Origin of the sequence: Pseudarthrobacter sp. ATCC 49987, assembly GCF_009928425.1 — a bacterium.
Classification (GTDB): Bacteria; Actinomycetota; Actinomycetes; order Actinomycetales; family Micrococcaceae; genus Arthrobacter.
Window position 1 is genome coordinate 3,192,101 of record NZ_JAABNS010000001.1, and the last position, 55,480, is coordinate 3,247,580.

Sequence of the window (55,480 nt, forward strand, 5' to 3'; positions counted from 1 at the left end):
CGCAGCCGGGTGGTCGCGTCCAACAGCCGGCTCGTCGCCGCCGGGACCATCACCCCGGCCCAGGCGGACGCAATCCTGGCGGACTTCGACGCGAACGCAGCCCCGCCCGCAGCCCCGGGCCCGGCGGCCGCCCTGAAGTCCGCGGCAGGTCAGATCCAGCAACTGGCAGACGGTTCCGCTGCCGTCAGCGCAGGGGCGGCCAGGCTGGCGGAAGCCACCCCAGCCCTCGGCGGCGCCATCACCCAGGCGTCCACCGGCGCGGACCAGCTGGCCGGCGGCGCCGCCACGCTCGCCACCGGGCAGCAGAGCGCACTCGACGGCGCGGGGAAACTCTCCGAGGGCGCACAGAAACTCGACGACGGCGCGGCCCGGCTGGAAAGCGGGTCGGCTACGGCCTCCGAGGGCGCCGGAACCCTCGCTGCTGAACTCGCCAAGGGCGCCGGCCAGGTCCCGAACCCCGACGACACCCAGAAGGACAGCCTCGCCAAGGTAATGGCGGATCCGGTCGCCGTCAGCAACGTCTCGCAGGCCAAGGCCGGTTCGTACGGCGCAGGCCTGGCACCGTTCTTCCTCACCCTGGCCCTGTGGATCGGCGTCTTTATGCTGATCCAGGCGATGCGGCCCGTGACCCAGCGGGCACTGGCGTCGAACGCCCCGGCGTGGAAAATCGCCGTCGGCGGCTGGCTTCCGTTCCTGGCCGTCTCGGCTGTCCAGGCGAGCCTGCTGACCCTTGTGGTCGACGTGGGGCTGGGCCTCAACCCTGCGCACCCCTGGCTGATGTGGTTCCTCATGCTGGCCGCGGCGATGGCATTCAGCGCGATCATCCAGGGCGTCGTCGCGCTGCTCGGTTCCCCCGGCAAGCTCGTGGTGCTCATCCTGCTGGTGCTGCAGCTCGTCTCCTCCGGGGGGACCTTCCCGTGGCAGACAACGCCCCAGCCGCTCCACGTGGTGCATCAAATCCTGCCGATGGGGTACGTGGTCAACGGCATGCGGCACCTGATCTACGGCGCGGATCTGGCCGTCATCCTGCCCACAATGCTGGGCCTGCTTGGCTACACTTTGCTGGGGACGGCCCTGTCCACTCTGGCCGTCCGGAAGCATAAGTACTGGACCCTGAAGTCCCTGAAACCGGAGATCACCGTATGAGCAGCCGCACGGACAGCAGCACGGCGGAAACCGCGAAGAAGCTCCGGCCGGCCCGCACCAACGCGACGAAGCAGAAGCTTTTCGAGGCCTCGATGGAACTGATCGGCGAACGCGGCGTGGCGGGCGTGACCGTCGACGAGATCGCGGCAGCTGCCGGGGTCTCCAAGGGCACGGTGTACTACAACTTCGGCAGCAAGTCGGACCTGATCGCCCAACTGCTGCACCACGGGGTGGACATCCTGCTGGCACGGCTGCTGAGCGTCCGGGACGATTCGGCGGACCCGCTCGCGGCGATGCACGAAATGATCGGGCAGGCCATGGACTTCATGGACGAGTACCCGTCCTTCGCCCGGCTGTGGGTCAGCGAGAACTGGCGGACCCCCAGCGAGTGGCAGGACACCTTCACCGAGCTCCGCGGGCGGCTGCTCACCGTGGTCGGGGCGGCGATTACCGCGGTGGCTGCCGTTTACCCGGTGGATCCGGCCGTGTCCCGGGGCAGCCTGGAGACCGCCATCTTCGGGGCCTGCTTTGTGGTGGGACTGGACCGGCAGACCTACAACCCGGAGCGGACCCGCGAGCAAAGTGTTACGGCAATTATGGCGTCCATGCGCGGCTACATCGTGAAATAGCCACGCTCGGGGATGATTGGTCACATGGGCCACATGGGTATCAGCGGCAAGTTTGCCATCGGTGCGTTTCTCGCCGCGCTGGCGCTGCTGGCGCTGACCGGCATCACGCTGCACGAAACGGTGTTCCTGTGGTTCCTGGCAGCCTCCGCCGCAGCGTACGTAGCCTGCGTCTCCGAGGTGGTCATCCGCCGGCGGCACCGGACCCTGGCCGCCAGCGGGATCGGGAGCATCCTTTTTATCGCCTTCGGCATCTCGTTCCTTCGCCAGTGGGGTTTGGCCTTCAACGCCGATCCGGACGCGATGTCGGCCCGGGTGGATACCGACCATCCGGACCTGTACTTCTACCTCGCCGCCGCCTGCGGCGCAGCCACCCTGCTGCTGCTCGTTGCCGGAACTGTCCTGCCGGGCAGGGGAAGGCGTCCGCGCGCCGCCGGCCGTGCTCCGCGGCGGCGCCCGGCCTCTGCCGTGAGGGGCCAGGCACCCAAAGCGGCCGCCCGCCGCGCACCGTCCCGGACGGCTGCCCCGCGGCCGGCGCCGAGATCCGCGGCCGGCAGTCCGGCCGCCCCGCGGGCCGCAGCACCCCGGGCCGCAGCACCCCGCACGGCAACATCGCGGACATCAGCCCGCCCCGCAGCCAAAACGGCCGGAGCGAAATCCCAACCGGCCAATACTCAGTCGGCCCGGACGTCGACCCGGCGCTGAGCGTCCGGGCGCACCACCCGCCGTCGAACATCCGGCCGGCGAAAATTCCAGGGGCGCAGCACCGCCGTCGCCACCCCGGCGAGCAGGAGGAGCCCGCCGGTGACCTCGGCGGGCGTCGGCACCTCGCCCAGGACGAGCCACGCCGTCGTCATGCCGACCACCGGAACCAGCAGGGTAAACGGCACAACGGCGGAGGAGGGGTACAGCCCCAGCAGCCTGTTCCAGATTCCGTAACCCACCAGGGACCCGAAGATGGCCGTGTAGAGCGCACTGGCCAGGGTGACGGGCTGGACGTGAAGCAGGGCCTGCGACACCGCAGACGGGCCGTCCACCAGTAGGGACAGGCCCAGCAGGGGCAGCGGCACGACGGCCCCCGACCACACCACGAGCCCCAGCCCGGATGCCGCTTTCGCCTTCCGGGCGACGATGTTGCCGGCGGCCCAGGACAGCGCCGCGGCGAGCACGATCATGAGTGGCAGCACCGGCGCGACCAGGCTGCGGCCAACGGCCACAACAGCGAGGCCGGCCACGCCCAGCACCACGCCGGCGAACTGCCGCCGGCTCGGCCGCTCGCCGAGGAACCCGGCCGCCAGCAGCACCGTCAGGAGTACCTGCGCCTGCAGGACCAGCGATGCCAGGCCAGCGGGCATGCCGAGCGCCATGGCCAGGTACAGGAGGCCGAACTGTCCGGCGCTCATGAGCAGTCCGACGCCGATGATCGCCTTCCAGCCCGCATCCGGCTTCCGGATGAAGAAGATGCAGGGAAAAACCACCAGCGTGAACCGCATGGCCACGAACAGCAGCGGCGGCATCTCGGCGCCGTCCGGGTGCAGGCCGAGGTCGATCGCGACGAAGTTGACGCCCCAGAGCACAGCGACGAGCAGGGCCAGGGCGGAATGGCGAGTGTTCACACTGCCACTATGCCGGTTCCGGCCGGGCGCCGGGACAGGATCGGGCCAGCGCGCCGCAGTTGGCTGGTGCGTGAAGGGTCAGAGGTTCCGGGGATGATCGCTGCGGGGCTCATCGGTGCTGCCCTGCTCCGGGGGGACCTGGCTTGCGGGGGCCTGGCCGTGGTGAACCTGGCCTCCGGCCGGGTTGGAGGCCTGCTCGGCGCTGGAGGGGTTCCGGGCGCTGCGGTCGCGGCGCAGCTCTTCCGTGCCGGCGGCTTCCCGGGGCACCTCGTCCCCCTGGGCATCGTGTTCGGTGGTGACGACGTCGGGGTCCAGTTCGTCCGCCTTCCCCAGCTGTTCCTGCGCGCCGGCGCGGACCTTCTCGGCCTCCTGCTGACGCGCGGCGGCCTCCTCCCGCAGCCGCTCGGCTTCGACTTCCGCCTGCTTGGCGTCGGCTTCGGCCCGGGCAGCCTGCGCCTCGCGCTCCCTGGCGCCGATCTCGTCGGTCTTGGCCTGTTCGCGCATTTCGACGGCCTTGGTGCGGTTTGCTTCCACCTTGCGCTTGCGGCTGAGCATGGTTGCCACGACGATGATCGCGAGCACCACAACGACGCCGATGATGATCCCAATGAGCTGTCCCGAATCCACGATGATTCCGCCTTTTCTCTCGATCGCCATACGTCCACGGGTAAACAGCATCAGTAAACCGCAGAATCGCCCGCATGACTATGCATCCGGAACTCGGGCAGGGAGCACTGACGGGGCGTTATTTGGCCCGGGGGACCTTGAACTGCGTCAGCCGCGCGTCCCGGCCGTCGAGTTCGGCCCAGGACTTCTCCGTCTCCATGATGGTCAGCGCGCTGGTGGGGTACCGCGTGGCGGCGTCCATGTAGGCGTCGTGGTTGGAGTCGCGGGACGCAAGGTGCATGGCGAGGTCCTGGACCCCGGGCATGTGCGAAATCACCATAAGGGTGGTCACGGTGTCCGGGACGTGGTTGATGACCGTCAGCATCCGCTTCGCTGAAGCGGCGTACAGCCCGTCCTCGAGTTTCGGCGTCGGGGCCTTGTCGCCAAGTTCGCTGCAGACCCAGGTGCAGGTCTGCCGGGTGCGCAGGGCGCTGGAGCACAGGATGAAGTCGGGAACCACACCGTGCTTCAGCAGCCATTTTCCGGCCTGGGGGGCATCACGGTGGCCGCGCTCTTCGAGCGGCCGGTCATGATCCGCGACGCCGCCGGGCCAGTCCGCCTTGGCATGCCGCATGATCACCAGCCGTTTGATGTGATGCGCGCTCATGGATCAATCCTAGTGCGGCGGCTTCTCCGCGGGCGCGCATCCCCTCAGAGGCCGCTCAATCGTCCAGGACAAAGGTCACTTCAAGCACGACGTGCCAGGCAACAACGGCGCCGTCGCTGATTTCAACCTTCTGTTCCTTCACCCACGCCCCCGTGACATTGCGCAGGGTCTTGTTGGCCCGGTCGACGCCCTCCTTGATGGCGGCATCAAACGAGGTCCTGGAGTTCGCGCTCAGGGTAGTAATCCGTGCAACAGACATGTCTTCCTCCCAATAGTCGGCTCAACGCTAAAAACCCTACGCCGCACCCCCGAAACGCAACAGAGTCCAACAGCCGCGAAGGCCAGTCCTCGGTCAGCAGGAAGCGAAAGGCCACATTCTCAGCAGGAAGGGAGCTACCCCGGATGCCCATCAAGCGCAGAGGGCGGCGTTTTGCGTAGTGCCGCATCGCCGACTGAGGAACGAAGGAGGTGTCTAAGGCACGGCAAAATGCCGGCCTGTGCGCGTGGAACGCGCAGAGAAAGCAAAAGCGCCCGCCCCAGTAGAGGGACGGACGCTTTTCGTGGACTGGAAGCTAGATCGAGTATTCCGGAGCGGCCCAGACCACAACTTCCGGGTGCTCGTAGAACCGGTACCCCTGGCCGCGGACCGTCCGGACGGTGTTGGCGAGGCGGCCGAGCTTGGAGCGCAGGCGGCGGATGTGCACGTCGATGGTCCGCTCGTTGGGCACCTCTTCGGCGTTGCGCCACAGGCCTTCGAGCAGCTCGTCGCGGCCCACGGTGCGGGTCCCGTTCTCGACAAGGTAGTTCAGCAGTTCGAACTCCTTGAACGTCAGGTTCAGGGATTCGCCGTCGAGCGCCACTTCGCGGCGGGCAAGGTCGATCAGCACGCCGGACGGACGCGGGTCCTGGGGCTGCTGCAGGCGGGCGGTCTCGGCCCGCTGGCGGGCGCCCACCGTGGGGTCACCGAAGGTGGAACGGACGACGTCGAGCGCCGAGCCGGGTGCGCTGGCGGGGGCGACGGCGACGGCGGCGTAGCTTTCAGCGCCGGAGACCAGGGACTGGGCGTAGGCCCGGATTTCCTGGGCCAGCTTCGCAATGGAGGTGCCGGCAGCCGCCGCGGTTTCCTCGTCGATCCCCATGTAGAGCACGAACCCGCGGGCGACGTTGTCGCTCGGGACGGGACGGACGGGGCTGCCGCTCCCCGGGGCAATCACGGGAGTCGGGGCCGTGGCCGGTGCCGGCGGAACAGCGCGGAGCTGTCCGTAGGAGTTGGGGTTGTATCCCTGCGGCGCATAGCCCGGGGCGGGGAAGCTGTTGCCGGCGCCTGCGGGGGCAAAGGATGCCCGGCCGCCGAAGCCCTGGCGGATACCGGAGGCCTGGCCGGCCTTGCTGGCGTTACGGACGGAGATGTGGACGTATCCGGATGCAACTGACATGGATTGCTTACCTCAATGTGAATGGCCGTCATCGCGGCTCGAATGCTACTTTTCCCCGCAATGAAAACTGGGGAGGGGCGCCCGACGCTGGGCTGGGGGCGAATGCCTAGAAACCTTTGGGGTGTAAAAGTTAGGCGTGCATTCGACAACAGCGCTTCTCGGTACCAGCGGGTGCGCTGATCCAAAAAACTGCGGCTGCAGGTGCTGTTGAGTTCTTGTTCACAATTGAAGTGTGCAACGTAACAATGAAAACTTGCAAGTAACACTGGACGCCAAAGTCCACGATGTGAGACAAAACCCGGAATTGTAGTGCAAATCACAATTCTGCCCGGTCAATAAAATAACAACTGTTTTGGTTAATCCATGGCCCTGCGCGCCATCTACCGAACAAAGTTCGGTCGAAACCCCCAAGTTCCCAAAATCATTCACTGTGCGTCGTAATCGTCAAACTGTTCGTCTACTTAGCATTGGATGTCCAGCGTCCCACAGAGTGGTCACCGGAGGATCCGGCAATTATCGGACCGGCTAGCGGCTGCGGGGATGTCCAGCTCGCTAGGCTGGGATTCACAGGCACCGCACAGGATCCCCAAAGCCGTGCTTAACCGGCAGATCGGAGAGTTGTCCCATGGCCACCTCGCACTCCATGACCAACAATCTCCCCCAGCTCTCCCACCCGGATGGCTCCCCCATCCGGGCCCTGGTCGTGGACGATGAACCCAGCCTCTCCGAGCTCATGAGCATGGGACTGCGGATGGCGGGCTGGTCGGTGGCCGTCGCCGCCGACGGGCCCGAAGCAATGAAGCTTGCCAAGGAATTCCGCCCCGACGTGCTAGTGCTCGACGTGATGCTTCCCGGATTCGACGGCGTTGAGCTGCTGGGCCGGATCCGCGCCTTCGCCCCCGAGGTGCCGGCACTGTTCCTGACAGCAAAGGACGCTGTCCAGGACCGCATCACCGGGCTGGCTGCCGGCGGGGACGACTACGTGACGAAGCCGTTCAGCATGGAGGAAGTGTTGCTCCGGCTGCATCGGCTGGTCCAGCGTTCCGGAGTGGCCGCGATGGATACCGCCGAACTCGTCGTCGGGGATCTCGTCCTGAACATCGACACGCGCGAAGTGCGTCGCGCGGGTGAGGAGTTGCACCTCACTGCCACCCAGTTCGAGCTGCTGCGCTACCTCATGGAGAACCCGAAACGCGTTGTCAGCAAAGCCCAGATCCTGGACCGGGTATGGGACTACGACTTTGGCGGGCAGGCCAACATCGTGGAACTCTACATCTCGTACCTGCGCAAGAAGGTCGACGCCAACCACCCGCCCATGATCCACACGGTGCGCGGCGCCGGCTATGTCCTGAAGCCGGCGGACTGATCCGTGCCTGACCGCTCCCCCACGATCCGCCCTTCCGGGCTCAACTGGCGCAACCCCGCCACCTGGCATCTGCGCACCCGGCTTGTCCTGGTCACCATGGCCCTGCTCGTGGCGATCTGCGGTGCGGTCGGCGTCGTCAGCTATGCCTCGATGGACTCCTTCCTGACCAGGCAGCTCGACAAGCAATTGGTGCAGGCTGCCGACCGCGCCCGCGAGTTTGGCCGCACCGGCGGCCGCGCAGACCCCCTGGACGCGCGGGGCCAGGGAATCGGTACCCTGAACGCCAGGATCGTGGACGACTCCGTCCGCAGCGCCGGCTTCCTCGCCGAGGACGCCACCCGGAAGTCGCTCACCGACGAGGACGACGAAGTTCTCCTCAAGCTCGCCGCCCGGAGCGAGCCCGTGAACCGGACCCTGTCCGCCGGAGCCTACCGGCTGGTGGCCGCCGAGACCCCGGACGGCGATGTGATCGTCACCGGCCTGCCGCTCGCCGAGAAACAGAACACGCTGGCTTCATTGGTCTGGACGATGGTGCTCGTGTCCGCTGGCGGCCTCGTCGTGATCGGCCTTGCCGGGACGGCGCTGATCCGCCGCACCATGAAGCCGCTTGATCAGCTCTCCGAGGTGGCCACACAGGTCTCCCGCCTCCCGCTCGACGCCGGAGAAGTGGGACTCGCCATGCGGGTGCCCGCCGCCGCGGCTCATCCCGGCACCGAGGTGGGCAGTGTCGGCCATGCCTTGAACCTGATGCTGGACAACGTCTCCAACGCACTCGAAGCCCGGCAGAAGAGCGAGACGAAGGTCCGCCAGTTCGTCGCGGACGCCTCGCACGAGCTGCGCACACCCCTGACAGCCATCCGCGGCTACACCGAGCTGATGCGGATGACCGAACACTTCACCCCCGACGGCGCAAAGTCCCTCGCCCGGGTGCAGAGCCAGTCCGAACGGATGACCACCCTGGTGGAGGACCTGCTCCTGCTTGCCCGGCTGGACGAGGGCCAGCCCCTCAAGCTCACCGAGGTCGACCTCACCCAGCTGGCCATCGAGACGGTCAGCGACGAGAAGGTCATGGCCCCGGACCGGGTCTGGCATCTGGAACTCCCGGAAGAGCCGGTGGTGGTCCGCGGGGACGCGACCCAGCTGCACCAGGTGCTGGCCAACCTGCTCTCCAACGCGCGCAAGCACACCGGCCCCGGCACCATGGTGGTGACCGGCGTGAAGCGCGCGCCGGACGGGAGCGCCGTGATGACCGTGACGGACAACGGCCCCGGGATCTCCCCCGAGTTCGTGGACCGCGTGTTTGCGCGGTTCACGCGCGCTGACGCGTCCCGGAAGAATCCCGTGACCGGTACGACGCCGGCACCCGGCCGGCGGCCCCTTCCCCGCCATCCGATTCACCCGCCCAGGACGCTCCCCGGCCCCCCGGCGGCCGCTGCCGTCGGGATGGCCCCAACGGCTTCCGCCGCGTCGGCAGAGGGAACCAGCGGGCTGGGATTGTCCATCGTGCAGTCGATTGTGGAGGCCCACGGTGGGACGGTCAGCGTGGCCTCGGCGCCCGGCCGGACCGAGTTCACGGTGCGCCTGCCGGCTACCCCTCCGGCGGGCCGGGGAGAGGCCCCCGCCGGACAGGCCCGGGAGCAAGCGGCCACGCCGTCGTCGTGATCCCTGTTACCAAAATGTGACTCAGCAGTCCGAGTCCTGTACCGTTTTTAGGGTGCGGCCATCACTAGGGCCGCATATCCGGATGCACGCCAAGCTCTGCCGCCTCCCGGATTCCGCTGGACCAGGCAGAGGCGGGGAACCCAGAGTTCCCGGGCATTTCTGCACATTGCGCCCTTGGGGTGAAGCCGACACGTGAGATTCCGTGCGGCCGGATGACCTCATCCGAACCCGACAGCTAACTCCGCAGGCGTTGAGAGGCGATCATGACTGAATTCAAGGCACAAGCGCGCCCTGACGGCGCTGCACCGACCCGCTCGAAGCCATCCCGCCACCGCGCTGAGCCGGCCAAGCCCGCTTCGGCCCTGTCCCGCTTTGCCACCAATGCAGGCTCCACCGGCCGCCGGGCGGCCGTTGTTGCTGCCGCTTGTGCAGTGCTAGTGGGAGTCGGAGCCGCCGGCCAGGCGTCCGAGACAGCCGCCCGCACTGCCAACGCCGGCAACTCCACGGAATCAACCGTCACGGCGGCCCCCCTGACGCACCTCGATTTTGAACGTGTCCGGGTGGCGAACCAGACCCCTGTCCCCACCGGCGGCATCGCGGCCCAGTCCACCGAGGTGAAGCCCGCCGAAGCACCGGCCCCGGCGGCTGCCCCGGCCCCCGCGCCCGCCCCGGCACCCGCTCCTGTTGCCGTCGACGATCCTGCCGGCGCACAGGCGTACGCGGCGAGCCAGCTGGGCTCCCATGGCTGGGCCGCCAACGAGATGCAGTGCCTGATGAAACTCTGGACCAAGGAGTCGGACTGGAAGACGACTGCCACCAACCCGAGCAGCGGCGCCTACGGTGTGGTCCAGTCCCTGCCGGCCGAGAAGATGGCCAGCGCGGGCGCCGATTACCGCACCAACTACCGGACCCAGATCAACTGGGGCCTGACGTACGTCAAGGACCGCTACGGCTCCCCGTGCGGCGCCCTGAACTTCCACTACGCGCACAACTGGTACTAAACAACCGGCACCGCGGGCCTCAGCCCCGGCCGGACGCGAGGCCCCGGATCCACTGGATCCGGGGCCTCGCTTCTGCCTGCCGCAGTCCGCGAAAACGGTGTCGCAGAGCGGCTAACCGCCGGGACGGTTGGGGATGTACTGCACCGCCCATTTGTTGCCGTCCGGGTCGGCAAAGTGGACGAAGTGCCCCCAGTCCTGGACGTCGACGTCGCTGACGTCCACGCCGTTGTCCTTAAGCTGTTTGTGCGCGGCCTGGATATCGCTGACCACAAGCTGCAGGCTGGGGGCCGTTCCCGGCGGAGCGTCGTTGAGCCCCTCGCCGATGGCAATGGAGCAGCCTGAGCCCGGCGGGGTCAGCTGGACGAAGCGGATGCCGTCCATGGGCCGTTCGTCGTAGTCGGCGTTGAAGCCGACCTTGTTGACGTAGAAATCCTTGGCACGGTCCACATCAGACACGGGAACAAAGACAAGTTCAAGTTTCCAGTCCATGCGGCTCAGGCTAGCCCCGGGTGCTATTTTCCGGTAGGGGCTAGCCGGCCACGCCGTAGAGGCGGTCGCCGGCGTCGCCCAGGCCCGGGACGATGTAGGACTTCTCGTTGAGCTTCTCGTCGATCGAGGCGAGCACGATCGTCACGTTGGCGTCGGCAAGCTCCTCTTCCAGCTTCGCCAGGCCTTCCGGGGCGGCCAGAAGGCAGATGCAGGTGACGTCGGAGGCGCCGCGCTTGAAGAGGAACTTGATGGCCTCGCGCAGCGTGCCGCCGGTGGCGAGCATGGGGTCCAGGACGAAGATCTGCCGGTCCGTGAGGTCCTCGGGGAGGCGTTCGGCATACGTGATGATGCCCAGGGTCTCTTCATCGCGGGCCATGCCCAGGAATCCGACCTCGGCCGTGGGGACCAGCTTGGTCATGCCCTCAAGCATGCCGAGTCCGGCGCGCAGGATGGGGACCACCAGCGGGGTGGGCTTGGTGAAAGCCGTGCCAATGGTGGTGCTGACCGGTGTCTCGATGGTCACCGGTTCGGTGCGGACTTCCCGGGTGGCCTCGTACGCCAGGAGCGTGACGAGTTCCTCGGTGAGCTGGCGGAAGACCGGTGACGGGGTGTTCTTGTCCCGCAGGACGGTGAGCTTATGGGCGACCAGCGGGTGGTCCACAACGAGAGTGCGCATGGGTCAAAACTATCACCCGGCGGCAGGGGGCCCGCCCGTGGGACCGCGGGTCCCGACGTCGTTCGTCTCCCCCGGAGCGCCGCTGCCGGCGGCGCCGTCGCGCAGGTGGGCCTCGTTGTCGAAAGTCGGTGCGGGTCCGGCCTGTTCCCGGTGCCGCAGGACATGGAAGAGCCGGTGGGCCAGGATCACTATCCCGACCCAGGCCAGTCCCAGCACCCAGCCGATGATCACATCGGTCATCCAGTGGTGGCCCAGATAGACCCGGCTCATGCCCATCGCGAAGATGAACACCGCCCCCGCCGCTATCAGGCTGACCCGGGCCAGCGTGCGTTTAATTTGCAGGCAGGCGAGGTACACCACCAGTCCGATCACCACCGTCGTGTTGAGCGTGTGGCCGCTCGGGAACGACGGCGAGGTTTCGTAGGGCGGGACGGCGTCGGCGTGGTCCGGGCGGGTGCGCCCGATCAGCTTCTTGCCCACGGACGTCGCGGTCACGGAGACGGCGGCAGCGCCGCCGATCAGGATCAGCGGCCGCCAGGTCCGGCTGGCCCAGATGAGCCACGCCGTGAGGATACTGGCCAGGATGGGCATCCCGATCCCGCCGCCGATGTTGGTGAAGCCCGTGACAAACGCATCCAGGCCGGGGCTGCGGAGCTGCTCCATCATCCCGAGGGTGGGCTTGTCCAGGTTCGCCAGGCCGGCGTCGTCCACGACGTTGTCATAGACCTCGGCACTTAGCAGCGCCAGGACCAGCACCACCACGCCGCCGATGAGCATTGTGGCCCACAGCGCCGCGTAGGGCACCACCCATTTGCCCCAGCGCTGCGTCAGCCAGCTCTCTGTCCCGGTGTTCACGGTTTCTCCCGAATGTTGGTGCCGGTGTGGTTGCCGGGCAGCCGGGCTGCACAGCGTGCTTACTGTCGAAACTATCATTGAGCCATGACTTCCCCCGAGCCCCGCCATGCCGAATGGATGGGCCTTGCCCTCGCCGAGGCGCGCGCCGCCCTGGCCACCGAGGACGTGCCGATCGGCGCCGTCGTCATCGGCCCCGACGGTACGGTGCTCGGCAGCGGGCGCAACGAACGCGAGGCACTCGGCGACCCGACGGCGCACGCGGAGATGGTGGCCATCCGTGCGGCCGCCGCCCGGCTGCAGGAACTCAGCTCCCGGGGCGGGAGCGCCGGTGACGGCTGGCGGCTGGCGGACTGCACGCTGGTGGTGACGTTGGAGCCCTGCGCCATGTGCGCCGGCGCCGTGGTGCTGGCCCGGATTCCCCGGGTGGTTTTCGGGGCATGGGACGAGAAGGCCGGGGCCGCCGGGTCCGTGTTCGATATCCTCCGCGAGCGCCGGCTCAACCACTGGGTGGAAGTGTATGGCGGGGTCCGGGAACCGGAGTGCGCCGCGTTGCTGCGGGACTTCTTCGCCGGGCACCGCGGCGCCTGAGCTTGGGCCATCACTCCCCGCATCTGCGCCCCCCTGAGCCTTACCTGCCGGCGGCGGAGCCTGATGCGGCGGCCGCCAGACCGTCGATCCTCTTCTGCCGGGTGGCCGGTGAATCGAGGCTGAAGGCGCGGAAGTCGCCCAGGTCCTCGCGGATCCAGTCCTCCACTTCGGCGATCCGCCGCGTCACAGCGGCCGTGGGCGCGTGGAACACCCAGGGTACGATGCGTTCCCTGCCGGGATCGTACTGCCACAGCCCGATGATCCGGCCCCGGTCGAAGATGGGATGGTCCGGGAGGTCCGCCTGCAGCGCGAGCGAACCCAGGGCCGTCGTGTGCTGGTCCTCGTCGGCCAGCAGTTCGGCGGCGTTGCGCCGCAACAGCGTGAGCGAGTCCGTGCCCGCAAGCAGTTGGATCTGCTCGTCGGCCGGCTCTTCAAACGCGGCGAGCCGTTCGACGTCGTCGGGCAGCATCCACAGCGTCTCCCCGGCGGCGGTGGGAACCTCCACCGCGCCGGCCGCGGCCAGCGCCGCCTTGCTCTGGGCCACGGTGAAAGCCGTGAACCACTGCGACTGTTTGAAGGTGGCCCCTCCGGTCCAGTCCAGGTAGCGGCGGATCAGCTCAGTGCGGGCGCCGTCGTCGTCGAGCGGGCTCGGGGGCAGGTTCCAGAGTTCGTAGGCGTAGCGCTGCTGGTCCAGGCGCCCGCTGGCCGGTACCCGGCGGATCCGGCCCTGCGCCTGCAGGATGCCGAGGGCCGTGGGCAGCGTGGTGGTGGCGCCCTTCTTCTTGCCTTCCTCGCCGAGGTTCCGCACGGATTCGCCGAGTTCCTCCTTGAGCTGCCGCGGGTCCAGCGGGGCTGCGGCCTCTGCGAGCGTGTGCAGCACCTGTTCCTCCAGCAGGGTGATTTCTCCGCGGTCCACACCGAGCCTGCCGACTACTTTGACGGTGGCCTCGGCGGCGTCCCGTCCGAGTTGCAGCGCCCAGGCGAAGTCGTCCCGGCCCAGGACATAGGTGCAGCCGCGCGCCGTCGGCAGTTCCAGGATCCGGTGCGCCAGGACGTCGGCGTCCACTTGTTCGCGGCGGATGCCAGCGCGGGCGAAGAGTGTGAGGTAGGGGTTGGCGCCGCCAACGGAGCGTGCCCAGCCCGCCCGGGCAAACACCTGTTCTGGGGTGCAGCCGGCCAGTGAGCCGTCCAGGCCCTGCTTGTGCCAGGCCCAGGCGCGGAGCCGCTCCCGGGTGAGGGTCCGGGCCGGCGGCGCGTTCGGCGTCAGGGGCTGCGTGGTGAGGGGCTCGGGCGTCATGTGGTCATTGTCCACCAGCTGGTGCGGCAGGGGAATCTTCCGTTGCAGCCTTTTCTGGCCCCGCGACGGGCGGCAGCCCCGCCGGGCGTTCCGCGTCAAGGGTTTCCAGCACGGTCCGGGCGGTGGCGTCCCAGCCGGGCAGCCGGTCCCGGGCGTCAACCGCGGCGGCCCGCCAGCGGGCGCGGAGGGACGGCCCGGACAGCCACTGCCGCAGGACATCGGTGAGGGGCGCCGGGTCCGCGCCGAGCGCGACGGCGGTTCCCGGCCAGCCGGCAGCATGGTCCGGCGCGGGCGCTGGATCAGGGGTGCCCGCCGCGAGAGCTTCGACGGCGCCGGTGCCGGACCGGACCACCACCGGCACACCCCGCGCAATCGACTCCGTGACCACCAGCCCGTAGGTCTCGGCCTGCGAAATGAGCAGGCTCAGATTGGCCGCGGCCCATTCGGCCTCCAGCCCCGGGCCCCGCAGCTCCCCCGGGATCCTTACGCGGTCCTGCAGCCCCAGCCGTTGCACCGTATCCCGGAGGAGCGCGGCATAGGCCGGATCCGCGGTGTCCGAGCCGATCAGGGAGGCGGTCCACGGCAGGTCCGGCAGGGCGGACAGCGCGGCGAGAAGCAGCGACTGGTCCTTGTTCGGCAGCAGGGCGGCCACGGCAATCAGGTGCGGCGGCTCCGATCCGGAGGCCAGCGCGGCCGTGTCAGTGCCGGGCAGGGCTACCCGGAGACCATATGTTCCGTGCCGTGCCCGGATCCCGGCCGCCGCTGACGTGCTGGTGCAGATCACCCCGGCCGCTTCCCGCAGCGCCCGGCGTTCCAGACAGGCTTCATCGTGTCCGGCGTCGTCCAGCGGCATGTGCAGCAGGATCCAGGCGGGCCGGCCGGCGGCCGCTGCGGCCGCGAGTTCCTCCGGCGCCCCGCAGGCGAGCAGTCCATCAACCAGGGTGACCGTGCGGCCGGCGCCGCGTCCGTCGTCGCCCAGGAGGGCGCCCAGCCGTTGCCGGTCCGCCGCGCTGCCCACCGGCCAGTCGCCGTCGACCGGGCATGTTTCCACGTCCACGCCCAGCACGGCAAGCTCACGGGCGAGGGCGGCGTTGTAGACGTTGCCGCCCGAGTTGTGGCGCACGTTGCCGGGCACCACCAGGCGGAGGCGGAGGGCACCCGGCTGCAAGCTGCTCCTGGCTGGCACCCCGTTCCTGGCTGGCACCGAAGTCCTAGCTGGCCTCAAAGTCGAGCGAGTAGCTGGCCCACGCGTCGGGGGTTTCGCGCAGGGTGACGTCCAGGCCGGCGAGCTCGCGCCCGTCCGCGCCGGTGCGGATCCTGGCCGCCATGGCGTCGGCGACGTACTGGGCCAGGGCCTCGGTGGTGCTCAGCCTGCCGGCGAAGTCCGGGTGCTCGTCGAGGTTCTTGTAGTTCAGGCCTTCGAGGATCGAATCCAGCACCTCGCCGGCCTCGCCGATGTCCAGGACGATCGAGTCGTCGGTCAGGGCGCGACGGCGGAAGGTCACTTCCGTGACGAAGGTGGCGCCATGCATGCCCTGGGCGGGTCCGAAAGCGGGGCGCGGGAGGCTGTGGGCGATCATGAAGTTGCGGCGGACGGTCAGGCTGAACACGGATTTACCTCGTGGCTTCTGTTGTGGCTGATCCGATGGAGGGGGCTCCACTCACCGGGTATTCAATAACGTGGCACAGCGCCTCCAGGGCGCCGTCGGAGAGCCGCTGGACGACGTCGGGCAGCTCCGCGAGCGGGGACGAGCCGGTGAGGAACACATCGAATCCGGGATCGCGCAGCAGTGAGACGGCGAGCTGGAGCCGGTCGGCGTTGGTGCGGCGGTGGCGGCGTGCCCGGGCCACGACGCCCACCTGGCTGGCACGGATGGACAGCCTCCGCGCGTGGAAGTCTTCGCCCAGCGGCACGGTGACTTTGCGGTCGGCGTACCAGGACATTTCGATGACGTCGCCGTCGTCGCCGGCCAACTGCAGGGCGCGTTCGAGGCCTGCCTCGGAGGCGGAGCAGTGGATCACGATGTCGCAGTCCGGCAGGGCGGCGTCGGGGTGGCTGAATTCGACGCCGAGCGTTTCGGCGAACGCCCGTTTGGCCGGGTCGACGTCGATCAGCTGGAGCCGCCCGAGCGGAAAGGAACTCAGGAGCTTGGCCACCATGCCGCCGACAAGGCCAGCGCCGATCACGGCGATGCGGTCGCCGAGCCGGGGGCCGGCCTCCCAGATCCCGTTGATCGCTGTTTCGACGGTGCCGGTCAGCACGGCGCGGCGGGCGGGGACATCCTCCGGAACCACGGTGAGTGACTCCACCGGGACGACGTAACGGTCTTGGTGCGGGTAGAGGCAGAAAACGGTCTTTCCCAGCCAGTCAGCCGGGCCGGCCTCGACGACGCCGACGGAGAGGTAGCCGAACTTCACCGGGGACGGGAAGGAGCCTTCCTGGTTCGGGGCGGCCATTTCCTCCGCCACGCACTCCGGGACGCGGGCGTTGTGGACCACCAGCTCGGTGCCCTTGCTGATGCCGGAGTAGAGGGTGCGCACCAGCGCCTCGCCCGGGCCGGGCGCGGGCAGGTCCTCGCGCCGGAGCTCCCCCTTTTCGGGGCCGACGGTCCAGTATGCGGTGGCTGTCGTGTGCTGTTCTGGTAGCTGGTCTGAATTGCTCATCTTGCTGACGAATCTAGTCCCCTGCCCCTTACCGGGGAAGTCCCGGCGGCCCCGGGCGCGGCGCCGCTCGGGGTCCGGGCGGACGGTGGCCGGGGTCCGTTGGGGCGCCGTTTTGTGGATGAGCGCTTTGCTCCGGTAACCTATTCAGGTTGGTGACGTGTCCGAGCGGCCGAAGGTGCAACACTCGAAATGTTGTTTGGTGAAAGCCAACGTGGGTTCAAATCCCACCGTCACCGCCACATAGAAGGGCCCCGTTTTCCTTGTAATCAAAGGGAAGCGGGGCCTTTTGCTTTGCGCTTGGTGGACACATTGGCAAAGAATTGGCAAATCTTGATTCCGCATGCCCAGCCCGACGCCGACTTCGCAGTTCGGCTCCGACGTCCAGACCGACGCAACGATGGGGCCCACCTGCCCATGCCAGTTGGTGCGAGGATAAATACTGCACTCGGCCGTTCAGTGATCTAGATGAACGAATGGCTCTGAGTCGCCCCTACCGACCGAGGAACCGCACGCCGCCGTTTCCGTCAAAAAACATTGGCGCCGCCCGCCGATCACATATGATTCCCACGGGAATACGACGCGATTTAGGGGGTGCTCGGTGGCAAAAAACACCGGCGAAGGCAAGCGGAATGGTCAGCTTAGAGACCGCTACCAGCAGAAAAACGAGCGGACGGGACTGTTCGATAAATATGACGGTCTCGGGAACTACATAGCGTCGAAAGTGACGCCAGGCCCTTGGAAGAGCGTCGAGACACGGAACCCGAAGAAGCCGCCGCGGGGCTGAGCGGCCACAACGCACGGCGGCGAATCCCTAGAACTGTACGGGACGGATGGCCGTCTCCTCCCTTCAGTCAAAACACTAGTAAGCGACATGTCTCGAACGTTTGCATGCACCTGTCCTCCTGAGCGCCAATTGCCCGGTACCCGTGGGAGGGACGCCTGCTCAAGCTCGCAGGATCGGCCAACGAGCTAGACGATATGAAGTGTGGTGGGCCGGTCCTGATGTAGGACTGGAACCTCGGGTTCAAAGAGGTTCGTGGGTTACCGGTCCGGGTCTTCCCCCGCATACCTGCGGGGGTGTGGACTGGCAGAGCCACATTTGAACGTCTGGAGGTTCCAGCCATGAATAAGCGTACTTACGTCGGTTTGGATGTCCATGCGCGCAGTGTGAAGGGCTGCGCGATCGACCGTGAAACGGGCGAGATCCTGAGGCAGAGCCTGGCCGCCAACGATGCCGGGGTCGCCGAGTGGGTTTCCGGGTTGCCGGGCCCGGTCCTCGTTGTCTATGAGGCAGGGCCAACCGGATTCGGATTGGCCCGGTTACTGGTCGGTGCAGGGATCGAGTGCCTGGTTGTGGCGCCCTCGAAGCTTCAGCGGCCGCCCGGGGACCGGGTGAAGACCGATGCGCGCGATGCTGAGCATCTGGCCCGGTTGGCCCTGCTCGGACAGATAACGTCCGTGCGGGTTCCGGGCCGTGCGGATGAAGCAGCCCGGGATCTGGTGCGTGCCCGTGAGGACGTCCGCGCGGATTTGATGCGGGCCAGGAACCGCGTTTCCAAGCTCCTGCTGCGCCATGGCCTGGTCTACTCCGGCGGCCATGCCTGGACCGACGCCCACCACACCTGGCTGCACCGGCAACGATTCGATGACCCTGCCCTGCAGGCCGCGTACGAGGCCTGTCTGGAAGCGGCAGAACTGACACTGGACCGCAGGAACAGGTTGGACGCGAAGATCACGGCCCTCGCTGCGACCGACCGCTACGCCCCCGTGGTCCACGCTTTGATGTGCCTGCGCGGGATCTCGGTGCTCACCGCTTTCGGCCTCGCGGTGGAGATTGGTGACTGGACCCGCTTCACCGGCTCTACGATCGGCGCGTATCTGGGTCTGGTTCCCTCGGAGCATTCATCCGGCGCTTCCCGGTCCCAGGGCGGGATCACTAAAACCGGCAACATCCATGCCCGCCGCCTGCTGGTCGAGGCCGCCTGGCACCATCGCCGCCCCTACACCCATGCCAGCCGGGACATGCGCGCCCGCTGGGACGCAGCCGATGAGGTCTCCCGGGTCCGCGGCCATCAAGGCAACCACCGGCTGCATCACAGGTGGGACCAGTTCGAAGCCAGGCACAAACGCCGGGTCATCGCTAACGTCGCCGTCGCCCGCGAACTGGCTGGCTGGTGCTGGTCTCTCGCCGCCCAAGTCCAACGGGAGCAGCCATGGACCGATGAATAGAGGTGTGCCGTTCCCGGCCGGCCTGGATGGCTCGGCAGCGTGGAGGAGACCCGCGATACAACTATGGACAACCGGCAATCCCCGGTGACGCCCGACATTGCTAGACCAGCGGCACCCCTCCAGCCGAACACCTCGTCCTGCGGTAGCCAACCCGCGCATATCAGTCTGACAGCGCCGTCGATCATGACGCGCCGGCCGGCCGGACCAGGCAGGGAACGAACACAGGTGAGCGGTCCAAGACATCCAGTCTTGGACCGCTCACCCTTGCCCTCTTGACAAGGAACAACTACATATCAGTTGTAGGAGAAAGTTAAGTTATCCAGCTCAGATGAGGTATGGCTTGGCCGCTACACCGCGCTGCTCGTAGTCATTGTCCGGGATGAGCGAGGGATGCTTCACACCCGGAATCACGTACTTCGCAAACATTTCCATACTGCGGAGGTTGGTCCGATGACCGTAGTTGTCGATCTTGAGGATGATCTCGTTGAAGCCCATCTTCTCGAGTCGCTGGATACGCTCGATCACCTCGTCCGGGGTGCCGATCATGGCAGTTGGCGAGTGCTCAATCAGGCCTTCGATGTCGTTCGTGAAATGCGAAATTTTATCCGCCAGATCCAACAGGTATGCGTACGAATCCCCGCCCTTCTCCTTTTCGGTCTTCGCCACCGTCGTGTACAGGTCAGCGAGGTGGGCAACCAAGCCCAGCGTTGTTTCCCTCGCCTCGTCGATCGCTCGGTCATGAGTTTCCGCGACATGGGCCGGGAACGTCAGGAATGCTCGTCCGGGGTTCGGCGGGTACAAGCCCCCGATGGGAGCGGCGCTCTTGAAGCCTTCGATGTGCGCCTCGACGCAGTCTTTGGCGTAGTCCCAGCCCAAGAAGCTTTCGAGCGTCATCACTCCGATGCCGAGCTCGCCTGTCATTTTGTGGGATTCGGCACTGGAAGCCGCAGCCCAAACCGGCGGCGGCACCATGGAGTACGGGCGGGGTGACACGTAGAACGGTTCATCGATCTTATAGATCTCGCCCTGGAAGGCAAAAGGGTTTTCTTGCATCGCGCGCAGCGTTGCTTCGACCGTCTCGAGCCATTCCTGCCGTGTCCTTGTTGGGTCAATGCCGAAAGCCGTTTGGTAGGCAGCGTTATTGGAGCGGGCGCTGCCGAACTCGACCCTGCCCTGAGAAATGGCATCCAAGGTCGCGAGCCGCTCCGCATTGAGAATGGGGTGACCCAGCTCCTTAAGCGTCACAATCGACATTGTTCGGAGCTTGATTCGCTTTGTCAGCGCCGCCACCGCACCATAGATCGCCTGCGGGGACGAAACGGTCCACGAACTCGGCACCAGGTGCTGTTCAGAGGTACCCCAATAATCGAAGCCGAGCTTATCGGCGTGCACCGCTTCATCGATAACCTCTTGGATTCGAACGGCATGCGTCGACCCTTTCGCAACTTGGGCCTCGTTAAGAATTCCGAACTTCATTTTGACCTTTCCTTCTGTGTGATATTTCGCGAACGAGCTCAATCCGAGTAGGGCTTGGACTAGATCGCGACTACATTCCCGGTGATCCGAGTCTTTGTTTTGCATGGCTTCCACTGGCGTATATCCGCATCATGGTTCGGCCAGCGGTTTTTTATATCAGAAGTGGATTGAAGAGAAATCGATACATTCAAAAATTGGGTATTACGTGTCAATGGCCCCTCACCGGTCGCTAGATGCGCCTGCCGCTGATATCCAGACGCACAAATTCAGGCTGTAGGGGCGGGACCACGCCGGCAGGGTGAAGTTGTGGTGAGGCAAGGGGGGTGCCAGCCTATGCTGTCCCTGCTATGCGTACGGACATCTGAACCAGTATCGCCACAACTGTGACCTGCTCCTCAGCTTGCGGTCCCCACGTCACCGAGGTAGCCGAAGCAGATGCTGGATTCGTTGCGACCCCTAACCCGCTGCCCGTCTTGCCTGTGCTTCTGTGGGAACGGAAAATAGTTCCTCACCGCACACCCGGAGATTGGGGGATTGCCGGACGGTCACCCTGGAATCGGCGCATGAGTGCCGAAGGTCCTCTGGCAGTAGGTCAGCGGCTTGTCGTCGCCGAGATCGACTTTCAGGACGGATCCGAGCGCAATTATGTGGTCACCGCCGTCGACCAGGGACTCTACCGAGCACGCCATCCAGGAGGTGCCTGGCAGCCTGGGCAGTCCGGTGTCGACTGCCCAGGGGATCCCGCTGAACTTGTCGCTGCCCTTCTTGGCGAAGGCGCTGGCCCACTCGGAATGTTCGTGCCCGAGGAGATTCACCCCATACGCGCCGGTCTCCCGGAGGATACTTAGCAGGTCGGAACTTCGGTCGAGGGCGACCATGACCATGGGCGGATTCATCGAGAGTGAAGCGAACGCACTCACAGTAGTGCCGTGGGCTTTTCCGTCCTTGAGTGCGGTCACCACAGAGACCGGGGTGGCGACACTGGCCATGGCGTTCCTGAAGACCGCCTGCAGTTCCTCCAATTCGATACCTGCTGGCTCCTGCCGCCCGGGGACGGTGGTCGAGGTGTGATTGGGCACCTTTGCTCCTTTCAGTTACTGATGGAATATTGGACGGTGGATGTGCTCGGAGCCTGCCAATGCAGGGCGGTGCTGCCATGGGTGCACTCTCCGCCGAGGAATGTAGCGACAACCTGGGTCTGGGAAATCCGTTCCGGCGCGACCTTCGTGATGTCGTCACCGAGCAGAACGAAGTCCGCGGCCATGCCCGGCCGCATCCTGCCCCGCTCGTTTTCCTCTCCGGCGATCCACGCCGAGTCGACGGTGTATGACCGGAGCGCGGTTTGCGCATCGACCCGCTCCTCAGGGCCGAGGCAGAGGCCCATTTCCGTGAGTCGTTCAACCATGGACTGGATTCCGGCCAAGGGCGCGCCGTAGGCGACGGGGCGGTCAGAACTGCCCGGGACGCGAAGTCCGGCCTTGAGGAAGCTGGCGACCCGGTACAGCGAGTCGCGGCGTCCTGGACCGAGTGCGGCGGCCATGGTGTCACCCAGATCGTGGATGAAGTGGCCCTGCGGCACGGGTGTGATGCCGAGTTCGGCCATGCGTACGATTTGTTCCGGCGTGGTGATGCCAGCGTGCTCGAAGCGGTGCCGCACTTCCGGCCGCGGCCAGCGCCTCTGTGCCTCTTCGAAGACGTCGAGGGCGAAGTCGATGGTGCGGTCACCGATGGCGTGGGCGGCGATCCTCCAGCCGGAACGGTGTGCGTCCAGCACCTGCGTCCTGAGGACTTCCGGGTCGTCCTGGAAGTACCCGTGGCTGTGTTGGTCGCAGAACTGCTCGTAGACATGCGCGGTTCGGCTGGCCAGGCCTCCGTCCAGCCAGACTTTCATCGGTCCGATCCGTAGAAGGTCGTCTCCGAACCCACTGGTGATTCCCAGGTCCAGGCCGAAGCCGACGCCGTCGTCCGGATGGGACGTCAGGGGATGCAGTGCGTCAACGGTGGGCATCAGCTGTGCGCGGACACGCAGTCCCCCGCGGTCCCGGACCCGCTGGTAGGCGGCGAGTTCGATCGGCGTTTTCCCGATCCAGCCTCCGCCTATGCCGGCTTCCGTCACATGGGTCAGCCCCTCGGAGGCGTACTGGGCGGCGGCACGTTCAAGAGAGTTACTCAGGTGGTCCAGGGAATAGGGAGTTACCAGGTCCACGACCAGCTTTTGCGCCTGCTCCTCGAGGATGCCGGTAGGTACCCCGGCATCGTCGAGTTCGACCACTCCCCCGTCGGGGACGACCGCGGTGCCGTCGAGGACGCCGGCCATCTCCAGGACCGCGGTGTTCACGGCGGCTATGTGCCCGGATCCATGCTTCAGCCAGACCGGCCTGCCGCCGGCCGCCCGGTCCAGCTCCTCCCGCTTTGGATGCCCGCCGGTTTTGGCGTGGTAGTAGCCGTTGCCGATAACGAATTCGCCCGGCCCTAGCTCGGCGGCACGGGCGGCGACCAGCGCGTACAGGTGGCCAAGGTCCCGAACCTTCGAGAGGTCTATTTCCGACAGACCCAGACCGTACCAGGCCATGTGGTTATGGCTGTCCCCGAGCCCCGGGACGATGGTTGCCCCATGCGCATCGAGGATGCGCTTGGCATTCAGGCCGAAGGTGTCGTCAACGGCGACTACCTTGCCGTGCAGTACCGCGAAGGAGGTGGCCCGCGGGTAAAAGTCGTCCATGGTGATGATGTCGGCGTTGTGGACTAACAGGTCGACGTCCATTGGTTTGCATCTCAATTCTCGTGTTGTCGCAGTACAGACGGCTGGGTTCCGGGCTAGGGCTGTTGCAGGAGCCGTCGTCTGCACTATCCGCCCAAGGTGGGAGGCTGGAATGCGGGACACGCATGCTTGCCGGCGGCTAACTTGCGGTGCGCGCCCGACCCAGAATCGCGTGGGTGATGTTTTCGTCGTAGCGGACGGCGTGGGTCGTTCCCTTTTGGACCTGGGCTTCGGTAATGATTCCGAATTTCATATTGTGAATCTCCGTTTTCTTGGTATTGGCGGCAGCCGGAGGAGCTGCCGGTTACTCGAACAGGTCGGACAAATCAACGTGGCGTGACTCGTGCACCTTGATGAGCTTCCACTCGTTGTCGACCTTGTGGGCGCCGAGCGTTACGCGCAGCTCTCCGATCAGGGGCTTTTTGGCCCCAATGAGCTCGATGTGGGTCTGCAGCTTCAGGTAGACGGTCGCGGAGTTGCCGTCGACACTCACCTGGCTGGTCAGTTCACGCCATTCGGGAATTGATTCGACGATGCTAGGGATGGCATCCCAGTACTTGTCAATCACGTCCCAGTTGAACATGGGGTCGGCAATTTCCTCCGGCTGGTAAATCAACCCGTCGAAAGACTGGTCGAACAGGCTTTTCATACGCGGTGCGTCCACGGACTGGAAGGCGCTGCACCACTTTTTGTAAAGGACTTCGACGTCCTGCTTATCGCTCAAGGAAAGCCTCCGGTTTTTGGCTGAGGGTGATTGTGATCAGAAAACCGATCTTGAGAAGAATCCAGCAAATCCAGATGAGGTGTGATCGGCATCTCACATCTAAAAGTATTGTTGACCGCCCTACCCGGCCGCTAGATGCGTTTGCCACCGGATCTCGCTGTGATTCAGGGCCGCCCGTATGCATTTGCACAAAGCTGGCCATGAGAAATGCGTCGGCCCGGATAGCGGGAGGAAGTCCCTGCACGTTCGGCAGCTGGCATCAGGGAGCACAGCAGGTGCCTGGCGGCCACCGGGCCGGGACAGGAAGCCAGGAGGGGGCAGCACCCGCCCGGAATTGTTTCCCAGAGGGCGGCAAAATTCAGTTGCTGATGGCCTCGGGTCTGGACGTGAGAAAGGCCAGCAGGAGGAGCGCGGCGTCGGCCGGAACGGTGATGTCGTGCCCGGTGAGTTCCTCGAGCCGGCGAAGTCGGTTCAGGACAGTGTTGCGGTGGCAGTACATCTGTGCGGCTGTCTTGGCGATCGACCCCGAGCGTGCGAACGCCCAGGCCACTTCGGTCAGGCGTTGCTGTTCGGCCTCCGATATTGTGTCGAATCCGGCCAGCACGGACTGCACCAGCTCGGGCGCGGCATCGCGCAGCCTGGATGCCAGGAACGGCAGCCAGAGATCCTTGAGTTCGGCGGGGCCGTGTGCCCCGGCAGCGTTCAGTTCAACGATTTCGATGGCAAGACGACAAGCCCGGGCCAGGCTCGAAAACCCGTGGATTACCGGAGCTAGTCCGCAGACCGAGCCGGAGAGCAGTTTCCTGATTGGCTGCGTGTCTTCGCCCTTCCAGTCCGAGACGAGCAGGCTGTAGTGCCCCGTGGAGTGGGTGTGGGCAATATGACCGGATGCGGTGAGCCGGTCCGCCGCTTTGCGGAGATCGCGGTCCCACTGCACAGTGGTAGCGACCACGATGAAGTTTCCGGCTGTGTCCACCCCGAGCGCGCTGGCCAGGTTCTCGAGGTCTTCTTCGGCAGGGACGTCGCTGTTCAGGATGGCCGTCATGAGCCGGGCCCGTTCGCTGAGCCGCTTATCGGCCATTTGGGACGATTCTTCGATGTACCCGTTCTGGACCTCGATGGAATACCGTTCGATGGCCGCCCAGATTTTTTCCACCCCGGCCACGAGAAGCTCCCTGTCGGCCGGGCCTGCGTAGGAGCGGAACGCCTCCCACAGAACCTTAAAGTCGAGGCGCACCGCTGCCAGCAGGTCATTCAGAGGTATCCCGATCCGTGCCCGCTCCCGGCCGAGCCACCGTGCCGTCCAGATGACGTCCGATTTGAACTCGTCGTTGCCTGCTATCTGGCCCAGGAGGAAGCCGAACGAAGACAGGGCGTCCAGCCTGACCTGATCCATCGACACGGCGCCGTCCCGATACGTGTCAAGCTGCTCGACGCATTGGATGAATCTGTCGGCCAGGGCTCCGATGTCAGCACGGGCCTGTTCCACGAGCTCGGCCCACCTGCCTTGCATGCTCTCCGGGATATAGACAATGTTGTGCAACTGCATACTCCAAGCGCTCTAATCAAGCGAAAGTCGGTGGCAAACGCATCTGGTGACGGAGCCAGTCCGTCAACAATACTTGATTGAGATGCAGCTCACAGATCACCACCGGAACACCCAAACGCTGAGGCGGACGGCAGGGATCTGCGCAGGCCGGAACCCTCCCGCAACCGCGAAGGGCAGTCCGGCCCGGCCATCTCCCCGCACCCAGCTCCTTGTACACTGCACGCCCGTAGAGAGGGAAATCATATGAGCACTGCACAGACCGCCACCAGCGAGTACGCCGTCTTCAACCCGGCCACCGGGAAGGTCGAGAAGGAATTCAGACCGGCTTCAGATGTAGAGATCGCTGACGCGCTGGCCCGCAGCCACGCCGCATTCACCTCCTGGCGCTACAGCCAAATAGAGGACCGGACGGCGATGCTGCGCCGGGTTGCCAACCTCTACGAAGAGCGCCGGAACGAGCTTGCCACGATGGTCACCCGGGAAATGGGCAAGCCGATCTCCCAGGCTCTCATCGAGGTGGACCTCGTAACCACCATCTACCGCTTCTATGCGGACAAGGCTCCCGGGCTCCTGCAGGACGAAGTGCTCGACGTCGTAGCCGGCGGCACCGCAGTCATCCGTAAGGAGGCCGTGGGCCCCTTGTTGGGTATCATGCCGTGGAACTTCCCGTACTACCAGGTCGCCCGCTTCTCGGCACCGAATCTGGCGCTGGGCAACACGATCCTGCTCAAGCCGGCCCCGCAGTGCCCCGAGTCGGCTCTGGCCATGGAGCAGATCTTCGCCGACGCGGGTCTGCCCGCCGGCTCCTACATCAACCTCTTCGCCTCCAACAACCAGGTGGCCGACATCATTGCCGACCCGCGGGTGCAGGGTGTTTCCCTGACCGGTTCCGAACGCGCCGGCACCGCCGTGGCCGAGATCGCCGGCCGGAACCTCAAGAAGGTGGTTCTCGAGCTGGGAGGCTCCGACCCGTTCCTGGTGCTCGGCCCGGTCGACCTGGACAGGGCCGTGAAGGATGCTTCCATGGGCCGCTTCTTCAACGCCGGACAGGCCTGCAACGCGGCCAAGCGAATCATCGTTACCGAAGAGCACTACGATGCCTTCGTGGAGAAATTTACCGCTCAGGTCAAGGCCATCGAACCGGGAGATCCTACCGATTCCGGAACCTACATGGGGCCTCTCTCATCACCCCAGGCAGTGGAGAACCTCGCCGCGCAAATCGAGGACGCGGTCGTCCAGGGGGCCACCGTTCTCGTCGGCGGCAAGCGGCTCGAGCGCGACGGTGCCTGGTACGCACCGACCGTACTCACCGGCGTCACCCGGGGCATGCGGGCCTATTCTGAAGAACTGTTCGGCCCCGCTGCGGTGATCTACAAGGTCGCGAACGAGGACGAGGCCGTTACCCTGGCCAACGACACCGATTACGGGCTCAGCGCCGCCGTGGAGTGCGACGACGAGGAACGCGCCCGGCGGATCGCCGACCGGCTCGACACCGGCATGGTCTACATTAACGAGCCCTCCGGGACGGCCGCCGAGCTGCCCTTCGGCGGGGTCAAGCGATCCGGATTCGGACGCGAGCTGGGCAAGTACGGCATGGACGAATTCGTCAACAAGAAGCTGGTCCGGGTCAAGCCGCTGACCCGGCGGCCCGGAGAGGAACACCGATGAGCGTTCAACCTTTGATCGAGTCCGCCGCGGCCAGGCGAATCCCAGCCGCCGTCCCGGCCGATGGAACCGTGGTGATCGTAGAAGGCATCGTCGAGCACGGCGACGCGAGAGGAAGGCAGCTGGGATTCCCCACGGCCAACCTTTCGCTGCATGACATGCAGGTCCTTGACGGAGTGTGGGCAGCCGTTGCGGAAGTTGCCCCTGACGAATCCCTGATCGCCGCAGTATCGATCGGCCGGCGCAGGACCTTCTACGCCGGAGGCGGTGAACGCCTGCTCGAGGCCCATCTTCTGGATTTCGATCGGGACATCTACGGCCAGACGCTGCGGGTCGCGCTGCATGCGAAACTCCGCACCCAGCGCAGCTTCGCATCGGTTGAAGACCTCACAGCGCAGCTTCGACGGGACGTGGGGGCAACGCGTGCGTGGGCTGCCGAGCAGTATCACTCGTGCCAGGCACCCACGAAGCCGGGCAGCCGGGGAATCCTCCCGTGAGCGGGCAACGCGTCCCGGGATGGGCCCTGCAGCGCGTGGCCTCTGTGCTGGAAGCCGAGCGCCGGGCCGGAAGACAGACCACAGACCTGGCCTCATTGGCCCGGATGGCCGGGGTGAGCAAGAGACTTGTCCGCCGCTGCCTTGCCGTGCGCACGGCACAAGGTTAGCCGCCCCGGCCAGAGCCACACCAGGCAGCTCCCTGGGAAAAACTTTCCAGCCTGTGCCCGCAGGCCATCCCAAAGAGCACCCCCACCGCCGCTTCTGTGGTAACAAGTTCGAACGAAAGACGAACCATGAACACGAGCCTCACCACACCCATACGGGTTTTCGACGTCAGCCAGGTCGACCCCGGTGACTTGATCGAGGCCGCTGCGGCGGAAGAATGCATCACCGCGGAGTTGCAGAGGAGGCAGTGCCAGCCCTGAACGTCTTATGGATCTTCGAGCAGGAAACCGGGCTGCGCAAGCTGATCGCAGCAAGTTAATACGAAATCTGGGCCAGGAAACGCGCCGATGCAACTCGCGCCGAATCCGGCCGGTAGGTCCTGAAAGGAAAACGTGTGTACGACGTATTTGCCACTTACCGAACCCCCAGCGACGCGGCTGCCTTCGACAGTCATTACGAACACGTGCATGTGCCCCTGGTCGAAAAAATGCCGCTGCTAGAGGAATTTGCCTGGGGCAAGGTCGAGGATGAGGGGTCCGAGACCTACCTCGTTGCACGCATGACGTTTCAATCTGCAGCAGAAGCGGAAAATCCTTCGGCTCACCGGACGGGCAGGCCGCAGCAGAGGACGTGCAGAATTTTGCACGGTCCGAATTTCAACTGCTGCGTGTACCCCGCGAGGAGTCGTCCCGGCAGCCGGCACGACACGCGCAGCGTTCGGCTCGCACCGGCGGGCACGGGATGTGCGTTTGCCCAGCACAGTCCGGTGCCCGCCGGCAACAGGAGCACCGCCGGAGACACCGAAGGCCGGGCAGGAGTTTGAAAACCACTGACCGTTTAATACCGCGAATCGAACGCACATGAGCGGTAAGGGATTCACAATTACGAGAGATTGGAGTTAAGGTGTCTCGCCTTGGCAATATTCATTACCCCGTCACCGATTTGGAAAAGGCGCTGGCCTTTTACACGTCCGCATTCGACCTGAAACCTAAGTTCGTGGACGGACAGCGCTACGCAGCCTTGGATGCCGGCGGCACAACCCTGGCCCTCGCCGGCCCGGAAGAAGACCTGACCGACGGGGCCGTCGCTGCCTCGTTCAAAGTGGACGACGTGCAGACGGCCCTGGATGCGATTGAGGCAGCCGGTGGATCGGTGGTGCAGCCCCCGGCCGCAGGACCCCACGAACTGCGGGCCGTCGTATCCGATCCGTGGGGAAACACCCTGATCGTCTATGGGCCGAAATAAGCGCCTCGGCTCCTCCTCCGATCCAGAAGTTCCAATATCGAAAGGTGCATGATGTCTGCTTTTGTTGTGGTTGCCCTTGATGTCAACGACGAAGAGAAGTTCGGCGACTACGTGGCCAATGTGGCCGCGAGCTTTGCCAAGTACAACGTGGAGGTGCTCGCCGCCTCCGATGAGCTGGATACGATCGAGGGGGTCGCTCCCTCGGGACGCATCGTGATGCTGCGCTTTCAGTCGTCCGAACAGGCGCGGCAGTGGTATAATTCGCCCGAATACCAGCGCGTGCTGCCTTTGCGGCACGCTGCCGCCGACACCAGGTTCATGACGACTGTCAAAGGTCTCAGCGAGGCCTGACCCTCCCAGCCGGCCCGCATCAGCCACACGGCGGCGTAGTCCGCAAAATTGGTTGAAGCCCCACCGGTTCGGGAAGTGAACTGCAACCATGACCTGAAACTAGCAACCCCTAGCCGTTTCCCTTCAACTCAAAAATTTCCCCTTCGCCTGATCAGGCCAGTTCACGAGCGAGGTCGATATTGATTTTCATGAGCTACCCGAGTGGTTCAAGACGAGCCGTAAGCTGACCACCGGGGCACCCTCACGGCACGAGAATTTTTCCTGGGAGGAAGACAGTCATGACGATTTTTGACCGTACGGTACCGCCGATTCCAAATTGTTTTGTGTCAAGAACAACCACCTCCCGCCCTGTGACGGCCCCTGCCACGACGGCCCCGGTGCAATCGGCCGCAAATTCCCGGAATGACGCGGCCGGACGGTTTGCGTCCTCGCCCTGGGAGGGCCTCTACTGGGAGGCCGATCCCCCCGCAGAAGCGAGACGCGACGAGCTCGGGACGCTGGGGCGCTTCCTGACGAACCTCATGTACGGGGAATAATCACCAAGCCGATCGCGAAATCCTGGCGCACACGGCCAGTCTCGTCTGATCCGCCCCGGCCTCAACGTTCCCCACCCGGGGAAGACGCAATGATCTGATGACACGCTCTTATTGATGTACGGATTTCGTTGGCCGGTGCCCATCGGCCAACCAGGACAGAGGACGGGCAAGCTGTGGAACGAGCAACGGAACAGACGGTGACCCAGTGACCTCCCTGGACCTGGTGGCAGACGCTGTCGCCGCCATTGCCGCCGGCAGACCGGTGCTGGTGGTCGACAATGCGAACCGCGAAAACGAGGGCGACATCATCTTCGCAGCCCAGTTCGCCACGCCTGCCCTCATGGGCTGGACCATCCGTTAAAGCTCAGGAGTTGTGTGCGTGGCGATGAGCGGTGCGCGGGCGGATGCCCTGGCCCTGCCGCCCATGGTCGAGGTCAATGGGGCGAACCACCGCCAGGGAAAGCTTCTGCCGCTTCAGATAGCGTTTGCGGATCAGCCCGTCGATCACCGCTTCCACCGGTGGCGTCAGCCGGCCGCCTCCGCGGCCGCCGCCCGATCGGCCAGGAACCAGATCCGTGACTCTGCCGGTGCCGCGCCTGTACCGGGTGATCAGCCCGTAAACCTGCCGACGCGACACAGCCAGCAGCGCAGCAGCATCGTTGACTGCCCCCTGCCCGACAACATCCAACGCAGCCAAGGGAGCAATCACCGCAGCCCGTCGCACTGCCTCATCCCACTCCGAATCGGACATGGCCAGCGGGCCCCGCTCAACGATCCGCGGTTCCTCGTCAGTCATGCCGGCAACGACGGTGTCGGCGCCTCAAAGCCATAGTTAAAGGTAGTGCAGGCGGCTTTGAGACAGAACGCCTGTTGTGCAGGCGGGTTTGAACAGACGCGTGTTCAAACCCGCCTGCACAACCCCCGGGCTACCACGGATGCCAGTGCAGACGACTTCGAAAAACGACAGCCTGTCTCATTAATCGATCGTTTGTGAGAACGGGAACCGCCGGTGGTGCGATGCTTCCTGGGGGCGAATATCGCCTGTCCTGTCACTGGATGCAGAATTCGTTCCCTTCCGGGTCGAGCATGGAAATGTGCCAGCCATCGTCGCCGTCGAACACCGTGGCGCGCGTGGCTCCGGCGTCCACGCAGCGATCGGCGTGCGCCAGGGCCAAGCGGCGTCCGTCCTCCTTCGACTCGGCGCTCTCGCTGACATTGATGTCCAGATGTACGCGGTTCTTCGCCGTTTTTCCTTCGGGAACCGGCTGGAAGAACAGGCGGGGACCTTTGCCGGCCGGGTCAATGACAGCGCCACGCCACAGCTCCTCCGGGATGCTTTGGTGCATGGCAAATTCCGCCCAGCTCGAAAATCCATCGGGCGGTTCCTGGAGGCTGTAGCTGAGGGCCACCGCCCAAAACCGGGTCATTGTCTCGATGTCGTGGCAGTCGAAGGTCACCTGGAATGGATAGGACATGGGGGCCGCCTTCAGTTTCGGATGCAACAACTATGCCATCGGCCTGCGGCCGCATGTCGGTGACCGGCGATCCTGCACAGCCTCCATAGCCCCGGTACACACGCGAAGAAGCAGGCCAAGAAAGTCAGACGCTTTGTGGGGCTCATCTTTTGGCGCAAGGTGTCACGCGACCCGTGTGAAGTTGCCGGCACGAAGTAGACCCGGAAGACTGCCCGGATGAGGCGGGGAGAAAACGCACGCGCGGAGCTGCGGACCGGCGTGCCGACGCGGTACCAGACGGTGCTTACAGGCGTAGGTTTCGTAGCCGTCATCGTTCTGTCGGTGACGGGCCAGCCCTGGCTGGGGCTGGTGATCGCATTAGTTTTCGTGCCGGTGCTGCGGATGAACGCGCGGATCCGCCTCGAGGAGCCGGCCTGTCCGTGCGGGTAGCGGGCCTATTTTCCACCAAGATCGCCTACAAGGAGATAACGGTGGTCTCCACCGGCCCGTCCACCGGGATCCGTGAGGGAATGGGCCTACGGGTACTCCCCGGCGGGGGGACCGGCTATCTGGTGGGCGGCCCGACCGTCCGGATTCAGGGCGCCGGCACCTGGTTGCTTGTCTCGTGCGCTGATCCGGAAGCTGCCGTCGTGCGTATCCGCGCCCACCTTTCGGGCTGAGAAATGCCACGGTCGCAGCACCGTATGGCTGCCGAAGTATCCGGTAAGGGATCGTTCAAAGCACGTCGTTGATTGTTCCGCCTCCATCAGGCGCAAGTCACCGCAAAGGGGCCCCGAACGCCCACGACACCGCAGCCGCCGTGCTCTCGGCGCGCACCGCATCGGAGGGGCATTGCTTGGGCAAAGGAATCGATGTGCCCGGCGCGGAGGTCGATACGGACCCGTTCGTGTACGGCATCGGAGCCCAACTGGCAGGCGGCGGCGTCGTGACCGCAGTGCTTCCACGCACTGAGCTCAAGCGCAGCCAGGTCCAGTTCACGACCCGGCGCTAACACACCCCAGCGCCCGTAAGCCGATCCTTCGCCGGGACGCTTTTGGGTCCAAGGCGGGCAGGATGAACATGCCGTCCGGTCCCTCGGGTATCGCCGGGACTCCTGGCGCCTTGTAGATGCTCACGCACCAAGGGTCGTTGGTGAATGGGCTCAGGTGCCAGCTCGAATACTGACTGTGAAGCATCGGTCTGAGGCGTCCGCAGCTTTGACTTTGTCGCGAGGATCGTGTCGGCGCTGGTCGAAAATCGAGCCGTTTCATCGGCTGAAATGAGCCAAAGTGCCGGATGCTACGTAGGCGAAACAAGCCTGAAGGCGTAGCGGGTCTCCCGGCCACCGCCGGGGTCCATCTTGAAATCTACTCTGTCGGTGCCTGCTTCCAGCTGTACTGTCCTTTTGAAGATGTCCCCATTGCAATGGACCTGCACCGGGGCGACGACTTCGGCGCCGGACCAGCTGGCCACCGACAGTTCGGTCCCGGAGGGTCCCTCACACAAGAACTGCAATTCGTAAGTGCCGGGTTTGGCAGACATTCCGAAGCTGGTGGGCGAATCCGAAACAGCGGAGCCAAACAACTCTCCCGGCACTGCGGGTTTCAGTTGCTTTGATGACCATTCGGCCATGTCCTCTTGCGCTGCAGGCCTGGGGTCAGTGTTGGGCCCTATGGTAACCCCGGCGGCTGCGGGCTTGCCGGTCGATGGGGTCGCGCTGATGGTGATGGGACCGCCCGCGTGTCTTAGGAATCGCTGGAAGATGGCGTCGCAGTCAACGTCTGTTGACAGCGGAAGCCCATCGCCCTCAACGATCGCCAGCTTGGCGAAGTAGCCGCCGGCACAGGCGGCCTTGACGACATAGTCCCCGGGAACAAGTACAGTGGCCAGTTTCCCGGCAGGCTCTGCTTCCGTAGGCATGCCAGCGTCGGGTTTGGATGCACCCAACAAACGGGCCACTTCGTCAACGTTTTCCTCAAATGATCGGGGCGGCACCGTGGCCCCTCCAAGCGATGAGCTGGCTGGCCGCTCAGGCGGGCCGCTGTACGTACAACCCGCCAGCGGAAGGACGAGTCCGGCCAAAACAAGCACTACTCTTCCGCGATGAGTCTGCATCCCCCAATGAGCTGACATGCCCTGAGCCTACTACGCCGTAATTGGGCGATGGTGGAGACAAACGCTCGTCGGAAGCCACCGCGGCATCGGCAACTAACGACAAAAACCACCGCCAAAGAGCGCCGAAGGCCACAGCCCTGGCGGGGTAGGCGGAAAGGCAGCCCTTCACCGGTTGCGGCGGGTTCAGCATCGAACGCCAGAAATTCATTGGTCCCCAATCCAATCGGCTGTTTCCGCCACCCTAACCCGTCCGCGCAGCGGGGCCTAGGAAGGTGACGCTCTCACCTGCCACCGTCCCATTCAAGGTTCCCTTACCGGACGTCCGCTCATCTCGAAACCAGGGTGAGCACAGCGATTCGGTCTGCGGGTTTCGTCTTCCTCGTGGTCCGTGTTGTGTGGGGAGTCGGGACCAGAAATCCGATCACGATCCTGGGTGCGGCTCGGCCGGCTGACGCGCCGCGAGACTTCCTGGCGGCCGTCGCAGTTTTTCCTGACGGTGGTAGTAGAGGAAGGCGATCACGGTGGCGGTCGCGAGGATGCCCGTGCCCATGATGCTCGCCTCAACACCGAAGTTCCCGCCCGTGAGCATTTCGTGGGAGTCAGGGCCGGGGCCGAACGCGAACAGGCTGCTCGCCTCAGCGTGGCCGCTGACAGGCAGGCCAAAGACGTTGCCCTGGAAGAAGTTCCACCCGGCATGGATGCCGGCGATCAACCATAGGTTGCCCTGCCCCAGCGCCACTAGGCAGGCGAACACCGCGTACAGGGTAATGTTGGCCAACACGATCGGCCTGAAGTCGAAGTGAATCACCGCGAAGAACACCGAGCTGGCAACGACCGCGACGACACCGTTGATCTGCAGGCCCGCGACTTGGAGCATGTAGCCCCGCAGTACGGCCTCCTCAGTGGAAGCCTGCACCACAAACACGAGCAACAGCACCGCGACCGGAACAAGCGCGGACGCTCCCAGGTTGGTGTGCGGTGAAATGCTCATCGCGTACTCCCCCAGCGACCACGGGATCAGCACGCCCAATGTCATCATCACAGCACCGATGACCAGACCGAGTACCAGCTTGACGACCGGGTTCGCGCCGCGGAAACCGATCGATGAGAACCGGCGCCCTTCCTTCAGGCGCGCGTCGGACGTTTCGACTCCCCCGCCATCCCCACAAGCGGCGATGTGTGCAGGTTCATTAGGCCTCCAGCCCGCGTTCGGTGACGCCATCATGGCTCGAGCACTCGGGCCCTCCAAGTGCCATTGGTCCCAACGGTTGCAGGCCGAGTGCGTAACCGCTGGCAAGGACCGGTCAACTCCGTTCGCCGTCGGCCCTGATTGCCCGGACAGTTCTCGCAGTCGTTGCCGACGCGCCTTCCGGCGTAGAGACTCCGCGCGGAGACAGATTGGGGCCGGGGCGGGGACGCGTTACTGGTCTTAAAACGATCGACATCTCTAGTCGTCTGCGGGCTGTCCGTCATATAGTTCACGGGGGTTTGGGGCTCTGGTTGCTTCGTTGTGGATGGGTTAGCGTCTTGTCCGTCCACGAGGCAGCTGACGGGAGCGGCCGCCAGCTGGCACTGACCCTGCATCAGGGGGCAGCCTCGCGCTTTTCCATCGCGGACAGGCCCAGGGGCACTCGCATTCGTCGCACTGGACCATTCGGACCACCGCCGGGGGCGGGAGGCCAGGCCTCAAAGCCCAGGTCTTCGCCAGTGCGGTGGCCCCCGTAGGCTGGGCTGCACTTCCGCAGACGAATCTGCTTTTGCGGTCCGTGTATGCGAACTGAGAGAGAGTGTGCTGCGTGAGCGCCGCTTCTTCACCCATCCCCCCTGCCGCCCCGGCCCCCGCTGCGCCTGACGCAGCACCACGGGCCCGGTCGATGCGGGGGCTCGTTCTCCTGGCCATCGGCTCGGCCCTGGCACTGTGCGGGATGGCCCTGCTCGCCGTCATCATTGTCGGCACCGCGACGCTGCAGACAGAGGCGCTGGCTCGTATCGCCAACCGCACGGTCACCTATCGGGCGGAGTTCGGGTTCGTCGAACGCAAGCTGTCGGGGCTCTCGGCCCTCATCGGCGGGCCCGGCATTCTGCTGCTGACGGCCATGTGCTTCCTTATCCCCGGATACCTGCGCCGGCGAGGCACGATGCACGGACTGCCCACCAGCGGCCTGTGCGGCGGGTCCGTCCTCGCTATCTACCGGCCGCTCGCGCTCTGGGCGCACGGCCTTTGGAGCCTCGTTCCGCTGGCCGCCTGGGCGCTGCTGATCCTGGTTCCACTGCGCAGCATGGCCGGTGGCGGATGGCCGGCCGGTCTGCGCGATGAGAACTCGACCGCCGTGTGGCTCGCCCTCGGCTTCTACGGGGCGGTCGCCAGCGGCCTGTTCGCGGTGATCGTCACCTCCCTCATCAAGAAGGCGTACTTTCTCGCCTGGCTCCGGCGACACCCTGACACACAGGTGGATGAAAGGAAGGGGGCGTTCTGGCGCTGGGTGTGCTTCACCTGGCGTTTTGACCTCTGGCTCGCCGGATTCGGCGGGGCGCTGATCGGGGTGTGCTGGATTGGCCTGGAATTCGACGGTCAGCAGTTCGTCGTGGCCGCCTCGCTGACCGGACTGGTGCTGCTTCTGGGCGGAATTGCTGTGAGCCTCAATTATTGGCGCGCCGGCAGGCCCCTCGGGGCCGCGATATCCAACGCATGACAGCGGTCCCGTGGCCAGGCCGTGCCGCCGCCCTCGCAACGGTCACCGCGGTTGTGGTGGCTCTTTCCGGGTGCAGCAGTCTGTGGCGCTCCGACGCGCCACCGGAAGATCCCACCTGGACGTACTCCGCTGCGATGAATACTCTCCGCGATGTCCCCGGCGTGGAGAAATCCTTCGTGACCAGCGGGCCCGTCGGCCTTCCGAACCAGATCGAGTTAACCACCGGGCTCAACCTCACCGGCGGGTACCCTGCGGAGCTGGTTCCCCAACTGGTCGATTACGTCCTCGCCGTCGCCTGGTCGATTCCGTTGAAGAAGCCCACCACCTCCGTCTCGATCGCGTTTAAGGCGGCGGGAAAAAGCGTTGACCTCAAACCGGCCGCGGCTGCCCTCGGCTGGCCCGAGTATCCCGGGCCAGTGCTGTCACTGTCGCCCCGCGACCTCGCGGAGCGATACGGCCCCTGGCCAGGCGACAGGCCAGCTCTTCCGGTAGAGCTGGCCGCCTACGTTCCCCCGCCACCAGCGCCGACAACACCCACCCCCACCGGCTGATCAGATTCTGCAATGCAGTCTTTACTGTCAACGACTGCATGAAGAACAGCACCGTCGGTCCAGGACGCCGGTTTAGTGGCAGTCGATGGCGTGGATGGCAGTGGCAAGACATCCTTCGCCGCCAAGCTGGCATTCGAGATCCAGAGTCGACCCGTGATCGTCATCCACGCTAGTCCTTGCCGTGCGGAGAGCTCCTGAAGCACTAGGCGATCCCGCTCGCCTGTTTCATCAATTGATCGATTACTGAGATTGGCGCGCCGCTTTTCAACGGCTCTCAGGAGTGTCGGGATTTGTCATTTTCAGAATCTGACTGCGCGAACCTTCCCCGTGGTATCGGAGGAACCTGGACGAGTTGTCGAACGGTCCGCCGGTCTTCCTGGCTGGCAGCCGCCTACTCGCCCGTACGCGGGTTCGTCCGTACCGTAGAAGTGGGTGTGGCTGGGGTCGCATTGGGTACGCCCTCTCCCATTACCGGGCCAGCCGGGGCACAGCGTTGCCTTTCGGATTTGATGAGGTCGCCCTGGGTTTTCCGCCGGGCGTCCAGAGGGGTAACTATGGCCGGAGCGTTCGAGCTTTTTCACGACGGGAACCTGTCTTTCGGGTTTAGGTTGAAGGCTCCCGATGGGACGGTTGTGGCGGTATCGGGCCCGTTCCCGGACAAGGTGTCGGCTGTCGAGGGTATCCGTGTCGTCCGTGAGTGTGCCGGAATGGGTTTGATCACCGATCTTTGCCCCATGCCCGGGGATTCCCACGAAAGTCTGGCGCGAACGGTATGAGCACTTTGGACAGCATGTTCACGTACTCCAGCGCGCTGGAGCCCAGCGCTTGCACCGCGGGGGCGTTTCTCATCGATGCCGTGACCGGGGTGATCGCGTGGTCCGATGCGCTCTACCGGATCCACGGATACCAGCGCGGAGAGGTCGTGCCCACCGTTGAGCTCGTCCTGGCGCACAAGCACCCGGGCGACAGGGCAAAAATACGGGAATTGCACGCCGGTATGGCCGAAGCCGGGGGGCACTTCTCCAGCTACCACCGCCTGATTGACTCCCACCAGCACGAACACAGGGTACTGACTACCGGGGAGGCCGTCCTCGACGCGAACGGCAGGCTCTTCTCCATCACGGGAATCATGGTCGACCTGACCTCAACTGTCCACGCCGAAACGGAACGGGCCGCCAGGGATGCAGTCGCCGGAGCCGTCCGCGCCCGCGCCGTCATCGAAAGAGCCGTGGGCATTCTTATGGGACGGCTCAGCATCGGTGCCGATGCAGCTTTCTCTCTGCTCAGTGTCCACAGCAACCACACCAACAAAAAACTGGCCGCCATCGCCTCTCAGCTTGTCGGCCTCGCCGAAGAGCCCCGCAACGCGGCCGTGCTCACTGCGGTCATCCATGACATTCAACGCCACACACCTCATGCCACCGCGGTACGCCGGGGCACGCCCAGCGAGGGTTTGGCTTAGGTAGGGGAACCGCCGTCTAGTGGTTAGTGCAGAAGGGAAGATGACACAGTCCATCTCGAATACGATCGTATTTGGGATGCCAGAGAGTCGAACGAGATTGGTTGCTGTCTGGGCTGGCTTCCGCTCCCGTGCACCGCGCCGTTTGGCCGAACCACAAGGGTGCAAGTCGACTCGTGAAATGACGTCAGAGGAGTCTCATGAACGGTCGTAGGTGACGGCCATCCCCTTGGATGGACTTTCAAGCACCCGCGTATTGGGCAACGGAGTGGGCCCCGATTGCCGTGTTGAGTTCTTCCAGGGTCGGGGGGTTTGCTCCCGGGCGCTGTACGGTGATGGCCGCGGCCGCAGCTGCGGTGTGTCCAAGTTGCTCCAGGACAGCCGGGGCGATGCCTTCGGTTCCTCGGGTGAGGAAGCCCAGGATCAGGGCGGACATGAAGGAGTCCCCCGCGCCTATAGTGTCTGCAACTGTGGTTTTCACGGCAGGGATGCTGATGTTGGCGGCGGCGGAGGTGAATTGTGAACCTTCGGCGCCCTTGGTTATGACGGTCAACCGGGTGCCCAGTCCGAGGATATGTGCTGCGGTTTCTTCCAGGCTTTTTTGGGGGTACAGCCACTGGGCGTCCTCGTCGCTGAGTTTGACGACGTCGGTTAAGGGCACGAGCTCTTCGAAGATGGCCTTCGCTTCGGCATGGCTGCCGAGCAGGGCTGGGCGGATGTTCGGGTCGTAGGTGATCATGCAGTGTTTGTGGGCCTGTTCGAGCAGGGCTTTCACGGCGCCGGCACCGGGACTAAGGAACGTGGCGATGGATCCGGTGTGCAGGATTTTTGGGAAGTAGGCTGGGGTTGTCGGGGCAAGGTCCCAGGAGATGTCGAAGTCGTACCGGGCGGAGCCGTCCGGTGCCAAGGTTGCTGTTGCCGATGCGGTCCGGGTGAGGGATTTTGATCCGGGCAGAAGTATGACTCCTGCGCTGCTGAGATGGTTTTCGATGGAGATTCCCCGCGCGTCCGGGGCGATGGCTGTGAGCAGGCCTGTGGTTACGCCGAGGCGGCCTAGTCCGTAGGCGACGTTGGCCGGCGAGCCGCCCGGGTGTTCCACTTGGTCGTCTGACGTGGTGACCACGTCGATCAGTGCCTCGCCTACGACCATGACGTCGAGTGTCTGGTTAGCGTCGTGCCGGGCTGTTGTGAGGTAATCCATGGTCTGTCTCTCGTGGAAGCTGATGGCGGAGCCCGTCCAAGCCACATCAGTCCGCGGACCGGTATCCGGTCCGCGGAACTGAAAATGGCGGCAGCAGTTGTTCAGGCGGTGGCTGCACCGGTCATGATCGCAACTGCATCGGTCATGGTGTGTGATTGCGGGGTGATGGTGGCGGCGCATTTGCCCAGGCGCTGGATGTGGATCCGGTCCGCTACGTCGAATACGTGGGGCATGTTGTGGCTGATCAGGATGACTGGCAGGCCGCGGTCCCGGAGGTCCCGGACCAACTGCAGGACCTGGTTCGACTCCCGGACGCCGAGTGCCGCCGTCGGCTCGTCCAGCACGACCACTTTTGAACCGAACGCCGCGGCGCGGGCCACTGCGACGGCCTGGCGCTGGCCTCCGGAGAGGTTCTCCACCGGCACTGTGACGTCCTGGAGGGTGGAGATTCCCAGCCGGGTCAATTCCTGCTTGGCCTTCGTGCGCATGCCTTTGGTGTCAAGCATCCGGAACACGCTCCCGAGGAGTCCCGCACGCCGTTCCTCCCGGCCGAGGAATAGGTTGGAGGCGACGTCCAGGGCTGGCGAAACGGCAAGGTTCTGGTACACCGTTTCGATGCCGTGGGCACGGGCGTCCTGGGGGCGTTTGAAGTGGACCGGTTGCCCGGACACCATCAGCTCGCCCGTGTCCGGAATTTCGGCCCCGGTGAGGCACTTGATCAGCGTGGACTTTCCTGCGCCGTTGTCGCCGATGATCGCCAGGACTTCGCCCGGGTACAGGTCCAGGCTGACGCCGTCCAGGCCGACGACGCGGCCGAAGGTCTTGACGAGGTTCCGGGCCTGCAGGATGGGCTGGCGCACTTGCGTTCCGGCCGGCTCCAGATGGGTGGCAGTCATGATTTCACCTTTCGGATCCACTGGTCGATGGACACAGCGAGGATGATGAGGACGCCCACCGCGAGTGTCTGGTAGAGCACATCCAGGCCTGCGAGGGAGAGCCCGTTGCGGAAGACGCCGACGATCAGCGCGCCCAGGAGGGTTCCCCAGACCGACCCGCGTCCGCCAAAGAGGCTGGTTCCCCCAATGACCACGGCGGTGATGGAGTCCAGATTCAGGTCGACGCCGGCGTTGGGACTGGCTGCGTTGGTGCGGCCGATCTGTATCCAGGCGCCGACGGCCAGGACAGCGCCGGCGGCGAGATAGACGCTCATGAGGACCTTGTTCACGGCGATGCCGGCCAGGCGGGCAGCTTCCTTGTCATCGCCCACGGCGTAGACGTGCCGGCCCCAGGCGGTTTTGCCGAGGATGAACGCGATCGCGATGTAGAGCAGGAGCATCACGACGACGCCGGTGGAGATCCTGACCGGGCCCACCGGGAAGGTGGTTCCGGTCCACGTCAGAAGGGGCGGCATGGCCGAGCCGCGCACTGTCGCTCCGTTGGAGTAGAGCAGGGTCAGGGCGATGAAGATATTCAGCGTGCCAAGGGTGACGATGAACGGCGGGAGCCGGAACCGGGTGACCAGAAACCCGTTCAGGGCCCCGGCGGCGAGTCCGACGACCAGGCCCGCGAGGAGCGCGACAGGTGCGGGCAGTCCGTTGTTGACGGCGAGTTGGGCCATGACCATGGACGAAAGGATCATGACGGCCCCGACGGAAAGGTCGATGCCTGCGGTGAGAATGATGAGGGTCTGGGCGATGGCCAGGGTGCCGACGACGGAGACCTGCTGGGTAATCAGGGAGAGGTTTTCAACCCGCAGGAACCTGTCATTGAGGAGGCCGAACACGACCACCGAGATGAGAAGTACAAGGGCGGGGCTGACCGCGGGGTAGCGGTGGAGGATATTGCGTATCCGGCTGAGCGGTGTCTGGCGGTCGAGGAATTCCTCCGCCAGGTCGGCATGCCCGGCGCTGGGCGGGCCGGCGGTCTGTTGCTGGGTCACGATTGGTCCTGATCTTCCGTGATGGTTGCTAGAGCGGAGCTAGCTCGGTAGATGCGGGGCGGGGAGGCCGATAGCGGGCTCCGGCCTCCCCGCCCCGCAGTGAAGCTGGGTGTGCTACTTTCCCCAGCAGATGTCGGAGGCTTCGGTCGTGGTGATGCTCTTGACGCCGTCGGCCGGCTTGTCCGTGACGAGTTCGACGCCGGTGTTGTAGAAGTCCAGCCCCGGGGAGTTGGCCGGCTTCTGGCCGGTCTTGGCGAGGTCAACGATGGCCTTGACGCCCAGTTCGGCCATCTTGACCGGGTACTGCTGGGCCGTGGCGCCGATGACGCCGGCCTTGACGTTGTTCACGCCCGTGCAGCCGCCGTCCACCGAAACCACCAGCACGTCCTTTTCCTTGCCGGCGGCCTTCAGTGCCTCGAAGGCACCCGCTGCTGCAGGTTCGTTGATGGTATAGACGACGTTGATGTTCGGGTTCTTGGCGAGGAGGGTTTCCATGGCGGTGCGTCCGCCGTCCTCGGCGCCCTGGGAGGCCTGGCTGCCGACGATCTCGTAGTCGCCGCCCTTGCCGCCGGTGTACTTGCCGGTCTTGGCTTCGTCGCCGTTCTTCTTCTTGTCCGCGGTGTCGATACCCAGGCCGGTCAGGAAGCCCTGGTCCCGGTTGTAGTCAACCGAGACGACCTTGTCGTCAAAGAGATCGACGAGGGCAATGGTCGCCTTTTTCCCATCCAGCTGGGCCGCGGTCCATTTGCCGATCAGCTCGCCGGCGGCAAAGTTGTCCGTGGCGAACGTGATGTCGGCGGCGTCGGCCGGGTCCGGCGGGGTGTCCAGGGCGATGACGAAGAGCCCGGCGTCCTTGGCCTTCTTCAGGGCGTCCACTACGGACGGGCCGTTGGGGGTGATCAGGATGCCCTTGTCGCCCTTGGAGATGGCGTTCTCGATGGCCTGGATCTGGGTGTCCTCGTCGCCGTCAGCCTTGCCGGCTGCGAGCTTCAGGTCCACGCCGCCGGCCTCGGCGGCCTTCTTTGCCCCGTCCTGCATGGAGACGAAGAACGGGTTGGTCGTGGTCTTAACGATCAGCGAGACGCCTACCTTTTCACCGGACGCGCTTCCCGTTGATGTGGTGGACGGGGAACTTCCGCCGCAGGCTGAAAGACTGAGCGCTCCCAGGGTCAACACTGCTCCTGCAGCGAACAGGCGGGTGGCCGTTGAACGGGGTGCTTTGGAACTCAACATTGAATCTCCTGGTGTTTGAGGCCTCATCGGCCTCGACAACGATGTCATGTACGATGTAACCAGCATCACACCGGAGAGTCAATAGATGCACTTAGAAGGAGCGATTTACTTGACAACGATGTCCGATCGTAGCCAGCCGGCCCTTTCCGCCAGTCGTCCGACAATGCGCCACGTGGCTGCGCTTGCCGGCGTCGGCATTAAGACCGTGTCCCGGGTGATCAACGACGAACCTGGCGTGTCGGACGCCACCCGGGAAAAGGTGCTCAGCGCTTCACGACAACTCAACTACCAGCTGGACATGGCGGCCGGAAGCCTGCGCCGCGCGGGCAGGAGAACGCTTTCCGTCGGGCTCCTGCTGCCGAGTGTCTCCAACCCATTCAGTGGCGAGATCCACCGGGCCATAGAAGATGCGCTGGGGGCCAGAGGGATAGCGGTCTTTGCCGCCAGCCTCGACGATGACCCCCGGCGGGAGCAGGCCATCGTTACGGCGTTTCTTGGCCGGCGTGTTGATGGGCTTATCCTCACGCCGATCGCGAGAAGCCAGGCATACGTAATCCCGGAGCATTCCCGTGACCTGCCCTTGGTCTTCATCGACCGCGAGCCGGTAGGGATGGAAGCAGACGCCGTTGTGACCGACAACGCCGTGGGCGCCGCGAGTGCGGCCGCTCACCTGATGAGCTTCGGCCACACCAGACTCGCCTACCTGGGCGACCGTACAGACATACAGACCGCACGGGAACGCCGGCGGGGGTTCATGGAGGAAATCGGCCGGCACGGAATTCCCACGTCAACGATTCCCATCCGCGAAAACCTTCACGATGAAGAATCGGCGAGGCTGGCCGCACTGGAGCTACTCACTGCCGCTGAGCCACCGACTGCGATCTTCTCCAGCCAAAACCTGGTCACCTTCGGGGCCATGCGTGCCTTGCGGGAGCTAGGGCTACGCAACCGCGTGGCCTTAATAGGATTCGATGACTTTACCCTTGCCGACATGATGGAGCCCGCTGTGACAGTCATCGCCCAGCATCCCGAGCGGATCGGCAAGCTGGCAGCGGAGCGCCTGCTGGCCAGGATTGACGGCGACGAACAGCCTCCACGTACCTATGTCGTCCCCTCCGAGCTGATACAAAGGGGCTCCGGGGAACTCCGCCCGCCGGCCTGACGCCGGAGAACTTCCTTAGCCACCTGCCGAACAGATTGACCTGAAAGGACCATGATGACCAAAACCCTGTACGCCGAATTCACCGTCAAACCCGGCAGCGAAGCCCGCGTCGCGGAGATGATGCTCGAACTGACCCGGCACGTCCGCCGGGAACAGGGCAACGAACTGTTCCTTCCCTATACGCGGGAAGAAAATCCCCGGGAGTACTTTGTCTTCGAGGTCTACCGCGATGAAGCTGCATTCCAGGAACACATCAGCGCCGACTATGGCGCAAGATTCAACGAGGAACTGGCACTCCACATCGAAGGCGACGGCTCGGAACTGACCTGGCTCCTGCCGGTGGAATAGCCCGCGGCCACGACTCTGCCAACCCACCGTCCGTGGGGCTGCATCCGCGCTCCCTGGGTGGGTTGAACGGAACCGAGTACCCAAAAAAAGCACCCTTCCAGGCTGTCCGCTGGTGGGGCGATGACGGCTACCCCGCCCATGGATTCCCCTGCCTCAGTAGAGGGATGGATCTCTCATACTTCGGCCGCTCAGAACCGTTGACTTGTCTGATGGACATAACTTAGTGTCCAACGCATTGACAACGTTGTCTAACCCAAGGCACGCGCAACGAAGGGCGAAATTAGCAGATGAAGATAACGACCACCAGCAGGACGCATGCCGTTTCTGCACTGACCCTCGCGGGGCTGACGCTGGCCGCGGCACTGGCAGGTTCCCTGCCGGCGTCGGCCGCCACAGGCCTCGGGGACGAACCCTACCGGCCGGCCATTCACTACACGCCCGAAAAAAACTGGATGAACGACCCCAACGGGCTCGTTTTCTACAAGGGCGTCTATCACATGTACTACCAGCACAACCCCTCCGGTAACACCTGGGGGAACATGTCATGGGGCCACGCCACGTCCACGGACCTGGTCCACTGGAAGGAACAACCCCTGGCCATCTCGGCCGATACTGAGCAGGACATCTTCTCCGGCAGCGTCGTAGTGGACAAGGACAATACGTCCGGCTTCGGCACGAAAGAGAACCCCCCGATGATCGCGGTCTTCACCAGCGCCTATAAGGATGCCTCTCCGCACCGAGGCCTGCAGGCTCAGTCGCTGGCCTACAGCCTCGATGACGGACAGACCTGGACCAAATACTCCGGCAATCCGGTGCTGAACCGGAACTCCGCGAACTTCCGGGACCCGAAGGTCTTCTGGTACAACCAGCCCGGGGGCGGCGGCTACTGGGTAATGACCGCGGTCGAAGCCCAGGACCACAAGGTCGTCCTCTACAAGTCGAGCAACCTCCAGGACTGGACGGCACTCAGCGAATTCGGGCCCGCCAATGCCACCGGCGGCCAATGGGAATGCCCGGACCTGTTCCCGCTCGCCGTGGACGGCGACAAAGGAAACATCAAATGGGTCATGGTGGTCAACATCAATCCCGGCGGCGTGGCCGGCGGATCCGCCGGCCAGTACTTCGTCGGAAACTTCGATGGCACCACCTTCACCTCCGACACCACCAAACCGGCCGCCGCGCTTCCTCCCGGCACGGTCCTGGCCGGATTCAACGACGGAACCTACAACGGCTGGACAGTGAACAACGAGCCGGGCAACGGGAAGAACGGGCCCTTCGGTAATGCCCCGGCCTCCGGTGCCATTGCCGGCCAGAGCCCGGTGTCCGGATTCGGCGCCCCGGGCCTCATCAATTCGTTCAACGACGGTGACTGGCCGCTCGGGTCCATGCAGTCACCAACCTTTACCGTGTCCGACGACTATTTGAACTTCCTCGTGGGCGGCGGCAAGCACCCTCGAGTCTCCGACAAGCTGGACAACACCCCACCCGAGGGGGAGCTTAAATTCAACGGCTTCGAGGTTCCCGCAGGTACCACACTGGCCGACTCCGGCTGGGCCGGAACCGGCGATCTGACACCCAACTTCCAGCCCGCTAGTAGTGGCGGGGACTTTTACATCGGGTCCAAGCGCATCAACACATTCGAGACGGGCACCACACCGGGCGATGACCGGCAGGGCACGCTGACATCACCGGAATTCCCGATCACCAAGAATTTCATGAGCATGCTGGTCGGCGGCGGCAACCGCTCTGCGGACTCCGGACAGATCCTGGCTGTCCAGTTGCTCATCAACGGCAAGGTGGTCCGTTCCCTGGCAGGAGATAATTCCGGAGTTCTGAACTGGAAGGGCTGGGACGTCTCAGAATTCGCGGGACAGAATGCCCAGTTGCGGGTCGTTGACCAAGCTACGGGCGGGTGGGGACACCTGACCCTTGACCACGTCATGCTCACCGACACCGCCGCTGTTCCCAGGTCCGATGAAGAGACCGTGAACCTGGTTGTCAACGGAAAGGTGGTCCGCACGGCCACAGGCAACGACAGTGAATCGCTGGATTGGGCATCCTGGAATGTTAAAGAATTCGTTGGCCAACAGGCACAGATCAAAGTCGTCGACAACAACCGATTCGGTTGGGGGCATATCCTCGCTGACGAATTCATGGCGAGCTCCACAGCAGCCACAAGTCGCCTGCAGTCCTATGACTGGCTGGACTACGGCCGGGACCTCTACGCGAGCGTGTCTTTCGGCAACATGCCCGATGACAAGCGGGTCATGCTGGGCTGGATGAATAACTGGGACTACGCGAACGACATCCCCACCAACCCTTGGCGCAGCGCCATGGCACTACCCCGCGAGGTCAACCTGACCCAGACCCCCGACGGCCCCCGCCTCACCCAACGCGCCGTCAAGCAGGTGGACAAACTGGGCGGAAAAGTCTCCTACACCGACAAGAAGGGCGGCCCGATTCCCGCGGGGACACACCAGCTCCCGGCTGCCGCCTCGGGACAGGTCCAGCAGGTGGACATTACCTTTGCCCCCAGTACGGCGAAAAAATCCGGCATCACCGTCCTGGGCGACGGAAACTCCTCGACAGTCATCGGTTACGACGCCACGACCGGAAAAATGTTCGTTGACCGCACAAAATCCGGCAACACCGCATTCCACCCGGCATTCCCCTCCGTCGAGTATGCCCCCGTCACTTTGGATAAGAAGGGCAACATCACCATGCGGATCTACCTCGACCGGTCCTCCGTGGAAGTATTTGCTCAGGACGGTCTGCGGACCATCACCGACCAGGTCTTCCCCAACGCCGGCGCCGACAAGATGTCACTCTTCGCAGAAGGCGGGACCGCCCAGCTCAAATCACTCACCGTGACACCGCTGGAAAAGGCAATGTTCCTTCCCGAAAAGAAGCAACCGTAGCCCGCTCTGACCGCCCCCTGAAAGTCGGGGCTGAAGGGACTGCGTACGGTATTTCACCGGACGCAGTCCCTTCAGCTTTCCGTCCTTAGCCGGCGCGGCCTTCGGGGCTGTTATCAGAGGACTTCTACAACTGACAGGGATCCCAGTTGTCTAGTTCCCGAAATGACTCCAGATTATCGGTGCGACTTCGGTTTCACGTCTCAGTAATGGATCGTATTTGAGATGACGCGTGCCCGTCGGTTCCACGATGTAGACCCGTCCATGGCCTTCCCCTGCGGCACCGGAGGGCTGGTTTCCCGACGTTCGAACGCACCGGTTTAGAGGCTCGCACTAGAAATATGGGAAGACCGCCTGTCGACGGTCTCCCCAATTTCTTGCGTTGCTGGAATGGGTTTATGGCTGCGTTGGGGTCGGGCCCTGGGGCGCAAACTGTGGCCAGCCCTTGGCGACGCCGCGGACCGCCGTTGCAAGGGCCTCGATAGCTTCCGGTGACATCAGCATGGCCGCATTCGGGTAGTTCACGTGTGACCCGACATTCATGCCCAGCAAGAGTCCCCCTGAATTTATGACAGGACCTCCGGAATCTCCCTCCTGTCCCTCGGGAACCATTAGGCGAACGGGTCCGTCCAGCAGGGTGGAGTGGTGTTCGGTATCGCTTAGTGCCGGAAACTCGCTGCGGCGTCCGAGTTGGGTAACGAGCGCACCGGGTTGGTGATCACCTTTGTCGACAGGCAGATGGAAGCTGCTGTACATCTTCACAATGCGGTCGTCGGACTGGAGAGGCAGCAAGATGATGTCCGCGATGGTACCGGGCCGTTCCTGGCGAAGCCGGTATTTGAACCGGGGAACCCTCTTGCCCTTGTGACCTTCAATGAAGAGAACAAACTCCTCGATCCGTTTAGGCAACCCATCTTCCTCATCCACATCCACTGTGTCAGCAAGAAATATGCTGTCCGGCCACAGAGACCAGTCGGCCCTCGGCGCCAACTCGCAATCGCCCAGATGGGCAACCGTAACCAAGAAGGTCGAGCCGTGGATGCGGGCGAGGAAACCACTTCCATGAAGCCATTGATCAGCAGTACTGTATTTGCGCGCCATAAGGGGGGCATTTCTTCTCGGCGCCGACGCATCGTTCATCAACGGGGCGTCCATCGTCGCTGACGGCGGATACACCGGCGTGGACTACTTCATGAAGAAGGAAAACGATTCCCTTGGATAAGCCTCGCTAAATGGCAGAGGGTGGTCTTCTACGTCCCAGGCCATCCCCGGCTCACGGCGCAGATCCGCCCCAAATATTCCTGCAGCTGGCTCCATCGTTTTGAGACCATGGAGCCAGCCTTTGCGGAATCCGGCTCGATCGGTACACCGAAATGGTCTCTCCCCAGAAAGATGCCCGGGCCAGATCCCAACGCAAGAGTAAACGGCTTCGCTTTGGCGGGCAAGAGGTTTCAATGTGAATTGAAAATTCTGCCGCACTGTGATTAAAGCGCCCGCGCATTCCACATTTCCGGGCCCGCCCCGGAAGTGAACTAGCCGGCCGGGCTCACAAAGTCCTCCAGCACCGTCCGGTCGAAGAAACGGATCTCGCCGGTTTCCGGAAAGAACACGGGAACAACAGAAGTGCTGGGGTCCTTCGAGGTTTCGTAGATTTCGGGGGCACCCCCGTGCCTGCGGGCGATGGTGCCGACCAGGTCCGTACCGCGGACCTTGACGGTCCGGTATTTGTAGCTCATTGGGGCTCCTTTGGTGACGTGGGACACAGCCTACTCCCCGAAGTCCGGACGGCGCGGGCCGCCCGGCGGGTGCGTCATGGAAGAACGCGCGGCCCGCACTGGTGCACAATGCGTTCATGACCAATGACGCTCCCCGCCCGGTCTACTTCCTTTCGGACAGTACGGGCATCACCGCAGAAACGCTCGGCAACACCTTGCTGACGCAGTTCCCCGCGAACGATTTTGACCGCATCACGGTCCCCTTCATCACCACCGTCGACCAGGCACGCGCGGTCGTCAGGGTCATCGACAACCGTGCGGCCGCCGGCCTGCAGCCGATCGTCTTTTCCACAGCCGTCGGCAGCGACATCCGCCAGACCCTGGGCACCTGCAAGGGAATCATCGTGGACCTCATCGGGACGCACGTCGGCCAGCTGGAGCGGGCCCTGGGCACCGAAGCCAGCGGGGAACCGGGCCGGGCCCACGGACTCGGCAACGCCGCCCGCTACCAGTCCCGGATGGCCGCCGTCGAATACGCCATGGAGCACGACGACGGCGCGAGCCTGCGCGCGCTCGAAAAGGCCCAGGTCATCCTGGTGGCCCCGTCCCGCTGCGGCAAAACGCCCACCACCATGTACCTGGCCCTGCAGCACGGCATCTTCGCCGCCAACTTCCCGCTGGTGGACGAGGACTTCGAACGCGAGGGACTCCCCAAGCCGCTGCGGCCGTTCGTTTCGAAGTGTTTCGGCCTCACCACCAATCCCCTGCGCCTGAGCCAGGTCCGCACCGAACGCCGCCGCGGCTCGCCCTACGCGTCGCTGCGGCAGTGCGGCTTCGAGCTCCGCAGCGCCGAACGGCTGTACGTGTCCCACGGAATCACCTACCTGAATTCGGCCAGCGTCTCCGTCGAGGAAATGGCCGCCACCATCCTCCAGAAGATGAACCTCAAACACTAGGGAATTGGTTCACAAGTGTTGCGTGGACCACATCATGTGGAAACAGCGGCGCAGACCTGTCACTGTGGACAGGACTTGCGCCCATCAACCGGCGATCGCCCCATGCGGGGCGGCGATACCCCATGCCACCATCTGCAAAGGAGCAGCAACCATGACGACAGACATCCTGTGGTTCTCAGAACTCGGCCTCAAGGATCTGGACCGAGTGGGCGGCAAGAACGCCTCCCTCGGCGAGATGGTGCAGAACCTGACCTCTGCCGGCGTCCAGGTGCCTGACGGCTTCGCCACGACGGCGGATGCCTACCGCAGCTTCCTGGCTGACTCCGGCCTGGACCAGAAGATTGCCGACAGGCTGGTGGGCCTGGACACCGATGATGTGACGGCCCTGGCAGCAGCGGGCCAGGAGATCCGCACGCTGATGCGCGAGACGCCTTTCCTGCCGGACTTTGAGTCCCAGATCCGCGCCTCCTACCAGAAGCTGGTGGACAAGCACGGCGGCTCCGACGACCTCTCCTGGGCCGTCCGTTCCAGCGCGACGGCCGAAGACCTTCCCGACGCCTCCTTCGCCGGACAGCAGGAAACCTTCCTGAACGTCCGCGGCATCGAGAACATCCTGGTCGCCATCAAGGACGTCTTCGCGTCCCTCTACAACGACCGGGCCATCGCCTACCGCGTGCACCACAAGTTCGAGCACGCCGAAGTGGCACTCTCGGCAGGCATCCAGCGCATGGTCCGTTCCGACGTCGGCGCCTCCGGGGTCATGTTCACCATGGACACCGAATCCGGATTCCAGGACGCTGTCTTCGTCACCTCCTCCTACGGCCTCGGCGAAGCCGTCGTCCAGGGCGCCGTCAACCCGGACGAGTTCTACGTCTACAAGCCCGCCCTGGAGGCGGGCCGCCCGGCCATCCTCAAGCGCGGACTGGGCGAAAAAGCGCTCCAGATGACGTACACGAGCAACCGTGAAATCGGCCACACCATCGACTTTGTTCCGGTCGAGGCGTCGCTGCGGAACCGCTTCAGCCTTACGGATGACGACGTCGAGCAGCTCGCCCGCCACGCCGTCGCCATCGAAAACCACTACGGACGCCCCATGGACATCGAATGGGGCAAGGACGGGATCGACGGCGGCCTGTACATCCTGCAGGCACGCCCGGAGACCGTACAGTCCCGCAGGACGTCCGGCAGCCTGAGCCGTTTCCGCCTGAACGCGTCCAGCAAGGTCCTGGTCGAGGGCCGCGCCATCGGCCAGCGCATCGGCGCCGGCAGCGTCCGGATCCTCACCGCGATTGACCAGATGGCAGCCTTCAAGACCGGCGACGTCCTGGTCGCGGACATGACCGACCCGGACTGGGAACCGATCATGAAGCGTGCCTCCGCCATCGTGACCAACCGCGGCGGACGCACCTGCCACGCGGCCATCATCGCCCGCGAACTGGGGATTCCCGCCGTCGTCGGCACCGGGGACGCCACCGACATCCTCTCCGACGGGCTCGACGTGACCGTCTCCTGCGCGGACGGCGAGACCGGCGTCATTTACGAGGGACTCCTGGACTTCAGCGTCGAGGAAACCGAAATCACCCAGCTGCCCGAGGCCCCGGTCAAGGTCATGATGAACGTCGGCACCCCCGAGCAGGCCTTCACCTTCGCGCAGCTGCCCAACCACGGCGTGGGCCTGGCCCGGCTGGAATTCATCATCAACCGGCAGATCGGCATCCACCCCAAGGCGCTGCTGAACGTCGACGAGCAGCCCGCGGACGTGATTGTGGAAATCCGGGAGCGGATCGCCGCCTACGACAGCCCGCGCGACTACTACATCAAGCGCCTGGCCGAAGGCGTGGCAACCATCGCCGCGGCCTTCGCACCGGAGCCTGTGATTGTCCGGATGTCCGACTTCAAGTCCAACGAGTACGCCAACCTCCTCGGCGGACCCGCCTACGAGCCGCACGAAGAGAACCCGATGATCGGCTTCCGCGGCGCCTCGCGGTACCTGGAGCCGTCCTTCCGGGACTGCTTCGACCTGGAGTGCGAGGCCCTGTCCTTCGTCCGCAACGAGATGGGCCTGACCAACGTCAAGCTGATGATCCCGTTCGTGCGGACCCTTGACGAGGCCAGCGGCGTCATCGACCTGCTCGCCGAAAACGGCCTGCGCCGGGGCGAAAACGGCCTCGAGGTCATCATGATGTGTGAGATTCCGTCCAACGCGCTGCTGGCCGACGAGTTCCTGGACTACTTCGACGGCTTCTCCATCGGGTCAAACGACATGACCCAGCTGACGCTGGGCCTGGACCGGGATTCCTCGATCGTCGCCGGCAGCTTCGACGAGCGCAACCCTGCCGTCAAGAAGCTGCTGAGCATGGCCATCAAGGCGTGCAAGGCACGCGGCAAGTACGTCGGCATCTGCGGCCAGGGGCCGAGCGACCACCCGGACTTCGCCGAATGGCTGGTCGAGGAAGGCATCGACTCCGTCTCGCTGAACCCCGACACCGTGGTGGAAACCTGGATCCGGCTCGCCGGCGCAGCAGAAGCATCGGCGGCCACCGCCGCAGCCAACTAAGGTTCCTGTCCCGGGGCCGCGGGACAGGTTCGCGCCTGTCCCGCGGCCTCTTTGCGTCATCGGCCTCCTGCGCTGGGCGTCTGCACAAGACCGGGCCGGTGCCGCCGTCAATTGGTCCATTGAGCAGCGGGCCCGGGACGCGCTTAACTAGGTGTCATCAGCGTTCCGCACCAATGACGTTCAGGACACAGCGTGACTTTGCAGCAGGATCGGGCCAACGGCGCCCCCGGATTTTGGACCGACGCACTGAGCGGCGACAGCCTTGAGGATTTGCCGGCCGACGCACCGTGCCCGGATGACTGCCACTTCTGCTCGGGTCCCGAGACGGACTGACGCCAACCGGCGGCCCTAGACCCGGGCGCACTGCAGCCTGCTGGCCGCAGCCGCGTCCAGGACCAGCGTGGCGTTCGGGTGGCGCTGGATCAGCGACGCCGGGAAGTCTTCCGTGACGGGGCCTTCGACGGCACGCGCCACGGCCTGGGCCTTGGCTTCGCCGTGCGCGATCAGCAGCAACTGCCTCGCCTCGCCAATGGTGCCCAGGCCCTGGGTGATGGCATGGGTGGGGACATCCGCCAGAGAGTCGAAGAATCTCGCGTTGTCCTCCCGCGTGCTGGGCTCGAGCTCAACCACCCGGGTCCGCGAGTCGAACGCCGACGGAGGTTCGTTGAATGCCAGGTGGCCGTTGGAACCGATGCCGAGGATCTGCAGATCGATCCCGCCGGCGGCGCGGATGCTGCGCTCAAAGTCGGCCGCCTCCTGCACGGGGTCCGGCGCCAGCCCGTCCGGCGTGCGGACGAGGTCCGGGTCCAGGCCGAGCCGTTCGATGACCTCCCGCCGGATGACCCGCGCATAGCTCTCCGCGTCGGCAGCACCGAGCCCGAGGTACTCATCCAGGGAAAACCCGCGGACCCGGCCCAGGTCCAGGTTCTGCTCTGCCAGCGCCGCGTACAGCGGCAGCGGGGAGGAACCGGTGGCCAGGCCCAGGACTGCCGTCGGCGTTGCCCTGACGAGTTCGGCGATGAGGTTCGCGGCGCGGATTCCGGCCTCCGCGCCGGTGCCTGATTCGATGATCTTCACGTGTGCTTCCTTGATCGTGGGCCGTCCGGCGGGACGGGTGGTGCGGGGCGGGTGGTACGGGCTGGCGCTGCGGATCTAGCCCTGGGCGTGCGCGGGCGTGGAGCGGACGAACCGTTCGGTGATGCGCATCGGGTTGGTGACGGCCGTGCCGATCACCACGGCGCTGGCACCGAGCAGGAACGCGTCCTCCACCTGCCGGGGTTCCCAGAACCGGCCCTCGGCGATGATCGGGACGTTGATCGCGGACCACAGGTGTTCGAGCAGGGCGAAATCCGGGGAGCTCGGCACGGCGTCGTCGGAGGTGTAGCCGGAGAGCGTCGTGGCAACCAGTTCCGCTCCGGCTGCTGCCGCCGCCTGCCCGGCGGCGAGGGAGTCCACGTCGGCCATGACCGGCACGCCGAGTTCGCCCCGGATCCGCCGGATCAGCTCAAAAGCTGATTCCGGGCCGCTGCGTGGCCGGGACGTCGCGTCGAGGGCCACGATGTCAGCGCCCGCCTCAACAATGAGTGCTGCATCGGCGAACGTGGGCGTGATGTAGACCGGCCCGGCGCCGAAGACCTTGCGGATGCCGATGACCGGCCGGCTGCACTGCTCCTTGACGGCACGGATGTCGTCTTCGCCCTGGATCCGGAGTGCCGCAGCGCCGCCCTGCTCCGCGGCGAGCGCCATGGCGGCCATGTGGACCGGCCCGTGCAGCGGGTTGCCGGCCCGGGCCTGGCAGGAAACAATCAGCCCACCCATCAGGGACTTGATCAGCGCTGCGTGCCGCGTCATGGCTGCCCCTGGCCGGACGGCAGCCGGCGGGCGGGCGTGTGCGGCTCCGGCGCATTGAGCCGCACCGTCACATAGGGGTCCTGTTGCGGGAAGGCCGACGGCGCCCGGAGCAGCTCGCGGGCGAGCGTCAGGGCTCCCTCGAGGGAGCCCCCCAGCGGCGTCCGGAGTTCAGCGTCGGGGCGGATCATGGCGAAGCGGGCGGCCAGGGGTTCCAGCAGCAGCGCGCCGGCGTCGAACAGCCCGCCGGTGTAGGTCGCGAGCGGGGGGACGCCGTCGGCGAGCGCGGCGGCAAGGTTGTCCGCCAGATGCTCTCCGGCCCGTGTCCAGATTCCGGCGGCCACGGGGTCTCCCGCGTGCGCGGCCCCGGCGACGTCCGTGGCGAAGGACGCGAGGACTCCGGCGCGGTCGTCCCGGGTGTAGATCTCCCGGGGCAGCAACTCCGGGGCACCCCAGCGTTCGCGGAGCAGTACCAGCAGCGCAGCCGAACCGCCGGGCCTGCCGTCGTGCGCCGCGAGGGCGGCCTGCAGTCCGGCGGTGCCGATCCAGCTGCCGCTGCCGAGGTCGCCCAGGACGTGCCCCCAGCCGTCCACCCGGTGCCAGCGGCCCGCGAAGTCGGCGCCCAGGCCCACGACTCCGGTTCCGGCGGACACGACGGCTCCGCCGCCGAGTCCGATACCGCCCACCAGCGAGGTGACGGCGTCGGAGGCCAGGGCGATCGGGATCGGCCCCAGCTCGGCGCGGAGGGTGCGGTGGGCGTCGTCGGTGCCGGCCGTGAGGCTCAGCAGCCCGCTCATCCCGACGCCGGCGGCCCGGAGCACTCCGCCCTGGCCTGCGACGGCGGTCAGGGCTGCCGGCACCAGGGATGCCAGGATGCCCGCCAGCGGGATCCCGCCGGGCCGGACCTCAATCCGGTCCCCGGCGATCCGCAGCGGCGGCTCCCCGGCCGGTGCGCCGAGCCGCTGCAAAGCAGCGCGGCTCCCGCTCCCGCCAATGTCCAGGCCCAGAATCCATTCTGTCTGCATGCCGCTCTTTCTCGCTGCTGGGTTCCCCACCGTCCGGTCCTATTTGCTCATGCCGGCCGTGAGGCCGGCGACGATCTGCTTGGTGGCGACGAGGAACAGCACCACGAGCGGGATGGTGGCGATGACCAGCCCGGCGAACAGGGTGGGCCAGTCTGTCTGGTACTCCCCGAAGAACGTCGTGAGCCCGACCGGCAGTGTGTAGTTCTCCTTGGAGCGCATCAGGATCAGGGGGTAGAAGAAGTCGTTCCAGATGGGCACGAACCGGAAGACGACGACGGTCGCGATCGCCGGTTTCACCAGCGGCAGCATAATGTGCCAGAACATCGTGAAGCTGCCGGCGCCGTCGATCCGTGCCGCTTCCTCCAGTTCCAGCGGAAGCTGGCGGAAGAATGATGTCAGGACGAAGACCGAGAACG

General features: G+C 65.0%; 59 protein-coding genes, 1 tRNA gene, 1 pseudogene and 1 riboswitch (2 of these 62 cut by a window edge). Of the genes and pseudogenes, 30 read left to right on the forward strand and 31 right to left on the reverse strand.

Annotation, left to right across the window (positions count from 1 at the left end):
- The 3 genes in view from GXK59_RS14705 to GXK59_RS14715 are tightly spaced (at most 24 nt apart) and all read left to right on the forward strand, a layout consistent with a single transcriptional unit that may run on beyond the window.
- On the forward strand, positions 1–1,146 hold the 3' portion of the coding sequence (locus tag GXK59_RS14705) for a YhgE/Pip family protein (RefSeq protein WP_160667868.1). Its footprint begins 915 nt before the window's first position; 1,146 of the gene's 2,061 nt are visible here — the last part of the coding sequence; its start codon lies beyond the left edge, outside the window; its stop codon occupies positions 1,144–1,146.
- Entirely contained in the window at positions 1,143–1,775 is a 633-nt protein-coding gene (locus tag GXK59_RS14710) for a TetR/AcrR family transcriptional regulator (RefSeq protein WP_160667870.1), read from the forward strand. The genes GXK59_RS14705 and GXK59_RS14710 overlap by 4 nt, the downstream gene beginning before the upstream one ends.
- Positions 1,776–1,799: 24 nt before the next feature.
- On the forward strand, positions 1,800–2,477 hold the full coding sequence (locus GXK59_RS14715) for a hypothetical protein (protein ID WP_160667872.1): 678 nt from the start codon (positions 1,800–1,802) through the stop codon (positions 2,475–2,477).
- Here GXK59_RS14715 and GXK59_RS14720 read toward each other — a convergent pair.
- From GXK59_RS14720 to GXK59_RS14740, 5 genes are all read right to left on the reverse strand, one after another.
- The gene (locus GXK59_RS14720) at positions 2,447–3,388 is read right to left on the reverse strand and encodes an EamA family transporter (RefSeq protein WP_160667876.1); all 942 of its coding nucleotides are present in this window, start codon (positions 3,386–3,388) and stop codon (positions 2,447–2,449) included. The two genes, GXK59_RS14715 and GXK59_RS14720, sit on opposite strands and share 31 nt — an antisense overlap.
- A 78-nt stretch (positions 3,389–3,466) precedes the next feature.
- Positions 3,467–4,045, reverse strand: coding sequence for a hypothetical protein (locus tag GXK59_RS14725; RefSeq protein WP_160667878.1), 579 nt, complete (start codon positions 4,043–4,045; stop codon positions 3,467–3,469).
- A gap of 88 nt (positions 4,046–4,133) precedes the next feature.
- The gene (locus GXK59_RS14730; protein WP_160667879.1) at positions 4,134–4,661 is read right to left on the reverse strand and encodes a SixA phosphatase family protein; all 528 of its coding nucleotides are present in this window, start codon (positions 4,659–4,661) and stop codon (positions 4,134–4,136) included.
- 55 nt (positions 4,662–4,716) lie between these two features.
- Positions 4,717–4,920 carry a dodecin family protein gene (locus GXK59_RS14735; RefSeq protein WP_160667881.1) on the reverse strand — a complete coding sequence of 68 codons (204 nt, stop codon included), beginning with the start codon at positions 4,918–4,920 and terminating at the stop codon, positions 4,717–4,719.
- Between the two features lie 313 nt (positions 4,921–5,233).
- Entirely contained in the window at positions 5,234–6,097 is an 864-nt protein-coding gene (locus GXK59_RS14740; RefSeq protein WP_160667883.1) for a winged helix-turn-helix domain-containing protein, read from the reverse strand.
- A gap of 625 nt (positions 6,098–6,722) precedes the next feature.
- On the opposite strand from GXK59_RS14740, the gene GXK59_RS14745 reads away from it, so the two are divergent.
- The 3 genes from GXK59_RS14745 (at position 6,723) to GXK59_RS14755 (ending at position 10,126) form a co-directional block, all read left to right on the forward strand.
- Complete coding sequence (locus GXK59_RS14745) at positions 6,723–7,463, forward strand: response regulator transcription factor (protein ID WP_160667885.1); 741 nt, start codon at positions 6,723–6,725, stop codon at positions 7,461–7,463.
- Between the two features lie 3 nt (positions 7,464–7,466).
- Positions 7,467–9,125, forward strand: a complete 1,659-nt coding sequence (locus GXK59_RS14750) for a HAMP domain-containing sensor histidine kinase (RefSeq protein ID WP_237393906.1) — start codon at positions 7,467–7,469, stop codon at positions 9,123–9,125.
- Between the two features lie 104 nt (positions 9,126–9,229).
- Positions 9,230–9,390, forward strand: a riboswitch (cyclic di-AMP (ydaO/yuaA leader).
- Positions 9,389–10,126 carry a hypothetical protein gene (locus tag GXK59_RS14755; protein ID WP_160667887.1) on the forward strand — a complete coding sequence of 246 codons (738 nt, stop codon included), beginning with the start codon at positions 9,389–9,391 and terminating at the stop codon, positions 10,124–10,126. It overlaps the preceding riboswitch by 2 nt.
- Before the next feature lie 111 nt (positions 10,127–10,237).
- Here GXK59_RS14755 and GXK59_RS14760 read toward each other — a convergent pair whose 3' ends face one another.
- Genes GXK59_RS14760 through GXK59_RS14770 form a run of 3 tightly spaced genes read right to left on the reverse strand, consistent with a single transcriptional unit; the run spans position 10,238 to position 12,146 of the window.
- The gene (locus GXK59_RS14760; RefSeq protein WP_160667889.1) at positions 10,238–10,615 is read right to left on the reverse strand and encodes a glyoxalase superfamily protein; all 378 of its coding nucleotides are present in this window, start codon (positions 10,613–10,615) and stop codon (positions 10,238–10,240) included.
- Positions 10,616–10,655: 40 nt separating this feature from the next.
- Entirely contained in the window at positions 10,656–11,291 is a 636-nt protein-coding gene (upp, locus tag GXK59_RS14765; protein ID WP_160667891.1) for a uracil phosphoribosyltransferase, read from the reverse strand.
- Between the two features lie 12 nt (positions 11,292–11,303).
- A complete protein-coding gene (locus GXK59_RS14770; protein WP_237393907.1) occupies positions 11,304–12,146 on the reverse strand; it encodes a phosphatase PAP2 family protein in 843 nt (280 codons plus the stop codon).
- A gap of 84 nt (positions 12,147–12,230) precedes the next feature.
- Here GXK59_RS14770 and GXK59_RS14775 point away from each other — a divergent pair, with 84 nt between their 5' ends.
- Positions 12,231–12,734, forward strand: coding sequence for a nucleoside deaminase (locus GXK59_RS14775; RefSeq protein WP_160667895.1), 504 nt, complete (start codon positions 12,231–12,233; stop codon positions 12,732–12,734).
- Between the two features lie 40 nt (positions 12,735–12,774).
- Here GXK59_RS14775 and GXK59_RS14780 read toward each other — a convergent pair whose 3' ends face one another.
- The 4 genes from GXK59_RS14780 to GXK59_RS14795 are packed head-to-tail and all read right to left on the reverse strand — an operon-like array spanning position 12,775 to position 16,695.
- Positions 12,775–14,031 carry a DNA glycosylase AlkZ-like family protein gene (locus tag GXK59_RS14780; protein WP_160667897.1) on the reverse strand — a complete coding sequence of 419 codons (1,257 nt, stop codon included), beginning with the start codon at positions 14,029–14,031 and terminating at the stop codon, positions 12,775–12,777.
- Between the two features lie 4 nt (positions 14,032–14,035).
- Positions 14,036–15,199 (reverse strand): glycosyltransferase, encoded by a 1,164-nt coding sequence (locus tag GXK59_RS14785; protein WP_202129136.1) that lies wholly within the window; start codon positions 15,197–15,199, stop codon positions 14,036–14,038.
- Between the two features lie 43 nt (positions 15,200–15,242).
- Positions 15,243–15,641 (reverse strand): 6-pyruvoyl trahydropterin synthase family protein, encoded by a 399-nt coding sequence (locus tag GXK59_RS14790; RefSeq protein WP_160667899.1) that lies wholly within the window; start codon positions 15,639–15,641, stop codon positions 15,243–15,245.
- Between the two features lie 4 nt (positions 15,642–15,645).
- Positions 15,646–16,695, reverse strand: a complete 1,050-nt coding sequence (locus tag GXK59_RS14795; protein ID WP_160667901.1) for a dehydrogenase — start codon at positions 16,693–16,695, stop codon at positions 15,646–15,648.
- Between the two features lie 151 nt (positions 16,696–16,846).
- Here GXK59_RS14795 and GXK59_RS14800 point away from each other — a divergent pair.
- The 3 genes from GXK59_RS14800 (at position 16,847) to GXK59_RS14810 (ending at position 18,924) form a co-directional block, all read left to right on the forward strand.
- A tRNA-Ser gene (locus GXK59_RS14800) sits at positions 16,847–16,934 on the forward strand.
- Positions 16,935–17,293: 359 nt separating this feature from the next.
- Entirely contained in the window at positions 17,294–17,479 is a 186-nt protein-coding gene (locus tag GXK59_RS14805; protein ID WP_160667903.1) for a hypothetical protein, read from the forward strand.
- A 338-nt stretch (positions 17,480–17,817) separates the two neighbouring features.
- Positions 17,818–18,924, forward strand: a complete 1,107-nt coding sequence (locus GXK59_RS14810; RefSeq protein WP_160667124.1) for an IS110 family transposase — start codon at positions 17,818–17,820, stop codon at positions 18,922–18,924.
- Between the two features lie 324 nt (positions 18,925–19,248).
- Here the strand turns inward: GXK59_RS14810 and GXK59_RS14815 are convergent, their stop codons facing one another.
- The 5 genes from GXK59_RS14815 to GXK59_RS14835 all read right to left on the reverse strand — a co-directional run bounded on the left by GXK59_RS14815 (position 19,249) and on the right by GXK59_RS14835 (position 25,434).
- Complete coding sequence (locus GXK59_RS14815; RefSeq protein ID WP_160667905.1) at positions 19,249–20,400, reverse strand: LLM class flavin-dependent oxidoreductase; 1,152 nt, start codon at positions 20,398–20,400, stop codon at positions 19,249–19,251.
- A gap of 545 nt (positions 20,401–20,945) precedes the next feature.
- The gene (locus GXK59_RS14820; protein ID WP_202129137.1) at positions 20,946–21,479 is read right to left on the reverse strand and encodes a flavin reductase family protein; all 534 of its coding nucleotides are present in this window, start codon (positions 21,477–21,479) and stop codon (positions 20,946–20,948) included.
- An 11-nt stretch (positions 21,480–21,490) separates the two neighbouring features.
- On the reverse strand, positions 21,491–23,164 hold the full coding sequence (locus GXK59_RS14825; protein WP_160667906.1) for an amidohydrolase: 1,674 nt from the start codon (positions 23,162–23,164) through the stop codon (positions 21,491–21,493).
- 301 nt (positions 23,165–23,465) lie between these two features.
- Complete coding sequence (locus GXK59_RS14830) at positions 23,466–23,885, reverse strand: nuclear transport factor 2 family protein (protein WP_160667908.1); 420 nt, start codon at positions 23,883–23,885, stop codon at positions 23,466–23,468.
- Positions 23,886–24,243: 358 nt separating this feature from the next.
- Positions 24,244–25,434, reverse strand: a complete 1,191-nt coding sequence (locus tag GXK59_RS14835) for a PucR family transcriptional regulator (protein ID WP_160667910.1) — start codon at positions 25,432–25,434, stop codon at positions 24,244–24,246.
- A 243-nt stretch (positions 25,435–25,677) separates the two neighbouring features.
- Between GXK59_RS14835 and GXK59_RS14840 the strand changes: the two genes are divergently transcribed.
- From GXK59_RS14840 to GXK59_RS14865, 6 genes and pseudogenes are all read left to right on the forward strand, one after another.
- Entirely contained in the window at positions 25,678–27,102 is a 1,425-nt protein-coding gene (locus GXK59_RS14840) for an NAD-dependent succinate-semialdehyde dehydrogenase (RefSeq protein WP_160667912.1), read from the forward strand.
- Positions 27,099–27,596, forward strand: a complete 498-nt coding sequence (locus GXK59_RS14845) for a riboflavin kinase (RefSeq protein ID WP_160667914.1) — start codon at positions 27,099–27,101, stop codon at positions 27,594–27,596. Before GXK59_RS14840 ends, GXK59_RS14845 begins: the two co-directional genes overlap by 4 nt.
- A gap of 559 nt (positions 27,597–28,155) precedes the next feature.
- Positions 28,156–28,584, forward strand: a complete 429-nt coding sequence (locus tag GXK59_RS21050) for an EthD family reductase (RefSeq protein ID WP_202129138.1) — start codon at positions 28,156–28,158, stop codon at positions 28,582–28,584.
- An 80-nt stretch (positions 28,585–28,664) separates the two neighbouring features.
- Entirely contained in the window at positions 28,665–29,006 is a 342-nt protein-coding gene (locus GXK59_RS14855; RefSeq protein ID WP_160667916.1) for a VOC family protein, read from the forward strand.
- Positions 29,007–29,054: 48 nt separating this feature from the next.
- A complete protein-coding gene (locus GXK59_RS14860) occupies positions 29,055–29,357 on the forward strand; it encodes a DUF1330 domain-containing protein (RefSeq protein ID WP_160667918.1) in 303 nt (100 codons plus the stop codon).
- 741 nt (positions 29,358–30,098) lie between these two features.
- Positions 30,099–30,332 (forward strand): annotated as a pseudogene (locus tag GXK59_RS14865) (3,4-dihydroxy-2-butanone-4-phosphate synthase); the annotation flags it as partial.
- Here GXK59_RS14865 and GXK59_RS14870 read toward each other — a convergent pair.
- Together GXK59_RS14870 and GXK59_RS14875 are read right to left on the reverse strand one after the other, a co-directional pair.
- Positions 30,258–30,689 (reverse strand): helix-turn-helix domain-containing protein, encoded by a 432-nt coding sequence (locus GXK59_RS14870; RefSeq protein ID WP_160669200.1) that lies wholly within the window; start codon positions 30,687–30,689, stop codon positions 30,258–30,260. The pseudogene GXK59_RS14865 and the gene GXK59_RS14870 sit on opposite strands and share 75 nt — an antisense overlap.
- Before the next feature lie 253 nt (positions 30,690–30,942).
- Entirely contained in the window at positions 30,943–31,368 is a 426-nt protein-coding gene (locus tag GXK59_RS14875; RefSeq protein ID WP_160667920.1) for a VOC family protein, read from the reverse strand.
- A 216-nt stretch (positions 31,369–31,584) separates the two neighbouring features.
- On the opposite strand from GXK59_RS14875, the gene GXK59_RS14880 reads away from it, so the two are divergent.
- The 3 genes from GXK59_RS14880 to GXK59_RS14890 all read left to right on the forward strand — a co-directional run bounded on the left by GXK59_RS14880 (position 31,585) and on the right by GXK59_RS14890 (position 32,359).
- Positions 31,585–31,797 carry a hypothetical protein gene (locus GXK59_RS14880; protein WP_160667922.1) on the forward strand — a complete coding sequence of 71 codons (213 nt, stop codon included), beginning with the start codon at positions 31,585–31,587 and terminating at the stop codon, positions 31,795–31,797.
- Positions 31,788–32,027, forward strand: a complete 240-nt coding sequence (locus tag GXK59_RS14885) for a hypothetical protein (RefSeq protein WP_160667924.1) — start codon at positions 31,788–31,790, stop codon at positions 32,025–32,027. The genes GXK59_RS14880 and GXK59_RS14885 overlap by 10 nt, the downstream gene beginning before the upstream one ends.
- 176 nt (positions 32,028–32,203) lie before the next feature.
- Positions 32,204–32,359: a hypothetical protein gene (locus GXK59_RS14890; RefSeq protein ID WP_160667926.1), complete on the forward strand. Its 156-nt coding sequence runs from the start codon at positions 32,204–32,206 to the stop codon at positions 32,357–32,359.
- A 287-nt stretch (positions 32,360–32,646) separates the two neighbouring features.
- On the opposite strand, the gene GXK59_RS14895 is transcribed toward GXK59_RS14890, so the two are convergent.
- Together GXK59_RS14895 and GXK59_RS14900 are read right to left on the reverse strand one after the other, a co-directional pair.
- A complete protein-coding gene (locus tag GXK59_RS14895) occupies positions 32,647–33,342 on the reverse strand; it encodes a hypothetical protein (protein WP_160667928.1) in 696 nt (231 codons plus the stop codon).
- Positions 33,343–33,883: 541 nt separating this feature from the next.
- A complete protein-coding gene (locus GXK59_RS14900) occupies positions 33,884–34,687 on the reverse strand; it encodes a CPBP family intramembrane glutamic endopeptidase (protein WP_160667929.1) in 804 nt (267 codons plus the stop codon).
- 571 nt (positions 34,688–35,258) lie between these two features.
- On the opposite strand from GXK59_RS14900, the gene GXK59_RS14905 reads away from it, so the two are divergent.
- The 4 genes from GXK59_RS14905 to GXK59_RS14920 all read left to right on the forward strand — a co-directional run bounded on the left by GXK59_RS14905 (position 35,259) and on the right by GXK59_RS14920 (position 38,168).
- Positions 35,259–36,155: a hypothetical protein gene (locus GXK59_RS14905; RefSeq protein WP_160667931.1), complete on the forward strand. Its 897-nt coding sequence runs from the start codon at positions 35,259–35,261 to the stop codon at positions 36,153–36,155.
- A 134-nt stretch (positions 36,156–36,289) separates the two neighbouring features.
- Entirely contained in the window at positions 36,290–36,706 is a 417-nt protein-coding gene (locus GXK59_RS14910; RefSeq protein WP_160667933.1) for a hypothetical protein, read from the forward strand.
- Between the two features lie 554 nt (positions 36,707–37,260).
- Positions 37,261–37,482 (forward strand): YegP family protein, encoded by a 222-nt coding sequence (locus GXK59_RS14915; RefSeq protein ID WP_160667935.1) that lies wholly within the window; start codon positions 37,261–37,263, stop codon positions 37,480–37,482.
- Positions 37,479–38,168, forward strand: a complete 690-nt coding sequence (locus GXK59_RS14920) for a PAS and ANTAR domain-containing protein (protein ID WP_160667937.1) — start codon at positions 37,479–37,481, stop codon at positions 38,166–38,168. The genes GXK59_RS14915 and GXK59_RS14920 overlap by 4 nt, the downstream gene beginning before the upstream one ends.
- Positions 38,169–38,406: 238 nt before the next feature.
- Here the strand turns inward: GXK59_RS14920 and GXK59_RS14925 are convergent, their stop codons facing one another.
- The 4 genes from GXK59_RS14925 to GXK59_RS14940 form a co-directional block, all read right to left on the reverse strand.
- Positions 38,407–39,366 carry a carbohydrate kinase family protein gene (locus GXK59_RS14925; protein WP_160667939.1) on the reverse strand — a complete coding sequence of 320 codons (960 nt, stop codon included), beginning with the start codon at positions 39,364–39,366 and terminating at the stop codon, positions 38,407–38,409.
- Positions 39,367–39,467: 101 nt separating this feature from the next.
- The gene (locus tag GXK59_RS14930; protein ID WP_056430348.1) at positions 39,468–40,262 is read right to left on the reverse strand and encodes an ATP-binding cassette domain-containing protein; all 795 of its coding nucleotides are present in this window, start codon (positions 40,260–40,262) and stop codon (positions 39,468–39,470) included.
- Positions 40,259–41,305, reverse strand: a complete 1,047-nt coding sequence (locus GXK59_RS14935; protein WP_160667941.1) for an ABC transporter permease — start codon at positions 41,303–41,305, stop codon at positions 40,259–40,261. Before GXK59_RS14935 ends, GXK59_RS14930 begins: the two co-directional genes overlap by 4 nt.
- A 114-nt stretch (positions 41,306–41,419) precedes the next feature.
- Positions 41,420–42,538: a substrate-binding domain-containing protein gene (locus GXK59_RS14940; protein WP_160667943.1), complete on the reverse strand. Its 1,119-nt coding sequence runs from the start codon at positions 42,536–42,538 to the stop codon at positions 41,420–41,422.
- A 163-nt stretch (positions 42,539–42,701) separates the two neighbouring features.
- Between GXK59_RS14940 and GXK59_RS14945 the strand changes: the two genes are divergently transcribed.
- The 3 genes from GXK59_RS14945 (at position 42,702) to GXK59_RS14955 (ending at position 46,966) form a co-directional block, all read left to right on the forward strand.
- Entirely contained in the window at positions 42,702–43,700 is a 999-nt protein-coding gene (locus GXK59_RS14945; protein WP_160667945.1) for a LacI family DNA-binding transcriptional regulator, read from the forward strand.
- Between the two features lie 54 nt (positions 43,701–43,754).
- Positions 43,755–44,048 carry a putative quinol monooxygenase gene (locus tag GXK59_RS14950; protein ID WP_160669201.1) on the forward strand — a complete coding sequence of 98 codons (294 nt, stop codon included), beginning with the start codon at positions 43,755–43,757 and terminating at the stop codon, positions 44,046–44,048.
- Positions 44,049–44,335: 287 nt separating this feature from the next.
- Complete coding sequence (locus tag GXK59_RS14955; RefSeq protein ID WP_160667947.1) at positions 44,336–46,966, forward strand: GH32 C-terminal domain-containing protein; 2,631 nt, start codon at positions 44,336–44,338, stop codon at positions 46,964–46,966.
- A 393-nt stretch (positions 46,967–47,359) separates the two neighbouring features.
- Here GXK59_RS14955 and GXK59_RS14960 read toward each other — a convergent pair whose 3' ends face one another.
- Complete coding sequence (locus tag GXK59_RS14960) at positions 47,360–48,064, reverse strand: hypothetical protein (protein ID WP_160667949.1); 705 nt, start codon at positions 48,062–48,064, stop codon at positions 47,360–47,362.
- Here GXK59_RS14960 and GXK59_RS20910 point away from each other — a divergent pair.
- Positions 48,054–48,185, forward strand: coding sequence for a hypothetical protein (locus GXK59_RS20910; protein ID WP_272927723.1), 132 nt, complete (start codon positions 48,054–48,056; stop codon positions 48,183–48,185). The genes GXK59_RS14960 and GXK59_RS20910 overlap by 11 nt on opposite strands.
- A 310-nt stretch (positions 48,186–48,495) precedes the next feature.
- Here GXK59_RS20910 and GXK59_RS14965 read toward each other — a convergent pair whose 3' ends face one another.
- Positions 48,496–48,699: a hypothetical protein gene (locus GXK59_RS14965; RefSeq protein ID WP_160667951.1), complete on the reverse strand. Its 204-nt coding sequence runs from the start codon at positions 48,697–48,699 to the stop codon at positions 48,496–48,498.
- Between the two features lie 116 nt (positions 48,700–48,815).
- Between GXK59_RS14965 and GXK59_RS14970 the strand changes: the two genes are divergently transcribed.
- The 3 genes from GXK59_RS14970 to GXK59_RS14980 all read left to right on the forward strand — a co-directional run bounded on the left by GXK59_RS14970 (position 48,816) and on the right by GXK59_RS14980 (position 52,524).
- The gene (locus GXK59_RS14970) at positions 48,816–49,634 is read left to right on the forward strand and encodes a pyruvate, water dikinase regulatory protein (protein WP_160667952.1); all 819 of its coding nucleotides are present in this window, start codon (positions 48,816–48,818) and stop codon (positions 49,632–49,634) included.
- Between the two features lie 151 nt (positions 49,635–49,785).
- A complete protein-coding gene (gene ppsA, locus GXK59_RS14975) occupies positions 49,786–52,191 on the forward strand; it encodes a phosphoenolpyruvate synthase (RefSeq protein ID WP_160667954.1) in 2,406 nt (801 codons plus the stop codon).
- A gap of 192 nt (positions 52,192–52,383) precedes the next feature.
- Positions 52,384–52,524, forward strand: a complete 141-nt coding sequence (locus GXK59_RS14980; protein ID WP_160667956.1) for a hypothetical protein — start codon at positions 52,384–52,386, stop codon at positions 52,522–52,524.
- A 15-nt stretch (positions 52,525–52,539) separates the two neighbouring features.
- Here GXK59_RS14980 and GXK59_RS14985 read toward each other — a convergent pair whose 3' ends face one another.
- The 4 genes from GXK59_RS14985 to GXK59_RS15000 form a co-directional block, all read right to left on the reverse strand.
- A complete protein-coding gene (locus GXK59_RS14985) occupies positions 52,540–53,268 on the reverse strand; it encodes a glucosamine-6-phosphate deaminase (RefSeq protein ID WP_160667958.1) in 729 nt (242 codons plus the stop codon).
- A gap of 75 nt (positions 53,269–53,343) precedes the next feature.
- Entirely contained in the window at positions 53,344–54,042 is a 699-nt protein-coding gene (locus tag GXK59_RS14990) for an N-acetylmannosamine-6-phosphate 2-epimerase (protein WP_160667960.1), read from the reverse strand.
- On the reverse strand, positions 54,039–55,064 hold the full coding sequence (locus tag GXK59_RS14995) for an N-acetylglucosamine kinase (protein ID WP_160667962.1): 1,026 nt from the start codon (positions 55,062–55,064) through the stop codon (positions 54,039–54,041). The genes GXK59_RS14990 and GXK59_RS14995 overlap by 4 nt, the downstream gene beginning before the upstream one ends.
- A 39-nt stretch (positions 55,065–55,103) precedes the next feature.
- Positions 55,104–55,480, reverse strand: partial view of a carbohydrate ABC transporter permease gene (locus GXK59_RS15000; RefSeq protein ID WP_160667964.1) — the final stretch only. 520 nt of this gene lie beyond the right edge of the window; 377 of the gene's 897 nt are visible here — the last part of the coding sequence; the start codon falls outside the window, past its right edge; its stop codon occupies positions 55,104–55,106.

Coding starts and splice junctions, on each gene's coding strand:
- GXK59_RS14710 (WP_160667870.1), top strand. CDS start 1,143: ATGAGCAGCCGCACGGACAGCAGCACGGCGGAAACCGCGAAGAAGCTC.
- GXK59_RS14715 (WP_160667872.1), top strand. CDS start 1,800: ATGGGCCACATGGGTATCAGCGGCAAGTTTGCCATCGGTGCGTTTCTC.
- GXK59_RS14725 (WP_160667878.1), bottom strand. CDS start 4,045: ATGGCGATCGAGAGAAAAGGCGGAATCATCGTGGATTCGGGACAGCTC.
- GXK59_RS14730 (WP_160667879.1), bottom strand. CDS start 4,661: ATGAGCGCGCATCACATCAAACGGCTGGTGATCATGCGGCATGCCAAG.
- GXK59_RS14735 (WP_160667881.1), bottom strand. CDS start 4,920: ATGTCTGTTGCACGGATTACTACCCTGAGCGCGAACTCCAGGACCTCG.
- GXK59_RS14740 (WP_160667883.1), bottom strand. CDS start 6,097: ATGTCAGTTGCATCCGGATACGTCCACATCTCCGTCCGTAACGCCAGC.
- GXK59_RS14745 (WP_160667885.1), top strand. CDS start 6,723: ATGGCCACCTCGCACTCCATGACCAACAATCTCCCCCAGCTCTCCCAC.
- GXK59_RS14755 (WP_160667887.1), top strand. CDS start 9,389: ATGACTGAATTCAAGGCACAAGCGCGCCCTGACGGCGCTGCACCGACC.
- GXK59_RS14760 (WP_160667889.1), bottom strand. CDS start 10,615: ATGGACTGGAAACTTGAACTTGTCTTTGTTCCCGTGTCTGATGTGGAC.
- upp (WP_160667891.1), bottom strand. CDS start 11,291: ATGCGCACTCTCGTTGTGGACCACCCGCTGGTCGCCCATAAGCTCACC.
- GXK59_RS14775 (WP_160667895.1), top strand. CDS start 12,231: ATGACTTCCCCCGAGCCCCGCCATGCCGAATGGATGGGCCTTGCCCTC.
- GXK59_RS14780 (WP_160667897.1), bottom strand. CDS start 14,031: ATGACGCCCGAGCCCCTCACCACGCAGCCCCTGACGCCGAACGCGCCG.
- GXK59_RS14795 (WP_160667901.1), bottom strand. CDS start 16,695: ATGAGCAATTCAGACCAGCTACCAGAACAGCACACGACAGCCACCGCA.
- GXK59_RS14810 (WP_160667124.1), top strand. CDS start 17,818: ATGAATAAGCGTACTTACGTCGGTTTGGATGTCCATGCGCGCAGTGTG.
- GXK59_RS14815 (WP_160667905.1), bottom strand. CDS start 20,400: ATGAAGTTCGGAATTCTTAACGAGGCCCAAGTTGCGAAAGGGTCGACG.
- GXK59_RS14825 (WP_160667906.1), bottom strand. CDS start 23,164: ATGGACGTCGACCTGTTAGTCCACAACGCCGACATCATCACCATGGAC.
- GXK59_RS14835 (WP_160667910.1), bottom strand. CDS start 25,434: ATGCAGTTGCACAACATTGTCTATATCCCGGAGAGCATGCAAGGCAGG.
- GXK59_RS14840 (WP_160667912.1), top strand. CDS start 25,678: ATGAGCACTGCACAGACCGCCACCAGCGAGTACGCCGTCTTCAACCCG.
- GXK59_RS14845 (WP_160667914.1), top strand. CDS start 27,099: ATGAGCGTTCAACCTTTGATCGAGTCCGCCGCGGCCAGGCGAATCCCA.
- GXK59_RS14860 (WP_160667918.1), top strand. CDS start 29,055: ATGATGTCTGCTTTTGTTGTGGTTGCCCTTGATGTCAACGACGAAGAG.
- GXK59_RS14870 (WP_160669200.1), bottom strand. CDS start 30,689: ATGACTGACGAGGAACCGCGGATCGTTGAGCGGGGCCCGCTGGCCATG.
- GXK59_RS14875 (WP_160667920.1), bottom strand. CDS start 31,368: ATGTCCTATCCATTCCAGGTGACCTTCGACTGCCACGACATCGAGACA.
- GXK59_RS14880 (WP_160667922.1), top strand. CDS start 31,585: ATGAGGCGGGGAGAAAACGCACGCGCGGAGCTGCGGACCGGCGTGCCG.
- GXK59_RS14900 (WP_160667929.1), bottom strand. CDS start 34,687: ATGATGGCGTCACCGAACGCGGGCTGGAGGCCTAATGAACCTGCACAC.
- GXK59_RS14910 (WP_160667933.1), top strand. CDS start 36,290: ATGAATACTCTCCGCGATGTCCCCGGCGTGGAGAAATCCTTCGTGACC.
- GXK59_RS14915 (WP_160667935.1), top strand. CDS start 37,261: ATGGCCGGAGCGTTCGAGCTTTTTCACGACGGGAACCTGTCTTTCGGG.
- GXK59_RS14920 (WP_160667937.1), top strand. CDS start 37,479: ATGAGCACTTTGGACAGCATGTTCACGTACTCCAGCGCGCTGGAGCCC.
- GXK59_RS14925 (WP_160667939.1), bottom strand. CDS start 39,366: ATGGATTACCTCACAACAGCCCGGCACGACGCTAACCAGACACTCGAC.
- GXK59_RS14930 (WP_056430348.1), bottom strand. CDS start 40,262: ATGACTGCCACCCATCTGGAGCCGGCCGGAACGCAAGTGCGCCAGCCC.
- GXK59_RS14940 (WP_160667943.1), bottom strand. CDS start 42,538: ATGTTGAGTTCCAAAGCACCCCGTTCAACGGCCACCCGCCTGTTCGCT.
- GXK59_RS14945 (WP_160667945.1), top strand. CDS start 42,702: ATGCGCCACGTGGCTGCGCTTGCCGGCGTCGGCATTAAGACCGTGTCC.
- GXK59_RS14950 (WP_160669201.1), top strand. CDS start 43,755: ATGACCAAAACCCTGTACGCCGAATTCACCGTCAAACCCGGCAGCGAA.
- GXK59_RS14955 (WP_160667947.1), top strand. CDS start 44,336: ATGAAGATAACGACCACCAGCAGGACGCATGCCGTTTCTGCACTGACC.
- GXK59_RS14960 (WP_160667949.1), bottom strand. CDS start 48,064: ATGGCGCGCAAATACAGTACTGCTGATCAATGGCTTCATGGAAGTGGT.
- GXK59_RS14965 (WP_160667951.1), bottom strand. CDS start 48,699: ATGAGCTACAAATACCGGACCGTCAAGGTCCGCGGTACGGACCTGGTC.
- GXK59_RS14970 (WP_160667952.1), top strand. CDS start 48,816: ATGACCAATGACGCTCCCCGCCCGGTCTACTTCCTTTCGGACAGTACG.
- ppsA (WP_160667954.1), top strand. CDS start 49,786: ATGACGACAGACATCCTGTGGTTCTCAGAACTCGGCCTCAAGGATCTG.
- GXK59_RS14990 (WP_160667960.1), bottom strand. CDS start 54,042: ATGACGCGGCACGCAGCGCTGATCAAGTCCCTGATGGGTGGGCTGATT.
- GXK59_RS14995 (WP_160667962.1), bottom strand. CDS start 55,064: ATGCAGACAGAATGGATTCTGGGCCTGGACATTGGCGGGAGCGGGAGC.